We start from the raw sequence: 56,063 nt of genomic DNA, 5'->3' as shown, positions 1-56,063 counted from the left end.
CTGGCAATCCTTTAGCGACCGTTTCGAGGCGCTCATGGCCGGACTTCCGCGCAAGGCTTCTGCGGCCACACTCGAAACAGTTCTCACAAAACTGTCGTCGCTCCGGGAGGAGCTTAGCAATCGATTGGAAACATTGCTTAATTTACCAAAAACGGATGCCAATGATCGCCAGAATGGCTGCCACATACAGAATTCACAACCAGATTCCCAATCTGAATCTGAACAGCGCTTGGGACGAGGGGAGGGAGCAGCGAGCGACGAGAACCAAACCAAGAGCGCCGCAGCGGCTTGTGGTGAGGGCGCATCCGCACCAACGGCGCGGCCGAGCCATGACCCGGGGCCGAAGCTCCGGCCGACCGAGCGGATTACCCGTGACATTCTCCTGCCAGCCGTTCTGCACGCTTGTCCGCAGATCGCCGACTACGCACCATCCGGTCGCGTCTCGAACTGGAAGGATCTGATGACGGCGGCCATCGTCGTCAGAACCATGTTGAACGTGAGCACCGACGCCTATGAGGATGCCTGCGCCGTACTCGGCTACGAGAATACGGCAGCCGTAATTGCCTGCATCCTCGAGCGAGCCGACCGGATCAATTCGCCCGGCGGCTATCTCAGGGATCTCACGCGACGGGCAAGGCTGCAGTCCTTTTCGATCGCGCCGATGGTCGGCGCACTCAGCCGCGCCCGACGGGAGGCAACGCTGACGGTGACCTGATCTGCCCCGTCCGACAAACGTGTCCTTTCATTCTCGCAGCCTCGGTCCCGCCGTGCGTCGCCATGCGGGCACCGCTGCAGGTCGGCTGTGGAGAATGGGCAAGCTTGGCGTGCGGACGTTGATTTGCGACGGGAAATCGCGGAAACTATGACCTTGTCGGATTCGCGAATTGCCGGCCCGCTATCTCTTTCTTTACAATTTCGCGACTATCTTAAACCATTGGAAAAAGGGCATTGTTCCGACAATGCGGAAGCTATCCCGCCGATAATTTCCGTCACTTGGACGATTGAAATAGATCGTTGCTTCAGCGGCGTATGGTCCAACAAGGTGCCACTGTTTCGGGTTGCCGGAATCACCGCAGCTGGCGACTACAAGTGCAGCGCCCGAACAGGTCTTATCACGTCGCGGAGAGGTCGGGACTGAGCGTGTTGACAGCTGTCAACCGACGATCCGAAGCACTGCAACGATCGGTTGGAGTATGCCTTTTGGAGCCAAAACGCCCGCCCTCGCGATCGGCGGCGATTTCCCATCCTTGTTGAATCGGACAATCGGAACATGGCGGTGCGGGCGCGGTTGACAGCTGTCAACAACCTTTCATTCGCGCCAATGCTCTGCGACCCACGGCGTCGGTAGAATGTAATGCCGCAAATAGCGCAGCGGGTTTTTCTCCCGCCGGTTCGACGAAAGCAGTCCGCGGACGTGGTCGAGCGGCGCCATTGCACGGCCCTTATGGCCATATCGCCCGTCGATGGCGTGCTGCGGCAGCAGCCCTCGTGGAAAGAGCACCACCCGAGCATCGGCCGGCAGTCGCGGCGCGAGCCAGTAATTCAGCGGAAACGGCCAGCGGCAGTCCTGGCGGAAGTGCAGGACGTAGCGCCGGGGAAAGAGCTTCGCACCACCCGGAGCATTGCGCGTGACGAATCTCTGCTCGAATTCGTATTCGTCCGCGACACCCTGCGGGTCGGCCCGGAATTTGTGCTGCAGCGGTTCGAGCTTGCCGACCGGAAAGCGGAACACCGAAGTCTGGCCGAGCCGCTCCAGCGGCGTCGTCTGATTTCTGGCAAGAACCACATCGTCCGGTCCGCCGACCTCGAAGAAGCCGTCGAGCGATCCGACGATCACGACGTCAAGATCAAGAAACAACACCGGTCCTTCGAGGCTTCCGAGCTTCGCTCCCCAGAGCCGTGCCTTGGGCCAGATCCCCTTCGTGTTTTCCGGCATCTTCGCGATCTCGAGCGGCGGCAGATCCTCGCAGAGAATTTCCGCGCGCAGATCGTCGCGATTGTCAGTGAAGCAGGTGAAGGTAAAGGGCGGCGTGATGTTGCGGGCCACCATGGCATAGAGCCTGTTGATGAAGGGGGCACCGTATTTTGTGCCCCAATTGATGCAGATCACCTGCTTGACGCCACCGCTTGCCGCCAGAACGCTTGTCATCGTCGTCGCTTTCTACACCACCGGCCCGCTAAAAACCGTCCGAAAAATGCGGGCGGTTCTTGCCGGCAAGATCGCCAGGAGGCGAGGTCGGCGGAAGGATATTGGATGCGCTGTTTCAATTCCGTGCGTCTTAAAGCAGGAAGCAGGGCACCTGGCAAGCAAGGAGCGGGGTGGCGAGGCGTGCGACGAAACGGACGGCCAAGACGACGTAACCAAGCCCCGGGGTTGTCGCTGACCATAGGTGACGAGGCGTTGCCGGTTGACAGCTGTCAACAATTGGGTGCCGAGCAGGGCCGGGCGCCTAGAAGCCCGGAGCATTTCGGCGAGATCGACCCGGACATGGCCGGTCGCCATTTCCGGGTCACTGCCGCCCGGATGGCGATGCGCGCGGCGCGATATTCCGGTGGGCAACTCCCGCAGTGCCTGTGACGGAACGGAAACGCGTGCTACCTTCCGTTTCGCCGCCGAAGCTCAACTGTCCAAATGAGATACGAAATCCTCGATCCGCTGCATCCAAGCCTCCTTCCTGCCCTGATCGCGGCGGAGGACGGGCTTGCGCGTCTCGACGAGCGGGCCGCACGCCACGCGGTCGCCGAGGGCTTTCGCGAACGCGGACAGTTCTTCGATGCCGTTGCCGCTCTCTGGGTCGCAGGCGAACTGGTGCATGTCGAGGATCTCGTTCTACACGATTCGCATATGGATGCGCGAGCGCCGTCCCATGAGCTGACGATTGCCCATGCCGTGCTGCGGGCGCGGCGGCGGCTGGAATTGGCGGAGCCCGGATGGGCGCTGTCGGGCAACGGTCTCGATGCGCTGCGGGGAGAGCAGGGCAGCAGCGCGGGAAAGGAAGGCGCGGATTTCGACGCCTGCCGCCAAGACGCGACGGGTTCGCCCGTGTTCGAGGATGAGTTTACGGAGGAAAACCCGCTCGCCGGCGAGTTTGCCGAACTCGATGCGGCGCTTGCGCGGTCGCAGCGGCTGCTGGCAAGCCACAGGGAGAGCCTCGTCGAGGCTGAACCAGCGTCGCAGCCGGCATTCAGGGATAGGCAGGAAGCCAAGGGACAGCTCGTCCTGCTCTTCGAGGAGGATTGGGACGAGGCCAGCCGGCTTGACGCCTGGCGCTCGGTCCTGGCAACGGCCGATCAAGTGCCGGCGACGCTGGGGGCCGCCATCCTTTTCGATGCCTGGGAGCGCATCGAGCCTTTGCGGCGCCAGCACTGGCTCGGATCGCTTCTCGTCGGGGCGTATCTCAGGTTTCGCGGCAAGGCGGCGTCGCATGTTCTTGCCTTCAACACGGGGCTGAAGACGATCCGCCATGATCGCCGGCGCTCGAAGGACAGGCTGACCCGTCTCAATGCCTTCCTCGAGGCGATGGCGGCAACGGCCGATCTCGGCCTCAAGGAACTCGACCGCCTGTCGCTCGCAAGGACGCAGATGGAGATCAGGATCAAGGACCGGCGCTCTAACAGCAATCTGCCGGGGCTGATCGAACTCGTTCTGTCGCGGCCGATCGTCTCGACCGCGCTGATTTCCCGCCAACTGGGCGTGACGCCGCGGGGCGCGCTCAACCTCGTGCGCGAGCTCGGACTACGCGAGATGACCGGCAGGGGCCGCTATCGCGGCTGGGGTGTGTTGTAAGACAGCGGGTTCCAACGCGCCAGCAAGGCCATTCAAGGAGACATGCAATCGGCATCGATCGGCAGGAGCTCTCGGGTGCTGAACCTTCGGCGTTGCCGCTGGCACGGAGACGATCCATTCTGCCGCACCGCAACGACATTATTCGTGCGTCTGCTGGGCCGCCAGAAGCGCCTCCGCGATCGCCGCTGCACGGGCGACATGGTCGAGGGCAGCCTTGTGGGCCGCATCGCCATCCCCTCTTTTGATGGCCTCGACGATGCGTTCCATCTGCGTCGGTCCTTCCACGTCGCGGTTCTCGGTCTTGATCGTCATGGAGCGCAGATGATTGATCCGGACGGTCAGAAGGTTCACGACGCCCCAGGCGACGTGCCGGCCGACCGCGGTGAACAGCGTCTGGTAGAAGGCATTGGTCTGGCCGAGAACGCCCGCCATGTCCTTCGCGGCATAGCTGAAACGTATGCTCATCAACGACGCTTCAAGGGCCTTGACGATGGCCGGGTCGCGGCGCTCGGCGCAGAGGCGCGCGGCCATTCCTTCCAGGGCGCCGCGGATCTCATATATCTGCTTTGCCTCATTGAGGTCCAGAAGCGCTACGATCGGCCCTTTGTTGTGCAAGTTGGCGACCAGCCCCTCGGATTCGAGATGCCGCAGCACTTCGCGGACGATCGTCCGGCTCACGCCCAGCTGGGTGCAGAGATCACGCTCCACAAGACGTTCGCCAGGCTTGAAATAGCCCTCTACGATCGCCTCTCGAACCTTTTCGAGCGCCAGTTCCCTGAGCGTTTTGGATGGACGCTCCACGCGTATGGGGGTTTCCCGCAAATCAGCGTTCATCATCTCACCTCGATCTCTGCTTCGATGCCCATGTATTACGGTGTGCCATAATACATACCGGCATACATTCTTCAAAGCAATTGCGGTGAGGCAGCCGAACACCGCCTCCCTCGCTTTCCGAAGCCGCTGCCGCAAGCGGTGCAATTCGCACAGCTATCGGCTGGCGAAACTCCGGGCAATCCCGCTTTTTGAGCCTAGCTGGGCCGTCCTTCGCCAGCGGCGCGGCTCCGTCCGCAAAGTTGAACTTGACGCGATAATATTATGGTATACCATAAGATCTAATAGCGCACAGGAAGGATGCCCGATGCCCGTACAGATCCGCAAGACGCTGCTCCAGACCGAGACGATCCTGTTCGAGGGAGGCAGGGCCGCCCCGCAGCCGTCGAAGCTGTTTTCGGCGCTGGCGGTGGTGAAAAACCCGTGGGCCGGGCGGGGCTTCGTCGAAGACCTCAAGCCGGAGATCCATGCGGCAGCACCCGTTCTCGGCGAGCTTCTGACCAGGATGATCATCGATGCCGCCGGCTCCGGCGAAGCGGTCGAAGCCTATGGCAAGGCTGCCGTCGTCGGGCTCGACGGCGAGACCGAGCATGCCTCGGCGCTGATCCATACGCTGCGCTTCGGCAATCATTATCGCCAGGCGGTCGGCGCCAAGTCATACCTTGCCTTCTGCAATACGCGCGGCCCCGCCAATGCCCCGGTCATGATCCCCCTGATGGACAAGCACGACGAGGGGCGCCGTTCGCACTATCTGACGATCCAGACCGCGATTCCCGACGCGCCGGCCGCCGATGAGATCGTCGTTGCCCTTGGCGCTTCGATCGGCGGACGACCTCACCATCGTATCGGCGACCGCTATCAGGATCTGAGGGATCTTGGTCAGGACGTCGCCAATCCGGCCGGCGTCTAAGGCGGCGGACACTCCGATGCACACGGTCACATCAAACGCGCCGGAGGCGGGCGGCGTCCCGCGCAGGACGACGGCGGGGGGTGCCGCTTATGTCGAAGCCGGCGACGGCGAGACGTTGATCCTCATCCACGGCGTCGGTATGCGGCTCGAGGCCTGGGCACCGCAGATCGAGGCCTTCGCAAAAACCCACCGCGTCATCGCGGTGGACATGCCCGGGCATGGCGGGAGCGAAAAGATCCCGGCCGGAAGCACGGTACGGGACTTCGTCGCCTGGTTCGGCCGCTTCCTCGACGACATGAGGATCGCGCATGCGAATGTCGCCGGGCATTCGATGGGGGCGCTCATTGCCGGCGGCGCCGCGGCAAGCTTTACCGACCGGATCATCCGTGTCGCCTACCTCAACGGCGTCTATCGCCGCGCCCCGGCGGCAAAGGCGGCAGTCCTGGCGCGCGCGGCGGCGATCCGCACAAGCGGCGTCGACACGGCCGGGCCGTTGCTCCGGTGGTTCGACGACGACCCGCAGAGCGAGCGGGCACGCGAACTCACCCGTGCATGGTTGGAGGGAGTCGACCCGGAGGGTTACGCGATCGCCTATGGCGCCTTTGCCACCGGCGAGGAGACCTATGCCGATTGCTGGCCCTCCGTCACTTGCCCCACCCTTTTCCTCACGGGCTCGCAAGACCCGAATTCGACGCCGGAAATGGCCAGGCAGATGGCGTCCCTGACGCCGAACGGATGGGCTCGCATCGTCGACGGCCACCGACATATGGTCAATCTCACCGCGCCGGAGACCGTCAATGCACTGATGGCGGAATGGCTGACCTGCAGGGAGAAGCCGGTATGCGTGTAGAGGAATTCGATCCGAGAGCCTTGCGTGACGCGTTCGGCGCGTTTGCGACCGGTGTCACGGTGGTGACGGCGAACGATGCGGCGGGCAGGCCGATCGGCTTCACGGCCAATTCCTTCACATCGGTCTCGCTGGACCCGCCGCTGCTGCTCGTCTGCCTTGCCAGGACTTCGCTCAATTATGCGACGATGACCGGCGCCAGGCGCTTCGCCGTCAACATCCTGTCCGAGACGCAGAAGGACGTCTCGAACACCTTCGCCCGACCTGTGGAGGATCGCTTCGCCGCCGTCGATTGGCGGAAGGGGCCGAATGGCTGCCCAATTTTCTCGCAGGTGGCCGCCTGGTTCGAATGTGCGATGCAGGACCTCATCGAGGCCGGCGATCATGTCATCATGATCGGGCGCGTCACCGCCTTTGAAAACAGCGGCCTGAATGGCCTCGGCTATGCCCGCGGCGGCTATTTCACGCCGAGGCTCGCAGGCAAGGCCGTTTCCGCCGCCGTCGGGGGCGAAATTCGCCTCGGCGCTGTGCTCGAGCAGCACGGCTCGGTCTATCTCCTGGGCGAGGAAACGCTGTCGATCCCGAGTTGCACCGTGGAAGGCGATGACCCCGCCCGGACGCTGGCGGCGCATCTCCAACAATTGACCGGGCTCACCGTCACCATCGGCTTTCTCTATTCGGTCTACGAAGACAAGAGCGATGCTCGGCAGCACATCGTCTATCACGCGCTTGCAGGCGATGGCGTACCGCGGGAGGGCCGGTTTTTCGGGCCGGACGCCGCTGCGGCGGCGAAATTCAAGAATCCCGCGACCGCCGACATCGTCAACCGTTTCCTTTCCGAAAGCACGATCGGCAATTTCGGCATGTATTTCGGTGACGAGACCGGCGGCACGGTCCATCCGATCGCGAAGAAGGACGCACGCTCATGAAATTCTCGCTCTTCGTTCACATGGAGCGTCTGAACGCCTCGCAGGACCACAAGACCCTCTACGAAGAATTCGTCACGCTTTGCGAGATCGCCGACAAGGGCGGCATGCATGCGATCTGGACTGGCGAACATCACGGAATGGAGTTCACCATTGCACCGAACCCCTTCGTTACCATTGCCGATCTTGCCCGCCGCACCAAGACCGTGCGGCTCGGAACCGGCACGGTGATCGCTCCGTTCTGGCATCCGATCAAGCTTGCCGGCGAAGCTGCCATGACGGATCTGATCTGCGATGGCCGCCTCGATGTCGGGATTGCCCGCGGCGCCTATTCCTTCGAGTACGAGCGGCTGTTGCCGGGCCTCGATGCCTGGAGTGCCGGGCAGCGCATGCGTGAGCTCATTCCGGCGGTGAAGGGGATATGGGCGGGCGACTATGCCCATGACAGCGAGTTTTGGAAATTCCCCGCCACGACCTCGTCACCGAAGCCGTTGCAGAAGCCCCATCCGCCGATATGGGTTGCCGCACGCGATCCGAATTCGCACGAATTCGCCGTAGCGAACGGCTGCAATGTGCAGGTGACGCCGCTCTGGCAGAACGACGACGAGGTGCGGACCCTGATGGGCCGGTTCAACGATGCCTGCGCCAAGAGCCCCGAGGTCGAGCGGCCGAAGATCATGCTGCTGCGCCACACCTATGTCGGCTCCGACGAGGCGGATATCGCACAGGCGGCTCATGAGATGAGCGTCTACTACAATTACTTCTTCGCCTGGTTCAAGAACGAAAGGCCGATCACACAAGGTCTGATCGAGCGGATTGCGGATGAGGAAATCGCCGCCAACGCCATGCTTTCGGCCGAGGTGATGCGGCGCAACAATGTCGTCGGCGCAGCCGACGAGGTCATCGCTCGCCTCAAGAACTACGAGGCGATGGGCTATGACGAATACTCCTTCTGGATCGACACGGGCATGGCGTTCGCGCGCAAGAAGGCTTCGCTCGAACGCTTCATCGCCGAGGTCATGCCGGCATTTGCGGAGTAGGGCACATGCAGCGCTTCCAGTGTTACATCGATGGCGAATTCGCGGACGGCGAAGCCCGGTTCGAAAGCATCGACCCCGCCACCGGCCTTGCCTGGGCGGAGATGCCTGAGGCACGGGAAGCGGACGTCGATCGGGCCGTCGAGGCTGCCCGCAACGCCCTTCATGACGGGCCGTGGGCGAAACTTTCCGCGTCCGAGCGAGGCAAGCTGCTCTACAAGCTTGCGGATCTCGTAGCCGGGAATGCCGGGAAACTTGCCGAGCTGGAGACCCGGGACACCGGCAAGATCATCCGCGAGACCTCGGCGCAGATCGCCTATGTCGCAGATTACTATCGCTATTACGCCGGGATCGCCGACAAGATCGAGGGTTCGCATCTGCCGATCGACAAGCCGGACATGGAGGTGTGGCTGCGCCGAGAACCGATCGGCGTCGTGGCGATGGTCGTGCCCTGGAACAGCCAGCTTTTCCTGTCGGCGGTGAAGATCGGTCCGGCGCTGGCGGCCGGCTGCACCATGGTGGTGAAGGCTTCGGAGGACGGGCCGGCGCCGCTTCTCGAATTTGCCCGGCTGGTGCACGAGGCGGGCTTTCCCGCCGGCGTCGTCAATATCATCACCGGCTTCGGCCCGTCCTGCGGCGCAGCACTCAGCCGTCATCCGCAGGTGGACCATATCGCCTTCACCGGCGGTCCCGAGACCGCGCGGCATGTGGTGCGCAATTCGGCGGAAAATCTCGCCTCGACCTCGCTCGAACTCGGCGGCAAGTCTCCCTTCATCGTCTTCGCCGATGCCGATCTCGAAAGTGCCGCCAATGCGCAAGTCGCCGGGATTTTTGCCGCGACCGGCCAGAGCTGCGTCGCGGGCTCGCGGCTGATCGTCGAGAGAAGCGTCAAGGACCGCTTCCTCGCAATCCTCAAGGCCAAGGCTGACACGATCCGGATCGGCAGCCCGCTCGATATGGCGACGGAGGTCGGGCCGCTTGCCACCCAGCGGCAGCGCGCGCACATCGAGGCGCTGATCGCCCGCTCGCTTGCCAGCGGTGCCAAAGTGGTGACGGGGGCCAGCGCTCCCCAAGGCGACGGCTTCTATTATCGACCGACCATTCTCGATTGCGATGGCAGTGCGTCGCCGTCCCTCGACAACGAATTCTTCGGTCCGGTGCTGTCGGTTCTGTCCTTCGAGACCGAGGACGAGGCCCTGCGTCTCGCCAACGACACGCCCTACGGTCTCGCGGCCGGTGTCTTCACCCAGAATCTCACCCGGGCGCACCGGCTGATGAAGGGGATCCGCGCCGGGATCGTCTGGGTCAATACCTACCGGGCGGTCTCCCCGATCGCGCCCTTCGGCGGTTTCGGGCTTTCCGGTCACGGGCGCGAGGGCGGCCTCGCAGCCGCGCTCGACTATACGCGGACGAAGACCGTCTGGCTCCGGACCTCGGACGATCCGATCCCCGATCCCTTCGTGATGCGGTGACGGCGATGTTCTACGAGATCCGCACCTATCGGCTGAAGAACGGCGCGATCCCCGCCTACCTGAAGGTGGTGGAGGAAGAAGGGATTGCCATTCAGAGGAAGCATCTCGGCGAACTCGTCGCCTACTTCTTTTCCGAGATCGGGCCCATCAACGAGATCGTCCACATCTGGGCCTATTCGAGCCTCGACGACCGTGAGAGACGCCGGGCTGCACTTATGGACGACCCGGATTGGCGGGCCTTCCTCCCCAAGATAGGCGATCTCATAGAAGTCGCGGAAAACAAGATCATGAAGGCGGCGCGCTTTTCGCCGATCAGCGGCAGCGCTCCATAGAACAACCAAGCAAGAACCGAAACCACGGAGCAAGGGAACATGAAGAAGTTATTCACTTTGGCGGCTGCCGCCGCGACCATCGCAACAGCCATGCCGGCGGCTGCCGCGGACCTTGTTTTCACGAGCTGGGGCGGCACGACCCAGGACGCGCAGAAGATCGCCTGGGCCGAGAAGTTCACCGAGAAGACCGGCATCAACGTGCTGCAGGATGGGCCGACCGACTACGGCAAGCTCAAGGCGATGGTCGAGGCGGGCGCCGTCACCTGGGATGTCGTCGACGTGGAGGGTGACTATGCGGCGCAGGCCGGCAAGAACGGCCTGCTCGAGAAGCTCGACTTCTCCGTCATCGACAAATCCAAGCTGGATCCGCGTTTCGTCACCGATTATTCGGTCGGCAGCTTCTATTATTCCTTCGTCATCGGCTGCAACAAGGATGCGGTCGACGGCTGCCCGAAGACCTGGGCAGACCTGTTCGACACCGAGAAATTCCCCGGCAAGCGGGCCTTCTACAAGTGGTCGGCGCCGGGCGTGATCGAGGCGGCACTGCTCGCCGACGGCGTGCCGGCGGATCAGCTCTACCCACTCGACCTCGACCGCGCCTTCAAGAAGCTCGACACAATCAAGCAGGACATCATCTGGTGGTCGGGCGGCGCGCAGTCGCAGCAGCTTCTCGCTTCCGCCGAGGCGCCCTTCGGCAGTCTCTGGAACGGCCGCATGACCGCGCTTGCCGAGAGCGGTATCAATGTCGAGACCTCCTGGGAGCAGAACATCACCGCCGCCGACTCGCTCGTCGTGCCGAAGGGCGCGAAGAACAAGGAAGCGGCGATGCAGTTCATCGCACTGGCCACTTCTGCCGAAGCGCAAGCCGACCTGGCCAAGGCGACCGGCTACGCGCCGACCAATCTCGACTCCCCGAAGCTGATGGATGCGGAATTGGCCAAGACGCTGCCGGACGCACAGACGGCGAACCAGGTGAATGCGGACATGAACTACTGGGCGGAAAATCGCGATGCGATCGGGGAGCGCTGGTACGCCTGGCAGACGGAGTAACCACCGGAAGGGGCCGGAAGGACGCGGCGGCGTTCTTCCGGTTGCTCTGGTGGCCTGAAGGCGGTGCGCAGTCCGTTTCAGACGGCGCCCTGACGCTTTAGGGGAAGGAGAGACAAGGATGGTAGCGCAAACCGAAACCGCGAGCGCAAAACACTATGCGCCCGTGCGCGCCCGGCGGCCGACCGACTTCGACCTGACACTGCCGGCGCTCGGCCTGCTGGCCCTGTTCTTCGTGCTGCCCGTCGCGATACTCTTGACGCGCAGCGTCACCGAGCCTGTGCCGGGGCTCGGCAACTATGCCGAGCTGCTGGGCTCCTCGACCTATTTGCGGGTATTCGCAAATACCTTCGCGGTTTCCGGTCTGGTCACGTTCATCTCGCTGCTGATCGGCTTTCCCGTTGCCTGGGCGCTCGCCATCATGCCGAGCCGCCTCGCTTCGGTCGTCTTCGCCATCCTGCTTCTGTCCATGTGGACGAACCTTCTTGCCCGCACCTATGCCTGGATGGTGCTGCTGCAGCGCACCGGCGTCATCAACAAGCTGCTGATCGGAATGGGGCTCATCGACCAGCCGCTTCCGCTCGTCAACAACCTGACCGGCGTGACGATCGGCATGACCTACATCATGCTGCCCTTCATCATCCTGCCGCTCTACGGCGTCATCCGGAAGATCGATCCGGCAATCCTCCAGGCGGCCGCACTCTGCGGCGCCAATCGCTGGCAGTCACTCGTGCGCGTCCTCTTACCGCTTGCGATGCCGGGCATGGCGGCCGGCGCGCTCATGGTCTTCGTGATGTCGCTCGGCTACTTCGTCACACCGGCGCTGCTCGGCGGCACTGCGAACATGATGCTTGCCGAACTGATCGCGCAATTCGTCCAGTCTCTCGTCAACTGGGGCATGGGCGGGGCGGCGGCCCTGGTGCTCCTGGTCGTCACGCTGGCGCTCTATGCCGTCCAGCTGCGCTTCTTCGGCACCGATCGCCTGGGAGGGCGCTGAGATGCTTTTGAACTTCGATCGCCTCGGCTGGTGGAAGCTCGTGCTCATCGGCATCACGCTCGCGACCACGGCCTTCCTGCTTCTGCCGATCCTGTTCATCGCGGCGCTGTCCTTCGGCTCGTCGCAATGGCTGATCTTTCCGCCTCCCGGCTGGACGCTCAAATGGTATCAGGAGCTTCTCGCCGATCCGCGCTGGCTCCAATCCGCCTGGACGAGCTTCCGGATCGCGATCATCGTCACCGTTCTCTCGGTTCTCCTCGGACTCGTCACATCCTTCGGCCTGACGCGCGGGCGGTTCCCCTTCCGGGAGGCGTTGAAGGCGCTTTTCCTGACGCCGATGATCCTGCCGGTGGTCGTGCTCGCGGTGGCGCTCTATGCATTCTTCCTGCAGATCGGGCTCAATGGAACCCTGACCGGCTTCGTCATTTCCCATCTCGTGCTGGCGCTACCCTTTTCGATCCTGTCGATTTCCAGTGCACTCGAGGGTTTCGACAAATCGATCGAGGATGCAGCCGTGCTTTGCGGTGCGTCTCCGCTGGAAGCCAGGATCCGGGTGACGCTGCCGGCGATCAGCCACGGCATTTTCTCCGCGGCGATCTTCTCCTTCCTGACCTCCTGGGACGAGGTGGTCGTCGCAATCTTCATGTCGAGCCCGACGCTTCAGACGCTTCCGGTGAAAATCTGGGCGACGCTGCGGCAGGATCTCACGCCGGTCGTCGCGGCGGCCTCGACGCTTCTCATCCTCTTGACGGTGCTCTTGATGCTGCTCGTTGCCGTCATTCGCAAAGGACTGAAATCATGAGTAAACCCTTCCTGCAAATCCGGGGCATCCGCAAGGAATACGGACCGGTGACGGCGGTGCAGGATGTCAATCTCGATCTGGCACAGGGGGAGTTCCTGACCTTTCTCGGGCCGTCGGGATCGGGCAAGAGCACGACGCTCTACATCCTGGCCGGCTTTGAGAACCCGACGCGCGGCGAGATCCTGCTCAATGGCGAGACGTTGCTGGCGACGCCGTCGCACAAGCGCAATATTGGCATGGTGTTCCAGCGCTATACGCTGTTTCCGCATCTTTCCGTCGGCGAAAACATCGCCTTTCCCTTGAAAGTCCGACGGCGGCCGAAGGCGGAGATCGATGCCAGGGTGCGCGCGATGCTGAAGCTCGTCCGGCTGGAGGGCTTCGAGGACCGCAAGCCTGCGCAGATGTCCGGCGGTCAACAGCAGCGCGTCGCCCTGGCGCGCGCGCTTGCCTATGACCCGCCCGTGCTGCTGATGGACGAGCCGCTCTCCGCGCTCGACAAGAAGCTGCGTGAGGAAATCCAGTACGAAATCCGTCGGATTCACCAGCAGACGGAAGTGACCATCCTCTATGTCACGCATGACCAGGAGGAAGCCCTTCGCCTTTCCGATCGCATTGCCGTCTTTTCGAAGGGCGTGATCGACCAGATCGGCACGGGGCCAGAGCTTTACACCAATCCCGCCACCCGCTTCGTGGCAGAATTTATCGGCGACAGCGACTTTCTGCCGTGCAATGTCGTCTCTGCGGCCAATGGCCGGGCCGAGATCGCGATCTGCGACAGCATGACCGTCTCGAACGTCCCCCTCCATGGGGCTGCATCCTCCGGAGCCAAGGCGGCACTCATGCTGAGGCCGGAGCGGCTGCTCCTGTCCAGGACTCGGTCCGAGGCGGCTTTGCCCGTCACGGTCAGCGACATCACCTTCCTCGGCAACAACGTCCATGTGGCCACCAAGACCAGCAAAGGCAACGATCTTTCCGTCCGCCTTCCATTCGGGCATGAAGCGATTTCCGGGCTCAATCGCGGCGATGCGGTCTGGCTGAAATTCGACGCCGCAGCGGCGCATGTCTTCGGTCAATGAAGGCGGAACTTCGAGCCATTCGGCGCCTTGCGGCCGGTTTGACATCATACGCTCAGTTCATTGCCCTCATGGCTGAATGTCGAGTTGTCCTTCGAGCCTTACCATGTCGAAGTCGCTGATCAGGATATCGACGCGGACACGCCAGGTGCCTGGGAGCGGGATGGCAATCCGGTCAATCCGCCAGTCCGATTCGCTGCGCCGCACGGCCGGTCGCCTGAACGGCTCAATGCCCGAATCGGCTTGGACAGGACGAGCGTCACCTCCTTGCGGAAGTCACCGGTGAGCACGCTGATCGAAACGTCGACGTCGCCGGCGCGTCCGGGCATCACCTGAACGAAGGCCATCGCCTTGCCGGTGTGGATATGCACCGTCGCAGGCTGAGCCGCGGCGGCGGCCAAGGCGCGCGGCGGCGGCGTGAAACGCCAGGACGCCGCGACCGGAAGATCAGCAGCACGATCGCCGTCTCGATGGCAATCGTGCGAACCAGCCGCGTGGTGGCGGGGCCATCGCGGCCAAAACCGGCGCGGTAAGGCTCCAGCGATTGATGGCGGCGAGCAGGAACAGCCCGGCGATGAGCCCCAATTTTACGACAAGGACGCGGCCATGGGCCGTATCGAAGAGAGCGTGAGATGACGATGGCCAGCGTAACCCCGGCGCCGACAAGGGCCGCGACCGCAAAGGGAACCATCGCAGAGAAGCGGCGCAATCCGGCGACCGCCGCCGGGTCAGCTCTTTTCAAAGCAAGACCCAGAGGCGCAAGCGCTCCCACCCAGAAGGCAATCGCCGCGGCGTGAACGAAGACCGCCGGGCGCATCAGCCATTGTGGCTGTGCCGCGGCCGCATGGCCGCTCAGCGACAACGCGAGCCCGGCGAGAATGAAGGCGAGGAACGAAGAAGGGCGCGAAATCGGCCCCTTGCCCGATAGGAGAGCCGCCGCGGCGATGGTGAAGGCGAGGACGGCGACGGCGACCGTATGGCCGAAGCTTGTCGCCATGGCCGTGGACCAGACAATGGGTTCGGCGATGCGCGCCACGGGTGCCGCCAGCGCATCGAGCCCTTGGAAACCGGCGGAAGCGAGAGCACCAAGAATGCCGATGCCGAGGGCGCCGCCGGCGACATTGCGGCCAGGCCGGGAGCCGCCGAGCAGCCAGACCGACGCGAACACGCCGCAGACGCCGATGAACAGGCCGATATAGAGTGCCACCTTCGAACCGAGGACGCCAGCGCGAACGGTCCGGTCGATCTCGTCCACGATCGGCGGAGGCGCGGCATCCGCCTCGTTGATGGAGAACACAACCGAACCGCCGACCGGGTGCCCGTCCGCCGAAATCACGCGCCAGCTCAGCACATGCGTCCCGCGGCCGAGGCCGGTCGGCGCAACGATCTCGACGGTCTTGTCCTTAACCTCGAAGCGCTCGAGCGGGATCGAGGAGCCGTCCGGCCGCACCAGCTTCAGCGATAGCGGCGACACCGGTTCGCTGAAGGCGATGGCATATCTTGACGGGGCCGTCTCGACGACGTCGCCGTCTTCGGGATTGCTCGAGGTGTACGACGCGTGCGCGGAAGCGACGGCGATCTGCGCGAGAACGCCGAACAGCGCAAGCGTCACCACCCTCGCAATGCGAGAGAGGGCCGCTGGCATGGCGAGGGTGAAGTGTCCTCTCATCGCGGTTACCGGAGCTGCCGATCGAGCTTGATCAGTGGGTGCCCGTCTTTTCAAGCAGGTTGATTCCCGGCGCCGGATATTCGAGATCATCGCTCGACTGCCCCCCGGCCGGAGTCTCGATCCGCCGCTCGGCGGCGCCATCCTGGCATTCCTGGACGACGGACAGATAAAGTGTTTTGCCGACGGGCAGGCTATCGGTCAGCAACGCTCGGAACACGAACTCGTCATAGTCTTCATCGGCGAGACTGCCACCCTTCCAGACGATCTCCTTCACGCCCTCATTCATTGGCGTGCCGTAATAGTCGTAGGATTTCTCGTAAGCCCCCTTGATCTTCTCCAGCGTCCAACCGGTTTCGGCATCGGCTTCGCCGCAATGACACCTTCCGGTGGCTGAACGCGCGCCGCGATCGTAGGCTTGCCCTACCCGGGACTGGTACACACTTCATTGTTCCATATCAACTACGGCGGAATCGGAGCGGGCTGCAGTTGTGCGGTATGGCCGAACGAGCGGTAATGAGCATATCGATGACGCCGGTAGAATTGCGGCGCAGCGCACCCGCTACATGAGGCTGGAAACCATCACCCAAATGAGCGATGATCCACTCATCAGCCTGCCAGCCGTGGCACGCTGGTCCTCCCGGCATAATCTTGGAGAGTGCGCGACCATCGCCGTCAGCTGTACCGTTCCGAGAGACACGATGGAGAGCGCACGGCGCTCATAAGGAGTCCGATCATTGAGTGTCGCCTTCACCAAGGAAGAAAGTGCCGAAACGGCTGCGGAAACTCTGTTGCCCGACCGTCCCGTCTCGCCTCATCCGAACCTCGTCACGGAAGCGGGATTGAAGGCTCTGAAATTGCAGTTCCAACAGGCGCGCCAAGCCTATGACGCTATCAGCACAATCGAAGATGTTAACGAGCGACGGCGGCAAGCGGCGAGCCCGTTGCGTGATCTGCGCTACTTTGCAGAAAGAATTCGCACGGCTCAGCTCGTTCCCGACCCGACTTCACTTGCCACTGTTGGCTTCGGGAGCACGGTAACCTTCAGCCGTGACGACGGACGGGTGCAGACGTATCGCATCGTTGGGGAGGATGAGGCGGATCCCAAGCGCGGAACCATTTCCTATGTGTCCCCGGTCGCGAGGCTGCTGATGGGCAGAGCTGTAGGGCACATTGTGAGCGTAGGCGATCAAGAGCTCGAAATCGTCGCCATCGGGTAGAGCGCTCCAAAAGCTTGCGGCTCTCGCAAGAGAAAAGTCCGGCAGGCGCCGGCGGTTAAAACGAAACAGCAGCAAAGATCGCACCCGGAGCGTCGGTCGTGACCTGGCGCACATTCGCTTCCATGAGTGTGCGGAGAATGGTGTCGATGCCGATCCGGCCCGGGTTGACCGTCCAGGCGTCTGTCTCGATGCCGAGATCCAAAAGACGCCTGGCGAGCGGGAAGCCTTGCCTCTCGGCGGCGAGGATGGCGTCGAAGCGGAGGTAGGCGAGGCTCACGCCCAGCCTGCGCCGCTCGATGTGGCGCAGGAGTCGCTCAGGTTCGCGAAGGGTCGGCTGGCGGGAGACCGCCAGCATCGGATCGTAGCCGAGCCTCGCTCCGGGAATGGCGGCGACGAGACGACGTGCATCGTCCAGATGATGGGATCCGACGATGATGGCGTCCCCGAGCCCGGCGACGGCCGCCGCCGCATCGGCGATCGCCGCATCCGGTAGCCTTTGTCCCTGGAGCAGCTTGAGGTCGAGCTGAAGGATGGCCGACGGCGCCCTCGGCAGCGTTCGTAGAGGCGCCACCAGTTCGGTGAGCGACAACACCGGTGCATCGGGATCCGGCGCGCCGGCGGCGTCCCGGTGGAAAAGCCCTCGCGTCGCCGCGATCGGCATGCGCGCAACATGGCCCCGGCCGGTCGTCGATGGACCGAGCGTTGCGTCGTGGAGAACAGCGAAGCGGCTGTCGGCGGTCGCGAGTAGATCGATCTCGAGGCTCGCGCCGAGCTGCCAGCCGAGGGCGAGGTTCGAGCGCTTGAAGGGCGCCTCGGTGAGGTGCCTGCGCAGTTTGTGCCACTTCAGTCGAACAGGGCCATGTGGCCCTTCAACTGCCACCGGCGTGTTCGATGTCCGGTCGCCCGTCTCGAAAGCTGTCACCGACGCGGACTCCTACCCTGAGGGGCAACTGCCCTCATCTTGTCAATCCGGTGCACGCACATGCGCGCCGGCGATGAGCTTTTGTCCCTCGGTGTCGAACACAAGCGAATTCTCGGGCTGGAAGCCGATCTTTACCTGCTTTCCCGTCGTGTGTTCGACGGACGAACCCTGTTCCAGTACACGCACGGCGCCCATACCGGTTTCGACGACATAGAGGACCTCGCGTCCCATCGGTTCGACCTGAGCGATACGGCCGGGAAAGCCGGTATCGCCGAAGCGGAGATGCTCCGGCCTCAGCCCGACCGTCACCAACCCAGACGCGCCTACGACCGGAAATCGGATGCCATTTACGGTGACCATGCCGGCCTGGGCTTCGCCGGCGATGAGATTGATCGGCGGCGAGCCGATGAAACCGGCGACGAACAGACTCGACGGCCTGAGATAGAGGTCGTCCGGCGTTCCCACCTGTTCGATGCGCCCGGCGCGCATGCAGATGATACGGTCGGCCATGGTCGTCGCCTCGATCTGGTCATGGGTGACGAGAACGGTCGTGACGCCCAGCTGTTCGTGCAGCGATTTGATCTCGCTGCGCATGGAAAGGCGAAGGGATGCGTCTAGGTTGGAAAGCGGCTCGTCCAGGAGCAGCAACTGCGGCTTCTTCACAAGGGCGCGCGCAAGGGCGACGCGCTGCTGCTGGCCGCCGGAAAGCTCGCTCGGGCGACGATCCAAAAGCTCTGCGACCCGAACAAGCTCCGCAGCCGCCTTCACCCGATCGAGAGCTTCGTCGCGCGGCGTCTTCTTGAAGCGTAGCGGAAACAGGATGTTGTCGCGCACGCTCATATGCGGGTAGAGCGCGTAGGATTGAAAGACGATGCCGACATTGCGGTCGCGTGCCTCCACCTCGTTGACGATATGGCCGTCAAAGAGGAGCTCGCCGCCGCTCGGCAGATAGATGCCGGCGAGCATGAACAGGCTCGTCGACTTGCCGCAGCCAGAGGGGCCGAGAAGCGCGACGAACTCGCCGTCCTCGATCACGAGGTTCATATCGGGGATCACTTCGACGGAACCGAAGCGCTTCGAGATGTTTCGGAATTCGATCTTCGCCATCCTCGTCAGCCCTTTACGCCGCCGATCGACATCTGCATGAGATAGCGCTGCGCGGCCATGTAGAGGATGAGGCTTGGCACAAGGTAGAAGACGCCGACCGCGGAGACGACGCCGTAGTCGACGCCCATGACGTCATCGCGCACCCAGTACATATAGAGGCTCATCGTCCAATTGCTGTTTCTGATCAGGAAGGTGAATACGAAGATGTACTCTTCCCAACCGCGGATGAAGGTGAATACGGCGATCGCAAGGACGCCGTTCCGCACCTGCGGCAGCACCACGCTCACGAATGCCTGCCGCCGTGACGCGCCGTCGGTGAGCGCGCTCATCTCGATGTCCCAGGGCACGGCGTCGAAGAAGCCCTTCATGATGAAAATCGCAAACGGCAACTCGAAGGCGACAAGCACGAGTATGACCCCCGAAAGCGTGTCGAGGAGTCCAATCCAGTAGAGCATCAGGAACATCGGCACGATCAGCGTCAACACGGGGAAAGCGTGGAGCACTAGAAGCGAGCGAAGCATCGACGAGCGGCCAGGGAACTGAAAGCGCGACAGGTAGTAGGCCGCCAAGGAGGCGACGGTGACGACGATGGCAGTCTGTGAACCGGCAATCAGGATCGAGTTGCCGAAGGCATGCCAGACATTGGGAAACTGGACCGCGCCTCTGACTTCACCCACTCGCGAACGCACCACCGAGGCGAAGTCCGGCTCCCATAGGAAGATGAAATTGCCGAGGTGCAGGTCGGGCCCGACCAGGAGAGCGAAGCAGAAGACAGCGACCGTGGCGACTGCGGCAACGCCGATCCACAATTGGCGTCTGTTTTGGGCGAGCGCGGCAACAAGCCAGAAGGCGATGACGGCCGGCACGACCACAGCCATCGAGCGCCACAGGACCGCTGTCTCGGCGACGCCGGTCTTGGCGGAGAAAGCGATCGTGACGAGCCAAAAATAGGGGAGGATGATCGGCAGCGACACGGCGATCAAGAAGGCGTAGAGGACGACCGCCTTCGAGCGCCGGGCGCGCCGCGCCCGCGCTGCCAATGCATCCCAATCGTCCATGGCTTGCGTGACCATCTCAATGCACCTCGATACGCGGGCGCTGCAGCAGACGCTCCATGTCGAAGAACCGCCAGCCGATGAGAGCGACGACTATGCCGATGACGATGAGAAAAAGCGCCAGCGCCGCCCCGTAGCCGTATTGGCCGCTCTCGAAGGCGCGACGGTAGACGTAAAGTGCATAGACGGTCGTGTCGTAGAAGGGGCCGCCCTTGGTGAGGAGCAGGATGTATTCGAAGCTGACCAGCAGCGACAATGTCTGGTAGATCGTCACGAAGCTGATCGGCCAACGCAGCGCCGGCAGGGTGATGAAGCGGATCTTTGCGAATGTTCCGGCGCCGTCTACTGCCGCAGCGTGAAACAGGTGCTCCGGGATCCCGCGGATCGCGGCGGTGAAGATGATCATGCCCATCGAAGCACCGATGAAGCCGTTCGAGATGATGATGAGCGCGATTGGCGCCGTGGTCAGCAGGTCGAGCGGCGTATCGAGTCCGAAAGCCCGCATGAGCACCTGATTCACGAGGCCGGCCTCGGTGGGGCTCACCGCCCATAGCCAGAGCAGAATGTAGAGGACCGACGGGCTCATTCGCGGCAGCAGCCACACACCCCGGAAGAAGCTGCCGGATACATTCTGGATCGCCGTGGTGGTGATGGCGAGGATCAGGCCAAAGGTGACGTTGAAGATCGCCAGCGTGCCAAAAACATAGATGAAGGTCAGTCCTATCACCTGTGTCAGCCGGCGATCGGTCCGGAAGACCTTCTGGTATTGCTCGGTGGTGAACTCGGTGATGCGCAGAGAGCGGCCGAGGTCGGTGAACGACACTGCGATATCGATGATCACCGGGAGAACGAAGAAGAGGATCGTGAGCACGATCGCCGGGCCGAGAAAGATCACGAAATTCGTGCGCCGGCGCGCCGCCGACGCCGCATGGCCCCGACGCTCAATCGCGAGTTCGTCTGCTATCGTCGCCATTGTTCGACTCACACCTAAGCAGGTTCTGCAAAAGTGCCCCATGGCTTTGCAATCAGACCCTGGCAAACCCAAGCAGACATTCGTGGGTAAACCCATGAATGTCTGCTTAGGAGGTCTCGCAACCTCGGCCGGCGCCGCCCGGTGGATAGCCGCGAGACCGATCGGGGCCTATTTGACGATCACGTCCTCGAGGGAAGCCGATGCTTCGTCGATGACGAAATCAGCCGCTTCCTGCGCCGACAACCGCCCCGATTCCACGCCCTGGATGCCGGCATAGATGATGCCGTTGAGCTCGCCGAACTGTGCGTTGTTGGGCAGGAATTTGGTGATCTTGAGCAGGTCGGTCGCCCTGGCGAGCGGCCAGGCCTCAGCATAGCGCGGATCTTCGAGTTGCTCCGGCTTGATGCCGAGATGTGTCGTCGTGACCGCGTGATCGGTGTTGAGGTCGGCTGCCGAAGCGTGGCCAAGCAGGCGGACGGCCAGTTCCGGCTCCTTGGTGTTGGCCGCGATCACATAGACGATCGGGTGAGTCAGGCTGACGGGCGAGCCGCCCTTCTCTGCCGCCGGCCCGGCGATCCAGCCCCAATCCTCGAAGAAGGCCTTCTCCTCCTGTGGCAAGCCGTAGGTCGGGAACGCGACGCTGCCGAGATCCCAGATGCCGTACATCCAGAACGCGGCGTTGCCGGTATAGAATTCCTTGCGCAGTGCATCGAATTCCATCGCCGTGTTGTTGGCCGGGATGACACCTGCCTTCACCCCGCGCTCGAACCAGCCGAAGGCGGCAGCGAGCTTGTCGCGCTCGAGGAGCAAATTGCCGGTTTCCGGATCGACGAAGTCGTTGCCATAGGCGTTGAAGGCCATGATGTAGTCCGGCCCTTTGTTCGGCCGATGAAGCACGCCGTATTGCGCATTGGTCTTCTCGACGACCTGCTTGGCGATCTCCAGCAGTTCGTCCATGGTCAGGTCGCCGGACAGGGTGCGCTCCGGCATGGAGTCGATGAAGGCATCGTCATAGCCCGCCTCGCGCAGAAGCTTCTTGTTGTAGAAGAACATCCTCGCTTCCGCGTCCTGCGGAATTGCGTAGGTGCCGTCGGGGCACTTCGCCGATGACCAGAGCGACGGAAATATCGTCCCGAAGTGCTGCGGATACTTGGCGATGTAGTCGTCCAGTTTGAGAGCGAAGCCATCTTCCTGGAAGGCGCAGATCCATTCGTGCGCGGCGATGAACATATCCGGGCCCTCGCCGATGCCGAAGACCTTGAGGAGTTGCAGCGCGTCGTCGTCGAAGCCCTTGGCGGGGCTCTCGCGGACGACAACCTCGACGCGCTTGGGGGAGCCCTCCGCTTCGAGTTCCTTGTTCAGCCGCTCGGCAGCCTTGACCACGTTGCCTGCGCGCAGGGGTCCCGAGGGATCCTGACGCGACCAGAGTTCGAGCTTCACGGCTTCCTGTGCGAACAGAGGCGTGGCCATAACGAATGCTGCAGTGCCGCCTGCCAGTGCCGCGCTCAGAAGTGCGGCAGTTCCATTTTTCCAGTGAAACATCATGATTTCTCCCAGCCGCGACACGATTTCATCGTGTCTTTCATTGACTATTGCAATGATGCAACAGCATTATGAATGCGCTTCGGGGAATGTCCAACTATGATTGCGCATTAGAGGGCCCGGTGGGTCGATCCGCGAAGCGCTCGGAGCCGGCCGGTCAAGAAGTCGTGCGGCGCGATAGGGGTTAGATATGGCCTTCCGCTTTCTTGCCCGTGAAGCCGGACGCGTGCATGTCTGTGGCCACCGCGGCTATAGTCGCCATTACCCCGAGAATACATTGCCCGCATTCGAAGCCGCAAAGGCTGCAGGGGCGACCGCGGTCGAGATTGACGTCGTCCTGACCTCGGACGGTGAGCCGATCGTTTTGCACGACCTGACCGTCGATCGGACGACAGACGGACACGGCTTTGCGGCAGACCTGAGCCTCGAGCAGATCCGCAGGCTGGACGCGGGTGTCCGGTTCCATTCGACCTTCGCCGGAGTGAAGATACCGAAGGTGGCCGAGGTGCTCGATTGGGCGAAAGCCGGCAATGTGGGCATTGTGCTCGAGATCAAGGAGGTGGAGCGGCCGGATCTTGCCGTCGACCTCGTGACAGGACTGCTGCGCTCGACGGGCGCCGCCGACCGGGTCATGGTGATCTGCTTCGATCATGTGCTGCTGAAGCGGGCAGTCGAGCGCCATCCGGACCTCAGGACGGAAGCCATCACTCACGCGCGCCACGCCGATCTCGTCGGGGTATTGAGGGCGTGCAGCGCGAACTCGGTGTCGATCGAACTCGACATGTTCCACCCGGTCGATGCGAGGGCGTTGCATGATGCCGGCTTCGGCAACCGTGTACACATACCGCGTCCCGAGATCCTCGCCGAGTACTGGCGCGGCGGGCGCGATCCCTTGCCCGACCTCGTGCAATGGATCGCCGACGGGCTCATCGACACGATCTCGGGAGATGACGTGCCGTTTATCGCCAGGCTCGTCAAGCGCGCCGGCCGCGCCGGCTGAGGCCGCGGGTGCCGCAGCCTCATCAGATCGGATCGAACGAAGGCACAAGCCGGTTGCGACCGCGCCGCTTTCGGCGAAAATGAGCCGATGCCTTTTTTTTTACAGCGCCGCGCGTCTTTCAGACGCTTTCAGACGCGCAAAGGTCGCTGTAACTCTTTGAATCTGCGCATCGAGCTTTCCGAAAATCGGGTCCGATTTTCGGGCCGATGCGCCAGACGGTCGGCCGACCAGGGATTCGCGCCAGCCGCTTTATTTGGGAAGGCCGCGGGACGATGAAGGCCGTTTTCGTGCTTTTTGACTCGCTCAACCGACACGTACTCGCCCCATATGGAGGGAGGCGTCTGCCGACGCCCAATTTCGACCGCTTGCCAGAGCGCGCGACCACGTTCGAGCGCCACTACGTCGGCAGCCTGCCCTGCATGCCGGCGCGTCGCGACCTGCAGACAGGGCGGCTCAGCTTTCTCCACAGGAGCTGGGGACCGCTTGAGCCGTTCGACAACTCCTTCCCCGAGATGCTGTGCCGGGCCGGCGCGTACAGCCACCTCGTCACCGATCACTTCCACTATTTCGAAGACGGCGGCGCGACCTATCACACCCGGTATGACAGCTACGATTTCATCCGCGGGCAGGAGGGCGACCCCTGGAAGGCGATGGTGCAGCCACCATGGGAGCGGCTGCGCCAGATGTATCATGAGCGGCAATTCAGCGAGACGGCACGCGACAAGTTTCGCCGCAACATCGCGAACCGCGAGTTCATCAGGGAGGAGAGTGAGTTCCCGTCGGTGCGCTGCTTCGCCACCGGTATGGAGTTTCTCGAGCGAAACCGGGCTGCGGACAACTGGTTCCTGCAGATCGAGACGTTCGATCCGCATGAACCTTTCATGGCGCCCCAGCGATTTCGCGACGCATTCACCACGGGCTGGAACGGTCCGGTTCGCGATTGGCCGCGCTATGGCCGCGTCGACGAGCTGCCGGAAGAATGCGAGGAACTGCGCGCCAATTACTACGCCGTCGTTGCGCTCTGCGATGTTCTCATCGGAGAGCTTCTCGATTATTTCGATCAGCATGACCTCTGGCGCGATACCGCGCTTGTCGTCACCACCGACCACGGTTTTCTTCTTGGCGAGCATGATTTCTGGGCGAAGAACCGGATGAACATGTATGAGGAGATCGTACACATCCCGCTCTTCGTCTACGATCCGCGGCGACGGGCAAGCGCCGGCGTCCGGCGATCGGCCCTGACCCAGACCATCGATCTCGCGCCGACCTTTCTCGATCTGTTCGGCGTGCCGGCCCCTGCCGAGATGCAGGGACGTTCCCTGCTGCCTCTGCTCGACGCCGATGGCGTGCTGCGGCACGGCGCGCTATTCGGCTATTTCGGCGGTGCGATCAACGTGACCGATGGGCGCTATACCTATCATCGCTTTCCACCCGATCCTCGCGCGCAGGAGCTCTATCAATACACACTGATGCCGACGCACATCTGGGAGCCGTTCACGCCGGAGGAACTCGCCGGAGCTTCGCTGGCACAGCCGATGCCCTTCACGAAGGGGGCGCCCATTCTCAAGATACCGGTGATCAAGCGGTCGCCGATGTTCGACAACTACGGTCCCGGCGCGCTCCTTGAGAGCGAAACCCGGCTCTACGACCTCGCCGATGATCCCGGACAGGATTCGCCCATCTCTTCCCCGGAGGCCGAGGAGGCAATGATCCGTCTCATGCAGGATCTCATGCGCGCCAATGATGCCCCGCCCGAAGCCTACGCCCGTATTGGGATCGAGGCTAAGTAATACGAGCGCGACGGGTCAGTTCAACCGGATCGTCGCAAAGGTAGTCGCGCATCTGCTCCGGTGTCAGATTGCCGCCACACAGAATCGTCGCCACGGATTGCCCGGCGAGCTCTTCCCGGTGTTCGAGCGCCGCGGCCACGCCGGCAGCGCCAGCCGGTTCGACGACGAGACCGTAATGCGTATGGCAGAAGCGCATGGCAGCGCGAATGGAATTCTCGCCGACCGTCCAGACGTCATCGACGGTTGCCTTCATCGAAGCGAGTGCGTATCGGATCGGCTCGCGAACGGCGATACCGTCCGCGATCGTCGGTGCCGAAGGTGTGCTGATCAAAGCGTCGCGCTGCCAGGAGAGCAGCATGGCAGGGGCGGCCTCGGCGACGATGCCGATGACGCGGCACGAGGGCATCTGCGCCTTGAGCCACGTGCCGACGCCGGTCAGCAGCGCGCCGTTGCCGAGCGGCACGAGGATGGCGTCGAAAGCCGTGCCGCGCTGTTCCGCCTGCCGCGTGATCTCAAGCGCAATTGTGCCCGCGCCCTCGGCGATTGCTCCATGCGCCCCATCCTCGACGAAGGCATATGTCTTTGCTTCGGCGAAGCGGCGTGCCTCCGTCTTAGCCGCGTCGAAATCGTCTCCATGCAGATGCACCGCGGCGCCGAGGCGCCGCATGGCGACGATCTTCAGCGGGTTGGCGGTCGTCGCCGCGAAGATGACCGCTTTGCGACCCCGCTTGGCGGCGGCATAGGCGAGCCCTTGACCGAAGTTTCCGGCCGAAGCGGTGACGAGCGGTGCCTCGGAGGCAGGCATCGTCTCTAGAAGCCAGTCGGTGCCGCGTCCCTTGAAGGCGCGGATCGGGTTCAGCGTTTCCACCTTGGCATGGAACTCCAGCCCGAGCGCCTCGTCGGCCGCGGCGTGCCGCACCAGGGGCGTGTTCAGGAAGAGCGGATCGATTGCATCATAGGCGGTAAGGATGCCGTCGACGCTGGGGAGATGTTGCAAATCAGTCATGGCGGCAGCATAGATGCCTTGCTTGGGAAAGTGTCGCAGTGAAGTGTTCAAGGATCGAGTGAATCTCCCTAATTGGATGAAAAAATGAATATTTCACCCACAAAGCTCACGGCAACCGACCGGGCCATCCTGCGCACCGTGCAGGAGAATGCCCGGGCTACGATCGACGAGATTGCGATGAAGGCTGGCCTGTCGACATCGTCGGCGCAGCGGCGCTTGCAGCGCTTGCGTGCGGAGAAAATCATTCTTGGTGACGTCTCCATCATCGATCCAAAAAAGCTCGGCTTCGGCGCGACCCTGCTTGTGGAACTCGAGCTCGAGCGGGATCGGCCGGAACTGATGGTCAATCTGCACCAATGGATCGCGAGAACGCCCGAAGTCCAGGAGGCTTGGTGCATCACCGGCCGCGGCGACTATACGCTCGTCGTCGTCTGCGGCTCGATCCAGGAATTCGATCTGCTCGCCGAGCGGCTGATGAACGAAAACCCCAACATCCGCAAATTCACCACGAATGTCGTCCTGAAGACGCTGAAGCGGGGATTGGCACTGCCGCTGAAATGAGGCGCAGCATCTCATGGTCGGCGACGAGCCGCGATTTCGGCGTGGCGATTTCAAGCGCGCCGACCGTGGTAGCCAGGATCGCCACGAAAGCGCATAGTCGCCAGAAAACGCGGCGGCTCTCCCCATTTTTGATGTCATTCAGCCCTTGGCCTCGCATGAGGATCTGAATTGAAAGTGCGGCATCAAGGATGGTCATGGCCGGCGCTCCTTCTGAGGATTGACGACCAATGGTCGAAGGGCGGCATCGCATTTCGACATGCGCTCGCCAGATCGCAGAAAAATTTCTGGGCTCTGTCGAAACCTGCCCGGGCTGATCGTCAACAGGCTGTCAACCACAGGAGGAACGCAGTATGAAATATCTATGTCTGGTCTGGTGCGAAGAGGAGACCTTCGAGGCTTTGTCCAAGGAGGAGCAGGTCCAACTCGACCGGAACTCCCTGGCATACGATGAGGATCTCGCCAGGCGCGGCCATATGGTTGCGGCCGAGGCACTGCAGCCGCCGTCGAATTCGGTCGTGGTTCGAGTGCGTCAGGCCGAAATCTCGGTGACCGACGGCCCATTCGCCGAAAGCAAGGAGCAGATCGCCGGGTTCATCCTCGTCGAGGCGAAGGATTTAAACGAGGCGATCCGCATCGCCGCGGGCATCCCGCTCGCGAAGCTCGGTAGCATAGAGGTGCGGCCGATCCTTGATTTCGACGATCATTCCTAAGGAGGGGGCGATGAACTATCTTTGCCAGATATGGTTCGAAACCTCGGCAATCGAGGATCTGTCCGAGGAGGAGCAGCAAAAGCTCACCTCGGACTGCAGGGCCTACGACGATGGGCTCGCCGAAGGTGGCCACCTGATCCTTGCTCAGGCTCTGCGGGCACCGGCAACCGCAAAAACAGTGCGCACGCGCGACGGCAAGGTCTCGGTCACCGACGGGCCCTTCGCCGAGATCAAGGAATTCCTCGGTGGCATCATTCTCTTCAAGGCCGAAAGCATGGACGAAGCCCTCCACATCGCCAGCCGTTCACCACTTGCGAGGTTCGCCGCTCTGGAGGTGCGCCCGGCTTACTCCATCATGGAGAAGGACTGACAAGGCGAAAGATGTTTCATGCAGAAGCTGATCGACGACATCTACCGTTCGCAATCCCGAAAGGTGCTGGCAACTTTGATCCGGCTGCTCGGTGATTTCGATCGGGCGGAGGAGGCGCTGCATGACGCATTCGTCGAAGCGGCGCGAAGCTGGCCACGCGATGGCGTTCCCTCGAACCCGTCTGCATGGCTGGTTTCGACCGGGCGGTTCCGGGCCATCGATCATCTGAGGAGACGTTCGCGTTTCGAGGCTCGAGCGAAGGATGTCGAGGACAGTCTCTATCCGGCCGCCGCCGTGGAAGTGGGGAACTTCGAGATTATCGATGATGACATGCTGCGCCTGATCTTCACCTGTTGCCACCCCGTCATTCCAGCGGACGCGCAGATCGCCATGTCCTTGAGGGAAATATGCGGGCTGACGACCGAAGAGATCGCGCATGCTTTCCTGATGCCCGCAGCCACGGTCGCGCAGCGGATCGTTCGCGCGAAGAACCGCATCCGCTCGGCGGCCACCCCCTACGAAGTGCCCGATGAGGCCGAACTGCCTGACCGGCTTCAGGGCGTCCTGCACGTCATCTATCTGGTATTCAACGAGGGCTACTCGGCCTCCTCCGGAGGAGAGTTCACCAGAGCGGATCTGACCGTCGAGGCCATTCGCCTCTGCCGAACGCTCCAGGCCCTTCTCCCGGACGCCGAAGTTTCGGGACTGCTCGCCCTTATGCTGTTGCAGGAGTCTCGGCGGACCGCGAGGCGGGGGAACTCCGGCGAGATCGTCCTGCTTGCCGACCAGGACCGTTCGCTTTGGGATGCGGAAATGATCCGGGAGGGCCTTGCCCTGGTCGAGACGGCATCCCGCGGACGGACCATCGGCTACTATGCCTTGCAGGCGGCCATCGCTGCGGAACATGCGAGGGCGCGGACTGCGAAAGAGACCGACTGGCGCCGCATCGTCGCCCACTACGATCTGCTTCTGCTTGCCTGGCCATCTCCCATCGTCGAACTCAACCGTGCCGTGGCCATTGCCATGTGCAAGGGACCGGCGGCAGGGCTCGAGATTGTGGAAGCGATCTTGTCGAGGGGCGAACTGCGGACCTATCATCTCGCCTATGCGGCCCGCGCCGATTTCCTTCGCCAGCTCGGGCGTTTCCACGACGCGCGGTTCGCCTACCAGGCCGCCCTCGATCTCTGCCGTCAGCAACCGGAGAGAGCGTTTCTTCGCAAGCGGATTGCAGAGCTTGCGGACTCAAACGCGCTGTAGCCACTCGCGGCCTCGGGCCTCAGTTAAGTAGTCAGCGGGTCCCGCAACATGCCCTTGAGAATTTCCTCGACGGAGTGCGGCGAAACTCCAAGCTCTGCAAATCCGGGCATCTCGGGCGATGACACATTGTCGACCTGCATCAGTTCCACCTGGTTCCGGGTGACGGGCGGGCTGGGAAGCAATTCCAACGCCCGTGCCAGTACCTGCCAAGCGGCAAATGGCACGGGAAGCAGTATGGGTCTAAGACCGGCTTCGTGCGCAACGGCTTTAAGAAACTGCGCGTACGAGTAGACGCGAGGACCGCCGCATTCATATGTGATCGTATGTGGTTTGGCCCCCTGCAGCACTCTCGTGATCGCCTCCGCCACATCGTCGGCATAGGCCGGCTGCAATTTCGTCAGGCCGCGGCCGAATATCGGATAGACGGGAAGCCGGCGGAGAAGTTTGAGGATGTTGGTGAGAAACGCATCATCCGGCCCGAACATCACCGCCGGGCGGATCAATATGGCGTCTGCAAACGCGGCGCGAACCGCCAGTTCGCCTTCGCCACGCTTGCGAATATAGCGCGATGACGAGGCAGCATCCGCCCCGATTCCGGAAACGTGGACGAGCCGTTCGACGCCGGCTCGGCGTGCTTGAGCTGCTACCCGCTGGGCCGCCTCGACGTGCACGGAATGAAAGGTCTGCCGTCCGCGTTCGACATAAAGGCTGACGGCATTGAGGACACCGTGAGCGCCGCCAAGCGCGTCGGCGATCGAGCGCTCGTGGTGGATGTCGGCTTCGATCGATTGAAGCTGCGGATCATCGGAACCAAACAGCTTCTTGCCTTTATCCGGATGCCTTGTTGCAATCCGAACGGAACACCCGCCGCTGCGGAGATGCCGAACAATGCGGCGCCCGAGAAACCCGGTCCCGCCGAAGACAGTGAAGATGCGGTGGCTCATGTCTGCCATGGCCTAACCTCGTCAGCTTGAGAATACGCGCCGACTCCGACCTATGCGTGAAGAAAGCTGATCCAAGATAACAAATGCAGTCTTTTGCGGCGAACGCTGCGCCCACGCGCAGCGGCAGCGGAACGATCGCAGTCGTTCGGGCTGCGCCCATGCCCATTAAGATACCAAATGCCGACATCAGATGAATAAATTTTATTAATCCAATATCGAGATTTAACGTAGCGGTCATTCATTGCCAGCAAGGGAGTATCGCAATGACCGAAAACATGTTGCACGTGATGAAATGGCACAATGGCGAGAAGGATTTCTCGCCATTCTCGGATGCCGAAATGGCGCGCCGCCAGAATGATGTACGCGGCTGGATGGCCAAGAACGACGTCGATGCGGCCTTATTCACCTCCTATCACTGCATCAACTATTACTCCGGTTGGCTTTACTGCTACTTCGGCCGGAAGTACGGGATGGTCATCGACCATAGCAATGCCACTACGATCTCGGCCGGCATCGACGGTGGCCAGCCTTGGCGCCGCAGCTTCGGCGACAACATTACCTACACTGATTGGCGCCGCGACAATTTCTATCGTGCCGTGCGCCAGCTGACGACGGGGGCCAGGCGCATCGGCATTGAGTTCGACCATGTCTCGGTCGATTTCCGCCGTCAGCTCGAGGAGGCTCTGCCTGGCGTCGAGTTCGTTGACGTCGGCCAACCGTCGATGTGGATGCGCACGATCAAGTCGGCTGAAGAGCAGAAGCTGATCCGTGAGGGAGCTCGTGTCTGCGACGTGGGTGGTGCGGCCTGCGTGGCAGCGGTACGCGCTGGCGTGGCGGAGCATGAGGTGGCGATCGCCACCACGAACGCGATGATCCGCGAAATCGCCAAGTCGTTTCCCTTCGTTGAACTGATGGACACCTGGACCTGGTTTCAGTCTGGTATCAACACCGACGGGGCCCACAACCCCGTGACCAATCGCAAGATCCAGTCGGGCGATATCCTGTCGCTGAACACCTTCCCGATGATCTTCGGTTACTATACGGCGCTCGAGCGCACACTGTTCTGCGACCGTGTCGATGATGCCAGCCTCGATATATGGGAGAAGAACGTGGCGGTTCACCGCCGCGGCCTGGAGCTCATCAAGCCTGGCGCGCGCTGCAAGGACATCGCGCTCGAACTCAATGAGATGTATCAAGAATGGGATCTGCTGAAGTACCGCTCATTCGGCTATGGTCACTCCTTTGGAGTGCTGTGCCATTATTATGGGCGCGAGGCGGGCGTGGAACTGCGGGAGGACATCGACACGGTGCTCGAGCCGGGCATGGTGGTGTCGATGGAACCAATGGTCATGCTGCCCGAGGGCATGCCGGGCGCTGGCGGCTATCGCGAGCATGACATCCTGATCATCCAGGAAGACGGCGCCGAGAACATCACCGGCTTTCCCTTCGGTCCGGAGCACAACATCATCAGGAACTGAGGGATCTCGGTTCGGTTAGTTCATGATTTATCCTGAATACGGTGGACCGGCATTGCCGGTCCACCGCGAACCCTTTGTGTTTCATTACGATATTTGCCGGATCAGCCGGCGGCCTGCGCAAGAGGCGGGGAGGGTGGGTCTCGCGTCTCATGTTGCAAGCCAGGAAGGCCTTTCCCGATCCTGATGGATGGGCTTGCGGCATTGCGGCGGGCACGGCGTCAGCGTGGAAATTCGCTCTCGAGCGCCTTGACGATGCCGTCGACGCAGACCTCCAGGAGAATCTCGCCCTTTTCCGCGGAGGCTTCCTTGGGCGAAGACAGCGTGCCGCTGACGGGCGTCCACTCCGGCTTGGGCGGATAGACGTCGTATGGCGGGAAACTTGCCGGCGCGTGGTCTACGGCGCGCTCGAGTCTCACCTGCTTCGGGTAAAGGGCCAGCATAAGCGAGGTTTCCAGAACGCCGCCATGTTCGAGATCCCAACCCGCAAAGCCGTTTGGATAGAGTCGAGCGATCGTTGCTTTGTCAACGAAGTCCCAATAGGACAGCACGACGATCTTCATGTCCTCGATGCCGCCCCATTTCAACTCGCGCAGGGCCAGGTCAATGCCCTCGACGATGAACCATGAATTCTCGAAATGGCCGTTCACCAGGCAGATGCGGCGCACGCCGTGGCGCGCGAACTCCTTGATGACATCGCGCAAAGCAGCCACCAAGGTCGCGCCGTCAAGGCTGGTGGTGCCGGGCAGATGATTGCCGCCACCGGACTTCTGGTGCGACTTATAGCCATAGGTGAACGGCGGCGCCACCAGTGCGCCGATGCGGCCAGCAACGCGGCGGGCGAATTCGACCGGCAGCAGCACGTCGACGTTCATCGGCATATGGTGGCCATGCTGCTCCATCGAGCCGATCGGTAACAGGATGGGCGTGGTGCCGTTGCGGACACGTTCGTCATAGTCGGGCCAGGAAAGCTCGGCGGCAAAGACAGACTGCTGAGGCATGGTGATCTCCCAATTTGACTCATCACCCGATGATTTGAAGCCGTTCGCATGATATGGGAAATTTATAATAGTCATCCTCGTATGAGGAATTGAAATCAATGCGCAAGATAATCAACTTTCAGACCGACCTGCTCCGCACCTTCGTATCGGTTGTCGATCTCGGTGCCTTCACCAAAGCCGGAGACGCTCTCGGCCGCACGCAGCCGGCGATCTCGCTTCAGATACGCAGACTTGAGGAACTGGTCGGCGCACCCATCATCAAGCAGGTGGGGCGCACCCTGATGCTGACCAGCGAAGGCGAGATGCTGCTGAGCTATGCCCGCGAAATACTGCGGCTCAACGACGAGGTCGCATCCTATTTCAACCGGGCCACCATCTCGGGCGTGCTTCGCGTCGGCTTGCCGAACGACTATGCCGTCGCCTTCCTGCAGGGTGTCATCACGGAGTACACCCGCCAGCATCCTGACATCTCGCTTGAGATCTATTGCGGTTGGAGTGTGGAGATCCTGGAGCGGCTGCGGGCGGACGAGCTCGATCTCGCCGTCGCGATGGTTAACAACGACCGCGCGCAATTTCTGTCCCGCTCGTGGATCGAGCGGCCGATCTGGGCCGCCGCGGAAGACGTCAGCTTCGATCCGTCGGCTGGCATTCCGCTCGCCGCCCATCCGGAGGGCTGCGCCTACAGGTCGCGGATGATCCAGGCGCTCGATGCGGCTCACATTCGCTGGCGCGTCGCCTATACCGGTTCTGGCATCGCCGGGCTGCAGAACGCGGTGGTCAACGGTCTCGGTGTGAGTGCGCTGACCCGATACACTATGTTGCCCGGCATGCGGGCATTGGACGATTCCGACGGCTTTCCGCCGCTGGACGAAATCCGGGTTGGCCTGTTCTACAAACACCCGCGCCTGTCGGAGGCGGGTATTCGCCTGGTCAACCACGTGATTGCCCGGCTGGACGAGACGGGCGTCTCCGGGGATCCGGCACGCGGCCATGTGGGGCTTGATCATCAATAAGTGACGCAAATGGGAAAATAACTACAATTAATTTTTCAAATGGGTTCGCCTTCCATACCCTTTCGGCAATAACAACGAAAGGGGAATGCGATGACCCACAAGGGCACTTCGGCAGGGCGTCCGACGCGACGCGAATTTTTAAAGAGTGCAACCGTTGTCGGCGGTGGGCTTTTGGCAACGCCGTATCTCGGCAGGCTTGCCTTCGCCGCACCGGTCGAGCTCAACATGCTCGCTTGGTATGGACACGCCGAGCCCGATGTTGTTGCCGAATTCGAGGCTGAAAACAACGTCAAGTTCAAGCCGAAATACTATACCGGCGGCGACAACATGCTGGGGCTCATCGCGCAGTCACCTCCCGGCACCTTCGATGTCATCCTTTCCGACGCCGAATATGTGCAGCAGCTCAATGCTGCCGGCTACATCGAGGAGCTCGATCCGAAGGATTATGACTTCGACGACTATTTCCCCGAATTCCAGCAATTCGCCGGCCATTGGCAGGACGGCAAGCTCTATTCGGTGCTCACCCGCTTCGGCTTTCTGGGTGTCGCCTATAACACCGAGGCGCTGACCGAAAAGGAAGCCTCTACGTACAACGTCTATTGGGCCGAGAAGCTGAAGGGCAAGGTTGGGCACTTCGACTGGCACCTGCCCAATCTCGGCCAGATCGGCCTGCTCGAAGGCAACGCCTCGCCCTACGACATCGATGAGACGGCCTGGGGCAAGCTGCAGGAGAAAGTGACGACGCTGCGTCCGCAGATTGGCGGCTTCTTCGACTATGGCGGCACCTTCTCGTCGCTGCAGAACGGTCAGATGCTGGCCATGGCCGGCATCGGCGACTGGATCACCGGTACGCTGGAGAAGGACGGCGCCAAGGTACGCAGCGTCATCCCCGAAGAGGGTGGCCTGCAGTGGACCGAATCCTTCTCGATCGGCAAGGGCTCGACCAAAGCGGAGCTCGCCAGAAAATGGATCCAGTACATCACCTCGGCTCAAGGCCAGGTGAAGTCTGCGAACATGGCGGCCTATCCGGCGCTAATCCCAAACCAGAAGGGGTGGGAATTGTTGGCGAAGGAAACGCCGGAGGAAGCCAAGCGTCAGGGTATGATGCTCAGTGAGAGCAACGTCATGGACCTGATCCGCAACGGCCGCATCAAGTACCGGCAGTTACCGGTTCAGCAGAGCCTCGAGGATTGGAACGACTTCTGGTCGGAATACAAGGGCTCTTGAGCGGCGCGCCGAAAGGCTTGCATGCCGCAACCGTTTGCGGGCGCCCATCCGGTCATTCCGACAATCAATTCAGCGCGGCCTGGGCCGCGCGCTCGTGTGAGCATGGAACCGACACGATGCGGAAATCGATCACTCTCTACGGATTGACCTTCTCGCTGCCGATGCTGGTCTGGCAGGTGATGTTCTTCCTCGCGCCGCTGCTGTTCCTGATCGCGCTCAGCTTCTGGACGGTCAAGAATTTCCGCATGGAACCGGACTTCGACACCGTCAACTGGGTCAGGATGCTCGGCCGCGGCGTCTTCTGGGATGCCTACCTGCGCACCTTCGCACTGGCCACATCGGCAGCCGTCATCTCCAGCGCGCTGGCCTTTCCCTGCGCCTATGCGATCGCCTTCAAGCTTTCGGATACCGCGCGGCGCTGGGCCATCTTCCTGATGGTCATCCCCTTCTTCACCAGCTATCTGGTGCGTGTCTATTCCTGGCAGATCTTCCTGTCCGATAACGGCATCATCAACGCCCTGTTAGCCCGGGTCGGGCTCGGGCCGTTCGGGATGCTCAATTCGGTGTTCGGGACGATGGTCGGCTATCTGACTCTGAGTTTCCCGCTGGTCGTGCTCCTGCAACTGTTCAGCCTGATCTTCGTTGACAGGACGCTGATCGAGGCGGCGCACAACCTGCGCTGCGGGCGCGTGCGCACCGTCTTCGAGGTCATCGTGCCGTCGGCCAAGATCGGCCTCGTCATCGCCGCTCTGTTCTGCTTCATCCTGACCTTCGGCGACTTCGTCAGCCCCCTCTACCTGGGCGGCGGCGACCCGCCGACGCTTTCCATCCTGATCACCGACACCACCAAATCGGGTCAGCAATGGCCGCGGGCGGCAGTGATTGCCCTCACGATGATCGCAACGCTGCTCGCGGTCGCCTTCGCTGCGGTGAGCTATGCCTACAAGGAGCGCGGACAATGAGTGGCTTCAACCGCAACCGCCTGATCGACTGGGCACTGAAGTTCTACGTGTTGCTGGCCTTCGCCTTCATCTTTGCGCCGATCGCCGCAAGCTTCGTCTTCTCCTTCAACGTCGACCGTTTCCCCTCGCTTCCGCTCGGCGGCTTCTCGACCATTTGGTACGAGACCGTGGCCGCCGATCCGCTTGTCTGGGAAGGGCTGCGCAACACGCTGACGGCCGGTCTGGTAGTGTCGGTGTTGGCGACGGCCATCGGCTTCGGCGCCGCCTATACCGACTTTCGCTACAAATTCTTCGGCAAGACCTTCTACGTGGCGCTGGCGCTGCTACCGCCAACCATCCCGGTGGTCATCCTGGGTCTTGCGATGCTCGCCTTCCTTTCCAACATCAGCCTGTCGGGCGCCATCCATTCGGTCATTATCGCCCATGTGGTGATGTGCGCCCCTTTCGCCATGGCCATCGTGCGGCTGCGGCTTTCGCAGATGGATCCTTCTCTGGAGGCAGCGGCATGGAACCTCGGCGCGTCTGAATGGATGGCGATGAGCCACGTCATCATCCCCTTCTGCCGGCCGGCGATCTTTGCGGCGTTGTTCATCACCATGGCAGTGTCCTTCGACGAGTTCGCCGTCGCCTGGTTCGTCTCGGGCCTCAATGAGACGCTGCCCGTCAAGGTGCTCGGTTTCCTGCAGGGGCAGGTCAGTCCACGCATCAATGTCATCGGCACCTTTGTCTTCATCGCCTCGATGACGCTGGTGGTGCTTGCTCAGATCCTCCTCATGAAACGCAGCGGTGCGCCCAAGGCGGCCGCCGACCTAGCCGGAGTACAGGTGTCATGACCGACAAGGCTCTCGTTGTCTTCGACTGTGTCGTCAAACGGTTCGGCAGTTTCGTTGCCGTCGAGAAGACCGATTTCGAAATCCGCAAGGGCGAGTTCCTCGCCATCATGGGCTCCAGCGGTTGCGGCAAGACCACGACGCTGCGCATGCTGGCCGGCCTCGAAGCGCCGAGCGAAGGCGAGATCCGTCTCGCCGGAAAGCGCATCAACGACCTGCCGACCTGGCGACGCGATACGCCGATGGTGTGGCAAAGTCTCGCGCTGTTCCCGTTCCTGACCGTGCGCGAGAACGTCGAGTTCAGCCTTCGCATGCGCGGCGTGGACAAGGCCGGGCGCCGCAAGCGCGTCGACAAGTGGCTGGAGCGGATGCAGATCACCGAATTCGCCGACCGCAATGTGGCGCATCTTTCGGGCGGCCAGCGCCAGCGCGTCGCGCTCGCCCGCTCGCTGGTGACGGAGCCGGAAATCCTGCTCCTCGACGAGCCGTTGTCGGCGCTCGACGCGCATCTCAAGGTACGCATGCAAACGGTACTTTCCAACCTCCAGCGGGAGCTCGGCATCACCTTCGTTTATGTCACGCACAGCCAATCGGAAGCTTTCTCGATGGCCGACCGCGTCGTGATCATGAGCCGTGGGCGGATCGAGCAGATCGGTAATCCGCAGGAAATCTATCGCGCCCCGCGCACCAGATTCGTCGCGGAATTCCTGGGCTCGTCCAACATCTTCGCCGGCAACGTGTCAGGCGTTAACGGCAGGACGGCGAAGATCGCGACGCCCGCCGGCGAATTCATCGTCGCGCCCGACATGGTCAAGCCCCTCGCCAAGGGGGAAAGGGCGACCTTCGTGGTCTCGGGCGACCGGGTGCATCTCGGCTGTGAGCCACCGGCCGATGGATACAACGGCATAGAAGCCTCGGTGGTGGGTGAGGAGTTCGTCGGTGCCACGGCGGTAATTCATCTCGAAGGCACAGGGCGCATCGAGATCAAGGCCCAGAAGAGCCACGACGAACTCGAGCACCTCAATTTGTCGCCGGGTGCCAAGATCTGGGTGTCTTGGCGTCCCGAGGCCGCGCACATTCTGCCGTGCGAATAGATTTGCGCCTGCGCGTGCGGTCCTGCCGGCCGGCAGCGCAAACACAGTCAGAGCGGAAATTCATTGGCCGCCTAGTGGTCTCGCGACATGTCTCGGCCTGCGCGCCGGCTGCCTATCCTTATTCACGTTCGCCCGCCACCACATAAGTAGAAGGGCCAGAAAAAATGGAACGTTCGGTTCAATCGTTGTCATCGGAGGCCGTCCCCCGGCCGCGTCGGCTGAGAATCGGCTTCGTCCTCGCGCGATCCTTCACGCTGTCGGCCTTCGCCCTGTTCGTCGACACCCTGCGCCTGGCAAGCGACCAGCTCGACCGATCAGGCCGGGTGCTCGCGGATTGGCAGGTGCTCGGCAGCACCAGGCACCTGATCACCTCGAGCTGCGGCGTTCAGGTTGCCCCCACTTCGGACTTCGTCGATCCTCGTCAATTCTATATTGCAGTCGTCGGAGGCCTGCTTACCGTCGAGCAGCCAGTTGACCATGAAACCATTCGGTTTCTCAAACTCACCGCTTCCAAAGGGGTGCCCTTGCTCGGTCTGTGCACCGGTTCTTTCATTCTCGCCGAAGCCGGCCTGATGAAAGGACACGAGACCTGTGTGAGCTGGCTTCACTTTCATGAGTTCCGCGAACGTTTTCCCGATCATGACGTGCGGCCGGACCGGCTGTTCAACCTGGAGCGCAAGCGCGGCTCGTGTGCAGGGGGAAGCAGTGCCGCCGACCTCGCCGCCGCACTGGTGAGACGACATATCAGCCGGGATGCCGAGCGAAATGCGCTCGAAGTGCTGCAGATCGAAAAGGCCCGTTCCCAGTTCGACATCCAGACGCGACAGCCGCTTTGCGAGCATTTCAACGACTCCCGTGTCGCGGCCGCGCTGATCACCATGGAGCAGCATCTTGAAGGCGGGATTACCATTGATGGGCTTGCCGCCTCGGTCGGGCTCTCGAGACGCCAACTGGAGCGGCTGTTCACCGAAAAGGCGCGGATGTCGCCCGCGCTGGCGTTCCGTCGCCTCCGGTTGGACCGGGCGAGGCAGATTCTGCTGACGAGCAAGAAGCCGATCATCGAGGTTGCGCTCGATGTCGGCTTTGTGAACACGTCCCACTTTACCAAGGAGTTTCGGCGCACCTACGGCACGACGCCCGCAGAAATCCGAGATTCCGCAGCACGCAATCGAGAAGCGCCCGGAGAGACCGCTCTATACGAGATGCGTTCCATCTAAGTCGTCGTCTTGATTGCCATGCAGTGCGCATTGGCATTGTTGTGTGTGCCGAGTATGAACGGCAGCCCTGCTGTAGGGTATAGCTGGCAACCAACCGGAGGAAGCGGCAGCGGCGCTCTGAAAATGCGGCGTCGTGGCCGACCATATGCATCATCCGCCTGTTGGGGGGCTGGCGCGACAATGATGTGCTTCCATCAAGGCAGGCCGGGCTGTTCGCGGTGCTCTCATTCGCAGTCCTTGGGGATTCGTGCCTGCGCGGCGGCCCGAGGCGTCTCAGGCAAATGTCAAGATAACCGGCTTGAAGGATCTCGTGGCTGTTCTCGCCGACCGGTGAAGGGACCGGCTCGTTCCGAGCCCAAGAAAAATCTGCTTCCAACACTAGGCTGGCAGTGAGTCAATGCTGCGACATGGCATAGCTCGATCGGATGGAGGAATGATCATGAAGGCACGGATATCTGTCCTGACGCTTGGCGTCGCCGACCTGGAACGGTCGCTTGCGTTCTATCGCGACGGTCTGAACCTGCCCACGCAAGGGATCGTCGGCCGCGAATTCGAGCATGGCGCCGTGGCGTTTTTCGATCTCGCGAGCGGCATGAAACTGGCAATCTGGGCGCAGGACGACCTGGCGCATGACAGCGGCTTGCCGAAGGCCCCATCCAGCGCGACGTCGTTCTCGATCGGCCATAATGTCTCCCGCCGAAGCGAAGTGGACGAGGTCATGGAAGAGGCAGCCGGTGCCGGCGCGCGGATCGTAAAACCTGCCGAAAAGACATTCTATGGTGGATATGCCGGATATTTCACCGATCCAGACGGGCATCTGTGGGAGGTCGTGTGGAACCCGGCCAATCTGCCGCCCGAAGGCTTGGGTGATTGATCGGCCCTACGACAAGCTCGACCTCGCGCTTGTCCGGTGGCGGGACCCGAACGCCGTCATAAAAGTCGGCACGATTCGATATCTCCACCGTCACTTGGTCTTGTCTCGCTTGAAGGGACTTCGTTCCCCGACTTGTTCGTCGATAGCAGAAATGATCTCTTCCCAATCTCCGGGATGAATTTCATGGCCGCCACCTTCGATCTTCATGAAGTTCGCATTCGCTACCGCTCGCGCGAGGGCCTCCCCGTGTTCAACTGGAAAAACCGGATCGGCCGTGCCATGAACGACGAGAAGGGGCACTTTTATTTGGTTCAGGCGGCCCTGCCACCTCTCGCCGACCTCAAAGAGGATGCTGTGGTTGGTGGCGCTGAGATAGCCTCCGGACCGGTCGAAATCCCGTTCGATGAAGGCGCGGGTCCCGGCTTCGTCGAACGGATGCGCCGTCCCGGCAGTCAGGCGCGCGTCCTCGACCAGGTACGCGACCGCGTCTGCCCGGTCCGACCAGTCCGCCTCCACGGACATATGTTCCATCCAAGCCTCGCCGCTGGCCGGAAGGTCGGACGTGTTCACTCCCACCGGCGACGTGCTCACCGCCGTCAGGGAAAGCATGCGTTGCGGACTCTTCAGCGCAGCGACTTGGCCCACCATGCCGCCCAGGGAAAAGCCGACGATATGGGCTTTCGAAATCCCGTAGCCGTCGAGAACGCGGAAAACGTCATCGACGGCGTCGTCGAAGGTGTAGCCCGGCTGACCGGGGGGATATTTCGTCGAAAGACCGGAATCACGCTGGTCATAGCGGATGACGAACCGGCCCCGCTCGGCAAGCCGATGACAGAATTCGTCTGGCCACCACAGCATGGACGCCATTCCGCCCATGATGAGAAGTAGCGGTGGATGGGTTGGATTGCCGAAGTTCTGCGTCGCGAGCTCGACCCCATCAGTGCGAATGACTAGCTCACTCATGCGAGGCCCTCGCGGCGCAGCGCCGCTTGCACCGCAGGCCGCTGTTCGATCCGTGCGATGTAATCGCCAAACGGTTCGGGCAGAGGGAACCCGAGTTGCGCCGCACCCCACGCCAATTGGAAGAGATAGGCATCCGCAACCGTAAAGGTCTCTCCGAAAAGGTAACCCCGATCCAATCGGCCCGCGAGGAACCCAAACCAGTGCAATATTTGCTGGCCGGTCAGCCCCCTGACTTCCTCCGGAAGCGACAAGTAGGTGGGAAAGCGCTTGTGAATCTCGGTCGCGATGAGGCTCAGCATCTCGAGCAGGCGGTACCGACCCAGTTGACCATGCGGCGCGAGCTCCGGTGCGCGATCGGCGATCAATGCCAGGATCGCGACATTCTCGGTCAGTACCTCACCATCGTCAAACATAAGGGCAGGCACATAGCCCGTCGGGTTGATGTCCGTGTAACGGCCGCCGCCTTCAATCTGTTTAGTCTCGAGGTCGACCTTGACCAAGTCGAACTGAATTCCAGCCTCCAGCATCGCGATATGGTCGGCCAAGCTGGTGAAACCGGGCGCTGAGTAGAGCTTCATCGATCCGACTCCTTCGCTAATGATTGCAAACTACAACTGGTTGCAAAATAGATAGATCGCTTCGACAATGCAAGCGGTTTTGGAAGGACGACGAATGGTGTCACCGAAGGGATCGCCGAATGGACACCGAACTTCCGTGCCTCGTAGCTGGGGCGGCCATGACACCACGGGCCGCAGGATGACCGACGGCACCGGCAGGCCCCTGAGTTCCGGATTGTCGCGCTGTTCGACGGACGCGTAGAAGGCATCCATGTCCACGTGAACGATCTTGCGCGGCCGCTCGCTGCCTTCGTCGGTTGTCGTAGCCTAGCTTCCATCAGGACTACTTATATCGCCCAGACAAGGGAAGTGCGCGCCGCATTTGTCACCCTCCGGCGTCTGCATGCGCTCGCAGCCCATTGCCATGCGGAGTTAGCGGAGACCAGTAGATGCGAGGCGGTCTGATGGAGGAGGAATGGAAATCACTGCGGGGCCTGCTTCCCTCCAAATCCCGCCACCATCTGGCAGCGATGTCGCTTCAACCTCTTGACATGTGTCTGAATGTGCACATATGCATATATCATGACGCAGAATTCCACCGCACCCGATAGCTCCTGCATTTCTCGCCAAGCTGCGGCCGACAGAGTTGCCGGCATCCTTGATGCGCAGTTCTTCCGCGCCCTGTGCGAACCTGTCCGTATCGAGATTATATTGGTCCTGATCCGGAAGGGTCGATCGGATGTCGGTGCCATTGCTGAAGAGCTTCCGCAAGACCGCTCGGTGATCTCGCGGCACCTTCAAGTGCTCGAACGCGGGGGGATCGTGTGCGCCAGTCAGGAAGGGCGGCATGTGTTCTATGAACTTGACGCTCTCGCCAGCATCCAGCGCTTTGAGGCAATCCTGGGCCAGCTCAAGGCTGTGCTGCCGCTATGTTGCCCGGCCGAGCCGCGATAGGTCGATTGAATTTTACCATAAATATGCATAAGGACGCATGGATGCACGTAATAATCATTGTTCTGGCGCAGACACGGATCGCAAGCGCCATGCTGATCACCGCAATAACTCTCGTTGGCTGCGTAAGCTCAGGCATTCCAATCGCTTCTGGCCAGTTGGCGGTGCATCCCTACCGCACCGATCCGTCTTGCCGCCGCGTGGAGCCGCTCTGGAAGTTCGACGCCCGATGTGACCACCCTGTGGTCGGGATCAGAAATTTCTACGCTCCCTTTCCATTCTGAAGAACGCTTACCGCGACGTTCCCCGCAAAAGAGGCACATTTCGAATGACGACTGTTCCAAGTCTGATGCACTGGTCAATGGAGCAGGGCAGGCGGGCCTTGCGGCCGCCTTGGCACCTACACGGGTGAAACGGCTCTTTACGAGATGCGCTCCATCTAAATAGTCTTCTTCTTCTTGATTGCTTCCCGGGTTCCATGCTTGTGCAGAGTACAAATGGCAGCCTTCCGTTGGCGGCGGAGTCAGCTGGCGTTCTCGTTCTGTGCTGCGAAAGTCGCATATGTATCGAATGGAACGCCAGTTCATCAGTTCATCGGAGTCGCCGGTGAGCGATATGGTGAACGGTTCTACGATGGCCGCAACGGTACTACGCTGACAGGCGTGCCTCGGAAAAGTGGTCGGCGGCTTTTTCCAGCACCTCTTCTGCCCACTGGTTGAGACTCTTTCCCGAAAGCTCAGCGGCGAGAGCTGCTCGGCGATGGACTTCGGGAGCGACACGAAACATCATCTTCCCAGAATAGGGTCGTTGAGGCTCTTTGCCGATTTTGTTGCAGGTCTCGAGGTAGTCATCGACTGCCTCTTGGAAGGCTTTCTTGAGTTCAGCGACGCTGTCACCGTGAAAGCCGATTACATCGGAGATACCTGCAATCTTGCCGAAAAACACTTCGTCCTCAGCGTCGTATTCGATGCGAGCGTGATAGCCGTTGTAGGTCATGGTGTTCATGGGGTTACTCCAATCTGCATCAGGAACTCGCGAGCATCGCGCACCTGATAGCGCTTTGCTTCCTTGTCCGGATGAGGTCGATGGAAGCTCGCAATGATGCCGTCCTTTTCAAACTTAACGCGGGAACCGTTTCCCTCGATTACGTTCGCTCCGACAGCTACAAGCAGGTTCTCTATAGCGGCCCATTCAATGGTTCCCGAGACCGGGTCCTTGAATACGGCCGCGAGGGTCTTTCTCTGCTTGCTGTTCATGCTAGCAAATATAAAGATGCTTGCTGATTATGCAAGCACAAAATCGTCAGCTGGATGGCGAACGAAGGTTCCTTCCCAAGATCGGAGAAGTCGCCGTGGCGGGGCAAATAATCACGGCCGACAATTCGTGCCCCTTCAAGGCGAGCGTCCTTCGTTGGACGGCGGTCTCCATATCAACCTGCTGGAGCTGAATCTGCGGCCGTTCTCTCAGATGCGCGGCGGCAGGTTCTTGGCAATGTCGACGAAATGACGGACCGACTTCGCCCGGTTGGAACGCTTCCACACAAGAATTGTCTGGATGCGGAAATCGGGATGCATGATCGGCCGCACCTCGACGTTGCGACCGAGGAAGCCGATCAGGCTTTCCGGGTAGACCGTGACGCCGAGACCTGCGGCTACCAGCCCCAGCAACGCTAGGGTGTTCGAGGCCTCAAGCGTGATGTTGAGCGGCACGCCTTCGGCAGAGAACATCTCGTTGAGCCGCCAGCGATAAGCTTCCCACTCGATCATGTCGCCGAGGATGAGGTTGTAGTCGGCGAGGTCTGCCGGCCTGATCTCGGGTCTGTGGAGTAGCGCATGATTCCGCGGAGTAACAACGTAGAGCGGGTCCGAGGTGAGCAGCAGACTGTGAAAGTCGGTATGGTCGAACGGCCCGATCATATAGCCGACGTCGACCTCGTCATCGGCCAGGGCAAGCTTCTGCCCCTGTGTGCGGATGTAGCGAAGGTTCACCTCAACATGTGGATAGGCGTTGCGGAAGCGCAGCACCGCATTTGGCATCAATTCGGTCGCGGCGAACGCCATGTAGGCAACGCGCAGCTCACCGGTCTTGCCTTCGGCAACCAGGCGGGCAGCCTTCACCGAACGAGCATAATCGTGCATCAGCCGGGCGTTCTCCTCGTAGAAGCGGCGGCCAGCCGGCGTTAGCGACACTTCTCGCGTGCTGCGCTCAAAGAGAGCGAAACCCAGGAGATGCTCCAGCTTCTGGATGCGGCGGGTAAGCGCCGACTGATCGACATTCAGCCGTTCAGCGCTGCGGCGGAAGTTCAGTTCCTCTGCAACTATTAGGAAGGATTGGGTGAGCTCAAGTCCGGCTTCGAGATCCATGGCCAAGCAATCTCAGGGTTTTGGTCGTTTTTATATTGATGCATAGCGCGCAACAATAATTGGCGAAAGACCATTTCCGAATTTCTCGGCTGAACGGCATTCTCGCTCGTAGATAACCGGAACCGAAAACGGCAAACGGTCATCGAAACCGGATCAGGCGGCCAGCGCCGCGTAGTCGAGAGGAAACCTCATGAGCAATGTCGACAACAAAGAACTTGACCGCATGCTGAAGCAGGCGTTCGACGCTTCCACCAAGATCTATCAGGAGCGCGGCTTCCAGCGGCGGGTCGGCTTCGGCAGCCGTCCCGCGCTGGTCAGCGTCGATCTCGCCAATGCGTGGACCCGGCCCGGCAACCCGTTCACCTGCGACCAGGAGGCGATGGACAAGGAGATCATCCCGGGCATGCAGCGGCTGCTCAAGGCCTGCCGCGACAATGGTCACCCGGTGATCCATGTCACCACCGCCTATGAAATCACCGACCGCGACGCCAGTTTCACCGACATGGGTCTCTGGCACTGCAAGATCCCGATCGACGTGGTCAACCTCAAGGACAAGGAGCTGTGGGCGATCGACTCGCGCATTGCTCCGGTCGAAGGCGAATATACGCTTCTGAAGAAGCGCGCGAGTTCGTTTCATGGAACCGGCCTCGCCGGCATCCTGCGTGCGGCCGGCGTCGACACCATCCTTGTGACAGGCGTGACCGCGACGGCCTGCGTGCGCACTACCATCTGCGACGGCCTTGCCGACGGCTTCCGTACGATCGCCGTACGTGAGTGCATTGGCGACCGCGTACCGGGTGCCGTCGCCTGGAACCTCTACGACATCGACGCAAAGTTCGCCGATGTCCACAGCGTCGATGAATGCGTGCAGTACCTCAACACCGTCAAAGCCACCCTCGCGGCGGCCGAGTGACCTAGAAGCGTGCGCGCCCGCCAGCGGCGCGCACATTCACATACAGGGAGGAAAATCATGGCCCGTATCGGCGTAGACGTCGGAGGAACGAATACCGATCTGGTGCTCGAATGCGCCAAAGGCGTGTTCTATCACAAGGTTCCAACCACGCTGAAGAATCAGTCTATCGGCGTGGTCGAAGGCGTGAAGCACATTTGCGAGCTGGCCGGCATTGGCGCGTCCGATGTCGATCTCATCGTGCATGGCACGACCACCGCAACGAACATTACTATCGAGCATAATGGCGCCGAAACCGGCATGCTGACGACGCGCGGTTTCCGCGACATCTTGCATATCGGGCGTCACAAGCGCCCGTATAATTTTTCGCTGCACTTCACGGTGCCGTGGCAGAGTCAACCGCTGGTGAAGCGGCGCAACCGCATCGCGGTTAGTGAGCGTATTGTCCCGCCAAACGGCGAGGTCGAAACCGCGCTCGACGAGGGCGAAGTGCGTGCGGCCGCCCGCCTCTTCAAGAGGCGCGGCATCCGTTCGATCGTTGTCGGCTTTATGTTCTCCTTCCTTAACGACGCACATGAGCGCCGGGCCAAGGAGATCATTCTCGAGGAGATGCCCGACGCCTACGTGACGCTGTCGAGCGAGGTTGCCAATGTGATGCGCGAATACGAGCGCTTCTCGACGGCGGCGATGAACAGCTATGTCGGGCCCAAGACCGCCTTTTACCTGCGCGACCTGGAATCCAAGCTGCGCGAGGCGGGCGTATCGGCCAAGCTGCGCATCATGCAGTCGAACGGCGGCGTCTCAACGGTCGAATCCTGCGCGGCGCGCCCGATCAGGATTCTGATGTCGGGCCCGGCGGGCGGCGTTATCGGCGGCGCTTCCGAGGGCGAAATGGCTGGTGAGAGGAACATCATTACTGTCGACATAGGCGGTACTTCGGCCGACATCAGCACCATTCCCGACGGTCGTTTGAAGATCATGAACCCGCGCGATACCTACGTGTCGGGACATCCCGTGCTGACCCCGATGATCGATCTGGTGACGATCGGTGCCGGCGGCGGTTCGGTTGCCTATATCGACGAGGCGGGTGCCTTCAATGTCGGGCCGCGCTCGGCGGGCTCTGAGCCGGGACCTGCCTGCTACGGCCGCGGCGGCACCGAGCCAACGGTGACCGACGCGCAGATCGTGCTCGGCCGCCTCGACCCTGACCTCGTGCTTGGCGGTGATCTCAAGCTTGATCCTGCGCTCTCGCACAAGGCTATCGAGGAGAAGATTGCCAAGCCGCTCGGCATGTCGGTCAAGGACGCAGCACTCGGCATTCTCAAGATCATCAACTCGAACATGGCGCTCGCCATCCGATCCAATTCGGTGGCCCGCGGCATCGATCCCCGAGAGTTCTCTATCCTGCCCTTCGGGGGGGGCGGCCCGCTGCATGGCGTGGCCCTTGCCGAGGCTGTCTACGCCAAGGATGTCATCGTGCCCGTGGCGCCCGGCATCACCGCGGCCGTCGGCCTGCTTAAGACCGACCTGCAATATGAGCACACCGAAGCGGTCATCGTTGAACTCAATGCGGCGACCGACAGCCAACTCGCCCGCATCAATCATGCCGCCAGCCGCCTGCGCGAGCGGGTCATGGCCGAGCTCGACGACGATGGCATTCCGCGCGAGCGCCAGCATGTCGAAGTCGTCGCCGAGTGCCGCTACCACGGCCAGGGCTTCGAACTGCGCGCCACCATGCCGGACGGCCCGATGACCCAAGCCAACAAGGCTGCGGTAGTCACCAGCTTCCACGACCAGCACCAGCTCGACTACGGCTACAGCTACCGCGACGCGGAGGTGGAACTGATCACCCTGCGTGTCATCGGCAAGGCTTCGGTCGACCGGTTGCATGTGCCGAAGCTCAGGCCGACAGACGGCTTGGATATCGATCGGGCTCTCAAGTTCGTGCGGTCGACCACATTCGATGATGGCAGCACGCTGGAGACGCCGCGCTATGACAAGGCGAAGCTTCTTGCCGGCGACCTGGTTCCCGGACCAGCGATCATTGTCCAGCATGATTCAACCACGCTCGTGCCCCCTGGCTACGTCGCCCAGGTGCTCGACTACGGCAACATGCGCGTCCACCGCGCCGGCGTTGCCTGATCAGGGAGGTAATTCAGATGAACAGCATGGCAAGCGCCGTGGCGGCGAAGGCAGTTCCCGCCGAAATCGACCCGATCACGCTGCAGGTAATCCGCGGCTCGTTTGAAACCATTGCCGAAGAGATGGCGCATGTGCTCTACCGCATGTCGTTCTCTTCGATCATCCGGGAGTCGGAGGACCTCGGCGCGGGCCTGTTCGACGTCGACTTCAACACGCTCTGCGAGTCGGAATCCACGCCGATGCATATTGGCTCCATCCCGGGATATCTGCGTGGCATACAGGCGACGCTCGAGGACGGCGTATGGTTCGAGGGCGATGTGGTCGTCCACAACCACCCCTATCATGGTTCGAGCCACACGCCCGACCTGGCCATCGTCGTCCCGGTTTTCTATCGGGGGAGGCTCGTCGGCTTCGCCGGCAACACGGCGCACCATGTCGACATCGGCGCCGCGACACCGGGTCTGATCATTGACGTGCCCGACGTCTTTGCCGAGGGGATGCTGTTTGCCGGCACCAAGCTCTACCGCAAGGGCCAGCCGAACAATGCGATGTGGAATTTCATCCGCAACAACAGCCGCGCGGCGCAGCAACTGGTCAGCGACATCGAGGCCCAGGTCGCCTCCGCCCGCCTCGGCGCCAGACGCTTCATCGAGCTGATCGAGAAGTTCGGCGAGGACACGGTCTTCCAGGCGGCCAACCAGCTGATGGATTATGCGGAACGCATGATGCGGCAGCGCATCGCCGCGATCCCGAACGGCGAATATGTCGCCGAGGGCTGGCTCGACGACGACGGGCGCAACCGCGACCAGCGGCTCAGGGTCAAGGTGACGGTCCGGGTGAGGGACGACGAACTCGACGTCGACCTGACCGGCTCGGCCGACCAGACGCCAACCGCCTATAACGTGCCCTTCGAAGGCTCGACCAAGGTGGCCGCCTATGCGGCGTTCCGCAAGCTGCTGCTCGATGCTTACACGTCTGAGGTCAGAGTGCCCTCCAACGAGGGCTCTTTCCGGCCGATCAACGTGATTGCGCCGCTGGGCTCGATCTTCAACCCGAAGCCTCCAGCCTCGGCCGAGGCGCGATTCACCCAGTGCAACCGGATGATCGATCTCATTATCCGCGCGCTCGCGCCGGTGATGCCGGACACGGTGATCGCCGGAAGCTCGGCTTCGATCTCGTTCGCCGCCTATTCGGGTGTGCGCCCGAGCGGTGACTACTGGGTGTTCCTCGAAGTCAACGAAGGCGCCTATGGTGGCCGACCGCGATCCGACGGTCCCGACAGCATCGACAACCTCATGGCGAATACACGCAACAACCCGCTCGAGGATCTCGCCATGCATATCCCGATGATCTGCGACCGCTACGAGCTTCGCGATGACGTGCCGCCCGGTGCCGGCGAGTTCCGCGGTGGTCTTGGCGTGGTCAAGGCGCAGCGTATGCTCACCGATGGCTTCATCACCCATGAATCGGAACGCCACAAGGACGCACCCTGGGGCATCTTTGGCGGCACCGACGGCGCAGTCGGCAAATGCCTGATTTACAACGCGGCGGCGCCTTCGGATGCACGGGAGATGCACTCGAAGTTTTCGGGGCTGGCGGTCAAGGCCAACGACACCATGGCCTACTCCAGCCCGAATGGCGGTGGCTACGGCTCACCGTTGAAGCGACCGGCCCAGAAGGTGCTCGAGGACGTGCTCGACGGCTTCTATTCGGCCGAGCACGCCCGCCAGGTCTACGGCGTCGTCGTTGATCTCGATAATGAGACGGTCGACGTCGAGGCCACGGCCAGACAGCGAGCAGCGCTCGCCAGGGCTTCATAGCAAGAGCAATCAGAAATTCGGGGCGCATGGGGAACGCGCGCCCCGATATGCCATCTATGGTGGAGGACATCATGACAATTACTGCGCAATACACGCAGTCCGCGCAAGAGCGGAATGCGCTCATTGAAGAATCGATTTTGCCGACGGCACTCAACCAGCGTCCCATCAGCATGCTCGGCTACGCCTGGATCTGGGTCGGCATTGCCGTCATCATCGCCACCTACTCATTGGGAGCGACCGGCATTGGCGGCGGAATTTCCCTTGGGATGGTTGTGTTTACGATCTTCCTCGCCAATGTCGGTATCGGCCTGTTCATGCTCTTGACCGCCGATATCGGCACGGAGCACGGCCTATCCTTCGCCGTCTATCTGCGCGCGCCGTTCGGCGTACGTGGTACGCACCTGCCGGCAATCTCGCGTGGGCTGGTCGCCGCAATGTGGTTCGGAATCCAGACCTACCTCGGCGCATTGGCCCTGAACGGAATAGGCTCGCATTTCCTCGGCTTCGACAACTGGTTCGCCTGGTATGTGGCCTTCGGTATCGTTCAGGTGGTCAACACGGCCTGCGGGATCAAATCGATCGAACGCCTCGCGGCCCTCGCCGCTCCGTGCATCATCGGCATCTCGGTTTGGATGTATTTCACCCTCGAGGGCATCGCCCAGACGAAAGGCCTGAATATCTGGAACTTCCACGCAGAAGGCCGCATGTCGCTTCTGGTGCTGTTCATCGCCAATCTAGGCTTCTGGTCGACGATGGCGATCGATATCCCGAATCTGACCCGCTTCGTGAAGACCGAGTCGGGTGCGAGGCCCTTCTTCGAGCGCAACAAGAACATCTTCGCCGCGCAACTCATCGCCCTTCCGGTGACACAGGCGATGATTGCCGGCATCGGCGGCGTGTCGTTCATCGCCACCGGCAGTTGGAACCCTATCGAGGTGATCCAGGGGCAAAGCCAGGGCTTTTCGCTCATCCTGCTGCTGGTGCTGGTCGTTCTTGCGCAGTGGTCGACCAACACGGCAGCCAATTTGGTACCGTCGGCGCTGACGCTGGTTAATCTGTCGCCTCGTTACATCAACTACAAGCTTGGCGTTGTGCTTGCCGGCATCATCGGTACGCTATGCTTTCCGTGGCAGATCCTGAATAATCTCTTCGTCTTCCTCGGATACTACGGCGCTTTCTTGTCGGCTATTGGTGGCATCATGACGGCAGACTACTACCTGATCCGTCGCCGCCGTGTGAACGTGCCCGACCTTTACAACATGAAGGGCCAGTTTCGTTACGCCGGCGGGGTCAACTGGGCAGGTATCGTCTCCTGGATCGGAGCGGGCGGCATGGCTGCCTGGTACTCCGACTATGCCTTCATCATCGGTTTCCCGCTGGGACTGGTGCTCTACTACGTGCTGATGAAGGCGTTTGTGCTGCCTTCCAATCCGCAGCAAGAGCTTTCCAGCGGCTATTCAGATCGCTTTCTCGGAACTTCGGTCGGCATGAGCTGGGTTCATCTCGGCGAGGGCCAATTCCAGCGCGTGGCGACCGCCGAGCTCAAGAGCGGTGGCCGCGAGGACCTCTAGCCCGTTGCGAGCGGCTTCCCACGCCGCACTCAGGCGGCGTGGGAATTTTTGGCTACAGGGGGTTGTTTCTCCGCAGCCCAATGACTGCACCGACCGCCGGCACGCCGGTTACGCCATCGAACAGCTGTTCAGTCACGCGTTCGCGATGGCCATTCTTTCGCCTGCTGTGAGTTGACTTGGAGGCGCCGGATCAGAGGAGCAAAGTAAAGTGGGACACGTTCAAGCGGCCAGAGCCGCCCCGCAAGCGCACCGTCTGAAGATCGGCTTCGTCCTCGCGCGTTCCTTCACGCTGTCGGCCTTCGCCCTGTTCGTCGACACCCTGCGCCTGGCGAGCGACCAGCTTGATCGGTCAGGCCGGGTGCTCGCGGATTGGCAGGTGCTCGGCAGCACCAGGCACCTGATCACCTCGAGCTGCGGCGTTCAGGTTGCCCCCACTTCGGACTTCGTCGATCCTCGTCAATTCGATTATATTGCAGTCGTCGGAGGCCTGCTTACCGTCGAGCAGCCAGTTGACCATGAAACCATTCGGTTTCTCAAACTCACCGCTTCCAAAGGGGTGCCCTTGCTCGGTCTGTGCACCGGTTCTTTCATTCTCGCCGAAGCCGGCCTGATGAAAGGACACGAGACCTGTGTGAGCTGGCTTCACTTTCATGAGTTCCGCGAACGTTTTCCCGATCATGACGTGCGGCCGGACCGGCTGTTCAACCTGGAGCGCAAGCGCGGCTCGTGTGCAGGGGGAAGCAGTGCCGCCGACCTCGCCGCCGCACTCGTGAGACGACATATCAGCCGGGATGCCGAGCGAAATGCGCTCGAAGTGCTGCAGATCGAAAAGGCCCGTTCCCAGTTCGACATCCAGACGCGACAGCCGCTTTGCGAGCATTTCAACGACTCCCGTGTCGCGGCCGCGCTGATCACCATGGAGCAGCATCTTGAAGGCGGGATTACCATTGATGGGCTTGCCGCCTCGGTCGGGCTCTCGAGACGCCAACTGGAGCGGCTGTTCACCGAAAAGGCGCGGATGTCGCCCGCGCTGGCGTTCCGTCGCCTCCGGTTGGACCGGGCGAGGCAGATTCTGCTGACGAGCAAGAAGCCGATCATCGAGGTTGCGCTCGATGTCGGCTTTGTGAACACGTCCCACTTTACCAAGGAGTTTCGGCGCACCTACGGCACGACGCCCGCAGAAATCCGAGATTCCGCAGCACGCAATCGAGAAGCGCCCGGAGAGACCGCTCATGCGCGGTAAGTCGTTGGTGCCGGTCGTTCTATCGCATTCCGTGCCGGCAATACTCGAGTGACCAGATGCCTTGCATCTGGTCCGCTTTATCCGGAGTTCAGGAGCCTTCCTGCAGCAAGTGTGACTGTAATTCCCTGATTCGAAGTCACATAATGGTTCATCGCGAGTTGAAGCGTCGCCTTGTCGGGGGCGCGGGTAGAATGGCCGGATATGTCCGCCATTCGTCCAGCGGCGTGCTTTTGCCCTGTATAGGAAGGGCTATTTTCGGCTATCCTCAAAACTCGGGAGTATGAGAAATGTCCGATCAGAAAACGGCGCTGCTTGTCATCGACGCCCAGGAATCCTTCCGCCAGAGATCGTACTGGGATCCGGCGGAGGTGCCTTTCTATCTTGAGCGCCAGCAAGCGCTGATCGACGGGGCGTGTGCCGCAGGCATTCCCGTCGTGCGGATCTTCCATGTCGACGATGATGGGCCCTTCAGGCTCGAAAGCGGCCATGTGCGCACGCTCGAGGAATTGCGGCTCGAACCCGACGTCACGTTCCACAAGCACCGCCATTCGGCGCTGGTCGGTTCCGGTCTTGACGTCTGGCTGGTCGAGAACGGCATTCGCCGCCTGATTGTCTCCGGCATCCGCACCGAGCAGTGCTGCGAGACCACCACGCGGCATGCCTCGGACCTCGGCTGGGATGTCGATTTCGTCTCGGAAGCGACGCTGACCTTCCCGATGACCCATGCCTCGGGGGAGACCTTCGATGCCGCAGCGATTCGCAATCGCACGGAACTGGTGCTCGCCGGTCGCTTCGCCCGTATCGTGACCGTCGAGGAAGCACTGGAAAGAAAGGCGCTCGCCGCATGATCAGGACCGGCCCGGCAAACGAAGCGCAGATCATTCCGGTATTCACGCTGGTGCCGCCGGAGGCGCTGCTGATCGATATCGCCGGGCCGCTCGAAGTGCTGCGCTACACGAATCTCGAACAGCAATCGCTCCGCTTCGACTGCCGCTACATTTCCGCGACCCCAGGCCAGACGACCTCGATCGGGCTCAGGCTGGACGGTCTGGAGACGTTGCCGGAAAGGCTTCCGCCGGGGTCGATGCTGGTTATTTCCGGCAGTCTCTCGGTCGGCCGAGCCGAACTTGGCGCTTGTCCTCAGTTGCAGCACTTGCGCGACTGGCTGCGCAGGGCCGTGACCGCGGATACCCGGCTGGTAACGATCTGCTCCGGCGCGTTGCTCGCCGCTGCAGCCGGGCTGTTGGACAACCGGCAATGCACGACTCATTCGGATTGCATCGAGGAACTGCGGGCGATTGCGCCGACCGCCTCGGTGTTGGAGAACCGGCTCTATGTCGAGGACGGCAACCGTTTTTCGAGCGCCGGCATTTCCACCGGCATCGACCTCATGCTGCATGTAGTGGGACGGCTCACCTCCGCGCAAGTTGCGCTTGCCGTTGCCCGGCGCATGGTGATCTATCTGAGGCGCAGCGGCTCGGATCCGCAATTGTCGCCTTGGCTTTCCGGCCGCAATCACATCCATCCCGCAATCCACCGCATCCAGGACGCCGTGATGGGCGATCCGGCGCGCGACTGGAACCTCGGCGATCTGGCGCGGCTCGGGGCGCTGAGCGAACGTCACGTGACGCGGCTCTTTCGCGCACATACGGGCCTGTCGGTGACGGCCTATGTCAACGCCATGCGCGTCGCATTGGCCCGCGACCTGCTGACCCAGAGCCGTCTCGACATGGAGAGCGTTGCCGAACGTGCCGGCTTCTCCTCGACCCGGCACCTGCGCCGCGTCTGGGCCGCGCACAATGCCGCGCCGCCCAGTCGCTATCGCCGGGAGAGATTGGAGGACGCGTAATGCGCCGTCGAGTGCGGGGGCCATTGCGCCAGGCAGCAATCGCTTTCATCCCGCGAAATGCTGCGGCAAAGCCTTGTAGGCGGCAAAGCCCCGGGCAAGACCTTAAAAGAGCTTGTTCTTCGGCCTAGAGCTTCATCAGGAACTGCAGCGATCGGATGAGTTCCGAAGACACCCGATCGCCAAGTTCGGCTCTCAATTTTTCATCATACTCGTTCGCACGATGGCCAAGGTCTCTAAAGGCTGTTTGCCCCTTCTCGGTGAGGCTCAGGATCTCCGCGCGCCGGTCGTCCTCGCTTGGGGTGCGCAGGAGGAAGCCCTCGGATTCGAGCGCCGAGACTGCGCGGCTGACCTTGGTTTTCTCGACATGCGAGATGACACATATGTCCTTCGCCGTCATCGCACCAAATTTGCCGAGATTGGCCATCACCCGCCACTGGGTCCGCGTCATGCCGTAAAGGTTGCGGTAGACCGCCTGAAAGGAGCGCGAGGTCGCCTCCGCCGCCTGGTTCAGCATATAGGGAAGAAATCGCTCGAGATCGAAATCCGGATCCGTGTTCCGCTCTACCATTCCGACATCCATTGTCCTGCGGCGCGACCCTGCCACAGGATGGCAAACAAGTCACGATTCTACTCGGTCGGGATGCGCCGCAATGAAGGCGGGGATATCCTCAAGTCGCGATGAAAGAGCGTCCGTTTTCGGGAAGCGCTCCATCTCCACGCCCCAGCGACGGGCGTTATAGGTCTGCGGCACCAGGCAGATGTCAGCCAGGGTCAGGCTGTCGCCATGGCAGTAGAGATCGTCGGGGTCGTCTCCAAGCATCCCTTCGAAACCGGCCAGCCCATCGCTGATGAAATGCTTCATCCAGTCCTCGATCGTCGTGCCGCCAAGCGACACCGCATGCCGCGCGACGCGAAGATTGCATACCGGATGAATTTCCATGGCGATGGCATAGCTCAGCGCTCGCACCCTTGCCCTTCCGACCGGATCGGCGGGCAACCAGCCGGCGGACCGCGTTTCATTGAGATATTCGAGAATTGCCAGGGACTGGGTCAGTTCGACCTCGTCGATCGCGAGTGTCGGCACCAGACCCTGGGGATTGCGCGCCAGGTTTTCCTCACTCCGTTGCGCACCGGAAAGGAGATCGATGGGCCGGCTTTCGTAAGCCAATCCGAGCAGATTGAGCCCGATGCGGACGCGATAGGAGGCGGAGGACCGCCAATAATCAAAAAGCACGGCGTGGCTCATCTTCCATTCCATCCCTGCGCTCCGTCAAACTTTATCTTGACAAAGTTGCGAATGCAACTATCTACTCGGGGCTCCTGAGACAGAGCCTTTCGGAGCAGACGATGACTCACCATCCGCTTGCCCCCGGCATGATCCGGGCCCTCAGCAACACCGGTCCGCATGAAGGCTACATGCCCGGTTTCGGCAACGACTTCGAGACCGAAGCATTGCCCGGGGCGCTGCCGCAGGGCCAGAATTCACCGCAGAAATGCAATTACGGCCTCTATGCGGAGCAACTGTCCGGCACAGCCTTCACCGCCCCGCGCGGCCAGAACGAGCGCACCTGGTGCTATCGCATACGGCCGAGCGTCAAGCACACAACCCGGTTCGACAAGATCGACATTCCACACTGGAAGTCGGCGCCGCATATCCTTCCCGATGTCACCTCGCTCGGGCAGTACCGCTGGGACCCGATCCCGCATGCCGACGAAGACCTGACCTGGGTTACGGGCATGAAGACCGTCACCACCGCCGGCGATGTGAATATCCAGGCCGGCATGGCGGCCCATGTCTATCTCGTGACCCGATCCAT

At 61.7% G+C, this 56,063-nt stretch carries 56 protein-coding genes and 2 pseudogenes (2 of these 58 cut by a window edge); 36 read left to right on the top strand and 22 right to left on the bottom strand.

Annotated features, from left to right (window positions below; all coding sequences use genetic code 11):
• Nucleotides 1–715 carry the 3' portion of a plasmid replication protein RepC gene (gene repC, locus EKH55_RS19780; protein WP_151612650.1) on the top strand. Its footprint begins 581 nt before the window's first position, so the window shows 715 of its 1,296 coding nt (coding positions 582–1,296); its start codon lies beyond the left edge, outside the window; the stop codon is at nt 713–715.
• A 594-nt stretch (nt 716–1,309) separates the two neighbouring features.
• Here the strand turns inward: repC and EKH55_RS19775 are convergent.
• Nucleotides 1,310–2,149, bottom strand: a complete 840-nt coding sequence (locus EKH55_RS19775; protein WP_151612648.1) for a glycosyl transferase — start codon at nt 2,147–2,149, stop codon at nt 1,310–1,312.
• 483 nt (nt 2,150–2,632) lie between these two features.
• On the opposite strand from EKH55_RS19775, the gene EKH55_RS19770 reads away from it, so the two are divergent.
• Nucleotides 2,633–3,787, top strand: a complete 1,155-nt coding sequence (locus tag EKH55_RS19770) for an RHE_PE00001 family protein (protein ID WP_151612646.1) — start codon at nt 2,633–2,635, stop codon at nt 3,785–3,787.
• 138 nt (nt 3,788–3,925) lie between these two features.
• Here the strand turns inward: EKH55_RS19770 and EKH55_RS19765 are convergent, their stop codons facing one another.
• On the bottom strand, nt 3,926–4,621 hold the full coding sequence (locus tag EKH55_RS19765; protein ID WP_151613887.1) for a GntR family transcriptional regulator: 696 nt from the start codon (nt 4,619–4,621) through the stop codon (nt 3,926–3,928).
• A gap of 304 nt (nt 4,622–4,925) precedes the next feature.
• Here EKH55_RS19765 and EKH55_RS19760 point away from each other — a divergent pair, with 304 nt between their 5' ends.
• From EKH55_RS19760 to EKH55_RS19715, 10 genes are all read left to right on the top strand, one after another.
• On the top strand, nt 4,926–5,528 hold the full coding sequence (locus tag EKH55_RS19760; RefSeq protein ID WP_151612644.1) for an amino acid synthesis family protein: 603 nt from the start codon (nt 4,926–4,928) through the stop codon (nt 5,526–5,528).
• A 16-nt stretch (nt 5,529–5,544) separates the two neighbouring features.
• Nucleotides 5,545–6,378: an alpha/beta fold hydrolase gene (locus EKH55_RS19755; RefSeq protein WP_151612642.1), complete on the top strand. Its 834-nt coding sequence runs from the start codon at nt 5,545–5,547 to the stop codon at nt 6,376–6,378.
• On the top strand, nt 6,369–7,304 hold the full coding sequence (locus tag EKH55_RS19750; RefSeq protein WP_151612640.1) for a flavin reductase family protein: 936 nt from the start codon (nt 6,369–6,371) through the stop codon (nt 7,302–7,304). The genes EKH55_RS19755 and EKH55_RS19750 overlap by 10 nt, the downstream gene beginning before the upstream one ends.
• The gene (locus tag EKH55_RS19745) at nt 7,301–8,341 is read left to right on the top strand and encodes an LLM class flavin-dependent oxidoreductase (protein WP_151612638.1); all 1,041 of its coding nucleotides are present in this window, start codon (nt 7,301–7,303) and stop codon (nt 8,339–8,341) included. Before EKH55_RS19750 ends, EKH55_RS19745 begins: the two co-directional genes overlap by 4 nt.
• Nucleotides 8,342–8,346: 5 nt before the next feature.
• Entirely contained in the window at nt 8,347–9,810 is a 1,464-nt protein-coding gene (locus EKH55_RS19740; protein ID WP_151612636.1) for an aldehyde dehydrogenase, read from the top strand.
• 5 nt (nt 9,811–9,815) lie between these two features.
• Nucleotides 9,816–10,142, top strand: a complete 327-nt coding sequence (locus EKH55_RS19735) for an NIPSNAP family protein (RefSeq protein WP_151612634.1) — start codon at nt 9,816–9,818, stop codon at nt 10,140–10,142.
• A gap of 39 nt (nt 10,143–10,181) precedes the next feature.
• Nucleotides 10,182–11,192 (top strand): ABC transporter substrate-binding protein, encoded by a 1,011-nt coding sequence (locus tag EKH55_RS19730; RefSeq protein ID WP_151612632.1) that lies wholly within the window; start codon nt 10,182–10,184, stop codon nt 11,190–11,192.
• A gap of 118 nt (nt 11,193–11,310) precedes the next feature.
• Entirely contained in the window at nt 11,311–12,186 is an 876-nt protein-coding gene (locus EKH55_RS19725) for an ABC transporter permease (protein WP_151612630.1), read from the top strand.
• 1 nt (nt 12,187) lies between these two features.
• Nucleotides 12,188–12,988: an ABC transporter permease gene (locus EKH55_RS19720; RefSeq protein ID WP_151612628.1), complete on the top strand. Its 801-nt coding sequence runs from the start codon at nt 12,188–12,190 to the stop codon at nt 12,986–12,988.
• Nucleotides 12,985–14,064 carry an ABC transporter ATP-binding protein gene (locus tag EKH55_RS19715; RefSeq protein ID WP_151612626.1) on the top strand — a complete coding sequence of 360 codons (1,080 nt, stop codon included), beginning with the start codon at nt 12,985–12,987 and terminating at the stop codon, nt 14,062–14,064. The genes EKH55_RS19720 and EKH55_RS19715 overlap by 4 nt, the downstream gene beginning before the upstream one ends.
• A 66-nt stretch (nt 14,065–14,130) precedes the next feature.
• Here the strand turns inward: EKH55_RS19715 and EKH55_RS30175 are convergent, their stop codons facing one another.
• The 3 genes and pseudogenes from EKH55_RS30175 to EKH55_RS19705 all read right to left on the bottom strand — a co-directional run.
• A complete protein-coding gene (locus tag EKH55_RS30175; RefSeq protein ID WP_345790241.1) occupies nt 14,131–14,268 on the bottom strand; it encodes a hypothetical protein in 138 nt (45 codons plus the stop codon).
• A 121-nt stretch (nt 14,269–14,389) separates the two neighbouring features.
• Nucleotides 14,390–15,730 carry a copper resistance CopC/CopD family protein gene (locus EKH55_RS30305; protein ID WP_427915863.1) on the bottom strand — a complete coding sequence of 447 codons (1,341 nt, stop codon included), beginning with the start codon at nt 15,728–15,730 and terminating at the stop codon, nt 14,390–14,392.
• A gap of 31 nt (nt 15,731–15,761) precedes the next feature.
• Nucleotides 15,762–16,150 (bottom strand): annotated as a pseudogene (locus EKH55_RS19705) (YcnI family copper-binding membrane protein); the annotation flags it as partial.
• A gap of 314 nt (nt 16,151–16,464) precedes the next feature.
• Between EKH55_RS19705 and greA the strand changes: the two are divergent.
• On the top strand, nt 16,465–16,947 hold the full coding sequence (greA, locus tag EKH55_RS19695; protein ID WP_069457673.1) for a transcription elongation factor GreA: 483 nt from the start codon (nt 16,465–16,467) through the stop codon (nt 16,945–16,947).
• A gap of 55 nt (nt 16,948–17,002) precedes the next feature.
• Here greA and EKH55_RS19690 read toward each other — a convergent pair whose 3' ends face one another.
• From EKH55_RS19690 to EKH55_RS19670, 5 genes are all read right to left on the bottom strand, one after another.
• Nucleotides 17,003–17,869, bottom strand: coding sequence for a glycerophosphodiester phosphodiesterase (locus EKH55_RS19690; RefSeq protein ID WP_192803842.1), 867 nt, complete (start codon nt 17,867–17,869; stop codon nt 17,003–17,005).
• 42 nt (nt 17,870–17,911) lie between these two features.
• Nucleotides 17,912–18,976, bottom strand: a complete 1,065-nt coding sequence (locus tag EKH55_RS19685) for an ABC transporter ATP-binding protein (RefSeq protein ID WP_151612622.1) — start codon at nt 18,974–18,976, stop codon at nt 17,912–17,914.
• A gap of 5 nt (nt 18,977–18,981) precedes the next feature.
• Nucleotides 18,982–20,049 (bottom strand): carbohydrate ABC transporter permease, encoded by a 1,068-nt coding sequence (locus tag EKH55_RS19680; protein WP_151612620.1) that lies wholly within the window; start codon nt 20,047–20,049, stop codon nt 18,982–18,984.
• 1 nt (nt 20,050) lies between these two features.
• Nucleotides 20,051–21,004 (bottom strand): carbohydrate ABC transporter permease, encoded by a 954-nt coding sequence (locus EKH55_RS19675; RefSeq protein ID WP_069457676.1) that lies wholly within the window; start codon nt 21,002–21,004, stop codon nt 20,051–20,053.
• Between the two features lie 168 nt (nt 21,005–21,172).
• Nucleotides 21,173–22,546: an ABC transporter substrate-binding protein gene (locus EKH55_RS19670; protein ID WP_151613886.1), complete on the bottom strand. Its 1,374-nt coding sequence runs from the start codon at nt 22,544–22,546 to the stop codon at nt 21,173–21,175.
• Nucleotides 22,547–22,736: 190 nt separating this feature from the next.
• On the opposite strand from EKH55_RS19670, the gene EKH55_RS19665 reads away from it, so the two are divergent.
• Nucleotides 22,737–23,546, top strand: a complete 810-nt coding sequence (locus EKH55_RS19665) for a glycerophosphodiester phosphodiesterase (protein WP_151612618.1) — start codon at nt 22,737–22,739, stop codon at nt 23,544–23,546.
• 272 nt (nt 23,547–23,818) lie between these two features.
• Entirely contained in the window at nt 23,819–25,336 is a 1,518-nt protein-coding gene (locus EKH55_RS19655) for a sulfatase family protein (RefSeq protein ID WP_151612614.1), read from the top strand.
• Here EKH55_RS19655 and EKH55_RS19650 read toward each other — a convergent pair.
• Nucleotides 25,329–26,342, bottom strand: coding sequence for a threonine ammonia-lyase (locus EKH55_RS19650; protein WP_151612612.1), 1,014 nt, complete (start codon nt 26,340–26,342; stop codon nt 25,329–25,331). The genes EKH55_RS19655 and EKH55_RS19650 overlap by 8 nt on opposite strands.
• An 84-nt stretch (nt 26,343–26,426) precedes the next feature.
• Here EKH55_RS19650 and EKH55_RS19645 point away from each other — a divergent pair, with 84 nt between their 5' ends.
• Complete coding sequence (locus EKH55_RS19645; RefSeq protein WP_069457678.1) at nt 26,427–26,903, top strand: Lrp/AsnC family transcriptional regulator; 477 nt, start codon at nt 26,427–26,429, stop codon at nt 26,901–26,903.
• On the opposite strand, the gene EKH55_RS19640 is transcribed toward EKH55_RS19645, so the two are convergent.
• On the bottom strand, nt 26,845–27,099 hold the full coding sequence (locus tag EKH55_RS19640; protein ID WP_131820476.1) for a hypothetical protein: 255 nt from the start codon (nt 27,097–27,099) through the stop codon (nt 26,845–26,847). The genes EKH55_RS19645 and EKH55_RS19640 overlap by 59 nt on opposite strands.
• A 154-nt stretch (nt 27,100–27,253) precedes the next feature.
• Between EKH55_RS19640 and EKH55_RS19635 the strand changes: the two genes are divergently transcribed.
• From EKH55_RS19635 to EKH55_RS19625, 3 genes are read left to right on the top strand one after another with little or no spacing between them, the layout of a single operon-like run.
• The gene (locus EKH55_RS19635) at nt 27,254–27,613 is read left to right on the top strand and encodes a YciI family protein (RefSeq protein ID WP_151612610.1); all 360 of its coding nucleotides are present in this window, start codon (nt 27,254–27,256) and stop codon (nt 27,611–27,613) included.
• A 10-nt stretch (nt 27,614–27,623) separates the two neighbouring features.
• Nucleotides 27,624–27,983: a YciI family protein gene (locus tag EKH55_RS19630; protein WP_069457680.1), complete on the top strand. Its 360-nt coding sequence runs from the start codon at nt 27,624–27,626 to the stop codon at nt 27,981–27,983.
• An 18-nt stretch (nt 27,984–28,001) separates the two neighbouring features.
• Nucleotides 28,002–29,240, top strand: a complete 1,239-nt coding sequence (locus EKH55_RS19625; RefSeq protein ID WP_151612608.1) for an RNA polymerase sigma factor — start codon at nt 28,002–28,004, stop codon at nt 29,238–29,240.
• Between the two features lie 23 nt (nt 29,241–29,263).
• Here EKH55_RS19625 and EKH55_RS19620 read toward each other — a convergent pair whose 3' ends face one another.
• Nucleotides 29,264–30,193: a complex I NDUFA9 subunit family protein gene (locus tag EKH55_RS19620; protein WP_210249923.1), complete on the bottom strand. Its 930-nt coding sequence runs from the start codon at nt 30,191–30,193 to the stop codon at nt 29,264–29,266.
• Nucleotides 30,194–30,447: 254 nt separating this feature from the next.
• Between EKH55_RS19620 and EKH55_RS19615 the strand changes: the two genes are divergently transcribed.
• Nucleotides 30,448–31,662, top strand: coding sequence for a M24 family metallopeptidase (locus EKH55_RS19615; protein ID WP_069457682.1), 1,215 nt, complete (start codon nt 30,448–30,450; stop codon nt 31,660–31,662).
• Nucleotides 31,663–31,880: 218 nt separating this feature from the next.
• On the opposite strand, the gene EKH55_RS19610 is transcribed toward EKH55_RS19615, so the two are convergent.
• Entirely contained in the window at nt 31,881–32,660 is a 780-nt protein-coding gene (locus EKH55_RS19610; protein WP_151612606.1) for a creatininase, read from the bottom strand.
• Between the two features lie 98 nt (nt 32,661–32,758).
• On the opposite strand from EKH55_RS19610, the gene EKH55_RS19605 reads away from it, so the two are divergent.
• The 7 genes from EKH55_RS19605 to EKH55_RS19575 all read left to right on the top strand — a co-directional run bounded on the left by EKH55_RS19605 (nt 32,759) and on the right by EKH55_RS19575 (nt 39,877).
• Nucleotides 32,759–33,673 carry a LysR substrate-binding domain-containing protein gene (locus tag EKH55_RS19605; RefSeq protein ID WP_069457684.1) on the top strand — a complete coding sequence of 305 codons (915 nt, stop codon included), beginning with the start codon at nt 32,759–32,761 and terminating at the stop codon, nt 33,671–33,673.
• A gap of 90 nt (nt 33,674–33,763) precedes the next feature.
• On the top strand, nt 33,764–34,900 hold the full coding sequence (locus EKH55_RS19600) for an extracellular solute-binding protein (protein ID WP_151612605.1): 1,137 nt from the start codon (nt 33,764–33,766) through the stop codon (nt 34,898–34,900).
• A 116-nt stretch (nt 34,901–35,016) separates the two neighbouring features.
• Entirely contained in the window at nt 35,017–35,862 is an 846-nt protein-coding gene (locus EKH55_RS19595; protein ID WP_151612603.1) for an ABC transporter permease, read from the top strand.
• A complete protein-coding gene (locus EKH55_RS19590) occupies nt 35,859–36,695 on the top strand; it encodes an ABC transporter permease (RefSeq protein WP_151612601.1) in 837 nt (278 codons plus the stop codon). Before EKH55_RS19595 ends, EKH55_RS19590 begins: the two co-directional genes overlap by 4 nt.
• Nucleotides 36,692–37,786 carry an ABC transporter ATP-binding protein gene (locus EKH55_RS19585; RefSeq protein ID WP_151612599.1) on the top strand — a complete coding sequence of 365 codons (1,095 nt, stop codon included), beginning with the start codon at nt 36,692–36,694 and terminating at the stop codon, nt 37,784–37,786. Before EKH55_RS19590 ends, EKH55_RS19585 begins: the two co-directional genes overlap by 4 nt.
• 164 nt (nt 37,787–37,950) lie before the next feature.
• Nucleotides 37,951–39,003, top strand: a complete 1,053-nt coding sequence (locus tag EKH55_RS19580; protein WP_151612597.1) for a GlxA family transcriptional regulator — start codon at nt 37,951–37,953, stop codon at nt 39,001–39,003.
• A gap of 439 nt (nt 39,004–39,442) precedes the next feature.
• Nucleotides 39,443–39,877 carry a VOC family protein gene (locus EKH55_RS19575; RefSeq protein WP_151612595.1) on the top strand — a complete coding sequence of 145 codons (435 nt, stop codon included), beginning with the start codon at nt 39,443–39,445 and terminating at the stop codon, nt 39,875–39,877.
• A gap of 90 nt (nt 39,878–39,967) precedes the next feature.
• On the opposite strand, the gene EKH55_RS19570 is transcribed toward EKH55_RS19575, so the two are convergent.
• The 3 genes and pseudogenes from EKH55_RS19570 to EKH55_RS19560 form a co-directional block, all read right to left on the bottom strand.
• A complete protein-coding gene (locus EKH55_RS19570) occupies nt 39,968–40,840 on the bottom strand; it encodes an alpha/beta fold hydrolase (protein ID WP_069456461.1) in 873 nt (290 codons plus the stop codon).
• Nucleotides 40,837–41,418, bottom strand: a complete 582-nt coding sequence (locus tag EKH55_RS19565; protein ID WP_151612593.1) for a glutathione S-transferase N-terminal domain-containing protein — start codon at nt 41,416–41,418, stop codon at nt 40,837–40,839. Before EKH55_RS19565 ends, EKH55_RS19570 begins: the two co-directional genes overlap by 4 nt.
• A gap of 94 nt (nt 41,419–41,512) precedes the next feature.
• Nucleotides 41,513–41,670, bottom strand: a pseudogene (locus tag EKH55_RS19560) (Y-family DNA polymerase); the annotation flags it as partial.
• A gap of 309 nt (nt 41,671–41,979) precedes the next feature.
• Between EKH55_RS19560 and EKH55_RS19555 the strand changes: the two are divergent.
• Nucleotides 41,980–42,351, top strand: coding sequence for an ArsR/SmtB family transcription factor (locus EKH55_RS19555; RefSeq protein WP_207543999.1), 372 nt, complete (start codon nt 41,980–41,982; stop codon nt 42,349–42,351).
• A gap of 645 nt (nt 42,352–42,996) precedes the next feature.
• Here the strand turns inward: EKH55_RS19555 and EKH55_RS19550 are convergent.
• The 3 genes from EKH55_RS19550 to EKH55_RS19540 form a co-directional block, all read right to left on the bottom strand.
• Nucleotides 42,997–43,353, bottom strand: coding sequence for a type II toxin-antitoxin system HicB family antitoxin (locus EKH55_RS19550; protein ID WP_069456458.1), 357 nt, complete (start codon nt 43,351–43,353; stop codon nt 42,997–42,999).
• The gene (locus EKH55_RS19545) at nt 43,350–43,604 is read right to left on the bottom strand and encodes a type II toxin-antitoxin system HicA family toxin (RefSeq protein ID WP_069456457.1); all 255 of its coding nucleotides are present in this window, start codon (nt 43,602–43,604) and stop codon (nt 43,350–43,352) included. The genes EKH55_RS19550 and EKH55_RS19545 overlap by 4 nt, the downstream gene beginning before the upstream one ends.
• A gap of 207 nt (nt 43,605–43,811) precedes the next feature.
• Nucleotides 43,812–44,711, bottom strand: a complete 900-nt coding sequence (locus EKH55_RS19540) for a LysR family transcriptional regulator (protein WP_151612591.1) — start codon at nt 44,709–44,711, stop codon at nt 43,812–43,814.
• A 190-nt stretch (nt 44,712–44,901) separates the two neighbouring features.
• Here EKH55_RS19540 and EKH55_RS19535 point away from each other — a divergent pair, with 190 nt between their 5' ends.
• The 7 genes from EKH55_RS19535 to EKH55_RS19505 all read left to right on the top strand — a co-directional run bounded on the left by EKH55_RS19535 (nt 44,902) and on the right by EKH55_RS19505 (nt 54,246).
• Entirely contained in the window at nt 44,902–45,624 is a 723-nt protein-coding gene (locus EKH55_RS19535; RefSeq protein ID WP_151612589.1) for an isochorismatase family protein, read from the top strand.
• A 57-nt stretch (nt 45,625–45,681) separates the two neighbouring features.
• Nucleotides 45,682–47,763 carry a hydantoinase/oxoprolinase family protein gene (locus EKH55_RS19530; RefSeq protein ID WP_151612588.1) on the top strand — a complete coding sequence of 694 codons (2,082 nt, stop codon included), beginning with the start codon at nt 45,682–45,684 and terminating at the stop codon, nt 47,761–47,763.
• A 17-nt stretch (nt 47,764–47,780) separates the two neighbouring features.
• On the top strand, nt 47,781–49,583 hold the full coding sequence (locus tag EKH55_RS19525) for a hydantoinase B/oxoprolinase family protein (protein ID WP_151612586.1): 1,803 nt from the start codon (nt 47,781–47,783) through the stop codon (nt 49,581–49,583).
• A gap of 71 nt (nt 49,584–49,654) precedes the next feature.
• The gene (locus EKH55_RS19520; RefSeq protein WP_069456462.1) at nt 49,655–51,154 is read left to right on the top strand and encodes an NCS1 family transporter; all 1,500 of its coding nucleotides are present in this window, start codon (nt 49,655–49,657) and stop codon (nt 51,152–51,154) included.
• Nucleotides 51,155–51,362: 208 nt separating this feature from the next.
• A complete protein-coding gene (locus tag EKH55_RS19515; protein ID WP_151612585.1) occupies nt 51,363–52,397 on the top strand; it encodes a GlxA family transcriptional regulator in 1,035 nt (344 codons plus the stop codon).
• A 287-nt stretch (nt 52,398–52,684) separates the two neighbouring features.
• On the top strand, nt 52,685–53,245 hold the full coding sequence (locus tag EKH55_RS19510) for an isochorismatase family protein (RefSeq protein ID WP_151612583.1): 561 nt from the start codon (nt 52,685–52,687) through the stop codon (nt 53,243–53,245).
• Nucleotides 53,242–54,246, top strand: a complete 1,005-nt coding sequence (locus EKH55_RS19505; RefSeq protein WP_069460928.1) for a GlxA family transcriptional regulator — start codon at nt 53,242–53,244, stop codon at nt 54,244–54,246. Before EKH55_RS19510 ends, EKH55_RS19505 begins: the two co-directional genes overlap by 4 nt.
• Nucleotides 54,247–54,370: 124 nt before the next feature.
• On the opposite strand, the gene EKH55_RS19500 is transcribed toward EKH55_RS19505, so the two are convergent.
• Together EKH55_RS19500 and maiA are read right to left on the bottom strand one after the other, a co-directional pair.
• Nucleotides 54,371–54,814: a MarR family winged helix-turn-helix transcriptional regulator gene (locus EKH55_RS19500; protein ID WP_151612581.1), complete on the bottom strand. Its 444-nt coding sequence runs from the start codon at nt 54,812–54,814 to the stop codon at nt 54,371–54,373.
• A 51-nt stretch (nt 54,815–54,865) separates the two neighbouring features.
• On the bottom strand, nt 54,866–55,504 hold the full coding sequence (maiA, locus tag EKH55_RS19495; protein ID WP_246231945.1) for a maleylacetoacetate isomerase: 639 nt from the start codon (nt 55,502–55,504) through the stop codon (nt 54,866–54,868).
• A gap of 89 nt (nt 55,505–55,593) precedes the next feature.
• Here maiA and hmgA point away from each other — a divergent pair, with 89 nt between their 5' ends.
• Nucleotides 55,594–56,063, top strand: partial view of a homogentisate 1,2-dioxygenase gene (gene hmgA, locus EKH55_RS19490; RefSeq protein ID WP_151612580.1) — the 5' portion only. 895 nt of this gene lie beyond the right edge of the window; only the first 470 of its 1,365 coding nucleotides appear in the window; it begins with the start codon at nt 55,594–55,596; the stop codon falls past the right edge of the window.

This window comes from Sinorhizobium alkalisoli (assembly GCF_008932245.1).
Classification (GTDB): domain Bacteria; phylum Pseudomonadota; class Alphaproteobacteria; order Rhizobiales; family Rhizobiaceae; genus Sinorhizobium; species Sinorhizobium alkalisoli.
Note: the sequence above shows the minus strand (reverse complement) of the source record. Positions and strands in the feature narration are given on the sequence as shown.

Coding starts and splice junctions, on each gene's coding strand:
- EKH55_RS19775 (WP_151612648.1), bottom strand. CDS start 2,149: ATGACAAGCGTTCTGGCGGCAAGCGGTGGCGTCAAGCAGGTGATCTGC.
- EKH55_RS19770 (WP_151612646.1), top strand. CDS start 2,633: ATGAGATACGAAATCCTCGATCCGCTGCATCCAAGCCTCCTTCCTGCC.
- EKH55_RS19765 (WP_151613887.1), bottom strand. CDS start 4,621: ATGAACGCTGATTTGCGGGAAACCCCCATACGCGTGGAGCGTCCATCC.
- EKH55_RS19760 (WP_151612644.1), top strand. CDS start 4,926: ATGCCCGTACAGATCCGCAAGACGCTGCTCCAGACCGAGACGATCCTG.
- EKH55_RS19755 (WP_151612642.1), top strand. CDS start 5,545: ATGCACACGGTCACATCAAACGCGCCGGAGGCGGGCGGCGTCCCGCGC.
- EKH55_RS19750 (WP_151612640.1), top strand. CDS start 6,369: ATGCGTGTAGAGGAATTCGATCCGAGAGCCTTGCGTGACGCGTTCGGC.
- EKH55_RS19745 (WP_151612638.1), top strand. CDS start 7,301: ATGAAATTCTCGCTCTTCGTTCACATGGAGCGTCTGAACGCCTCGCAG.
- EKH55_RS19740 (WP_151612636.1), top strand. CDS start 8,347: ATGCAGCGCTTCCAGTGTTACATCGATGGCGAATTCGCGGACGGCGAA.
- EKH55_RS19735 (WP_151612634.1), top strand. CDS start 9,816: ATGTTCTACGAGATCCGCACCTATCGGCTGAAGAACGGCGCGATCCCC.
- EKH55_RS19730 (WP_151612632.1), top strand. CDS start 10,182: ATGAAGAAGTTATTCACTTTGGCGGCTGCCGCCGCGACCATCGCAACA.
- EKH55_RS19725 (WP_151612630.1), top strand. CDS start 11,311: ATGGTAGCGCAAACCGAAACCGCGAGCGCAAAACACTATGCGCCCGTG.
- EKH55_RS19720 (WP_151612628.1), top strand. CDS start 12,188: ATGCTTTTGAACTTCGATCGCCTCGGCTGGTGGAAGCTCGTGCTCATC.
- EKH55_RS19715 (WP_151612626.1), top strand. CDS start 12,985: ATGAGTAAACCCTTCCTGCAAATCCGGGGCATCCGCAAGGAATACGGA.
- EKH55_RS30305 (WP_427915863.1), bottom strand. CDS start 15,730: ATGAGAGGACACTTCACCCTCGCCATGCCAGCGGCCCTCTCTCGCATT.
- EKH55_RS19685 (WP_151612622.1), bottom strand. CDS start 18,976: ATGGCGAAGATCGAATTCCGAAACATCTCGAAGCGCTTCGGTTCCGTC.
- EKH55_RS19680 (WP_151612620.1), bottom strand. CDS start 20,049: ATGGTCACGCAAGCCATGGACGATTGGGATGCATTGGCAGCGCGGGCG.
- EKH55_RS19675 (WP_069457676.1), bottom strand. CDS start 21,004: ATGGCGACGATAGCAGACGAACTCGCGATTGAGCGTCGGGGCCATGCG.
- EKH55_RS19670 (WP_151613886.1), bottom strand. CDS start 22,546: ATGTTTCACTGGAAAAATGGAACTGCCGCACTTCTGAGCGCGGCACTG.
- EKH55_RS19665 (WP_151612618.1), top strand. CDS start 22,737: ATGGCCTTCCGCTTTCTTGCCCGTGAAGCCGGACGCGTGCATGTCTGT.
- EKH55_RS19655 (WP_151612614.1), top strand. CDS start 23,819: ATGAAGGCCGTTTTCGTGCTTTTTGACTCGCTCAACCGACACGTACTC.
- EKH55_RS19650 (WP_151612612.1), bottom strand. CDS start 26,342: ATGACTGATTTGCAACATCTCCCCAGCGTCGACGGCATCCTTACCGCC.
- EKH55_RS19645 (WP_069457678.1), top strand. CDS start 26,427: ATGAATATTTCACCCACAAAGCTCACGGCAACCGACCGGGCCATCCTG.
- EKH55_RS19640 (WP_131820476.1), bottom strand. CDS start 27,099: ATGACCATCCTTGATGCCGCACTTTCAATTCAGATCCTCATGCGAGGC.
- EKH55_RS19635 (WP_151612610.1), top strand. CDS start 27,254: ATGAAATATCTATGTCTGGTCTGGTGCGAAGAGGAGACCTTCGAGGCT.
- EKH55_RS19630 (WP_069457680.1), top strand. CDS start 27,624: ATGAACTATCTTTGCCAGATATGGTTCGAAACCTCGGCAATCGAGGAT.
- EKH55_RS19625 (WP_151612608.1), top strand. CDS start 28,002: ATGCAGAAGCTGATCGACGACATCTACCGTTCGCAATCCCGAAAGGTG.
- EKH55_RS19620 (WP_210249923.1), bottom strand. CDS start 30,193: ATGGCAGACATGAGCCACCGCATCTTCACTGTCTTCGGCGGGACCGGG.
- EKH55_RS19615 (WP_069457682.1), top strand. CDS start 30,448: ATGACCGAAAACATGTTGCACGTGATGAAATGGCACAATGGCGAGAAG.
- EKH55_RS19610 (WP_151612606.1), bottom strand. CDS start 32,660: ATGCCTCAGCAGTCTGTCTTTGCCGCCGAGCTTTCCTGGCCCGACTAT.
- EKH55_RS19605 (WP_069457684.1), top strand. CDS start 32,759: ATGCGCAAGATAATCAACTTTCAGACCGACCTGCTCCGCACCTTCGTA.
- EKH55_RS19600 (WP_151612605.1), top strand. CDS start 33,764: ATGACCCACAAGGGCACTTCGGCAGGGCGTCCGACGCGACGCGAATTT.
- EKH55_RS19595 (WP_151612603.1), top strand. CDS start 35,017: ATGCGGAAATCGATCACTCTCTACGGATTGACCTTCTCGCTGCCGATG.
- EKH55_RS19590 (WP_151612601.1), top strand. CDS start 35,859: ATGAGTGGCTTCAACCGCAACCGCCTGATCGACTGGGCACTGAAGTTC.
- EKH55_RS19585 (WP_151612599.1), top strand. CDS start 36,692: ATGACCGACAAGGCTCTCGTTGTCTTCGACTGTGTCGTCAAACGGTTC.
- EKH55_RS19580 (WP_151612597.1), top strand. CDS start 37,951: ATGGAACGTTCGGTTCAATCGTTGTCATCGGAGGCCGTCCCCCGGCCG.
- EKH55_RS19575 (WP_151612595.1), top strand. CDS start 39,443: ATGAAGGCACGGATATCTGTCCTGACGCTTGGCGTCGCCGACCTGGAA.
- EKH55_RS19570 (WP_069456461.1), bottom strand. CDS start 40,840: ATGAGTGAGCTAGTCATTCGCACTGATGGGGTCGAGCTCGCGACGCAG.
- EKH55_RS19565 (WP_151612593.1), bottom strand. CDS start 41,418: ATGAAGCTCTACTCAGCGCCCGGTTTCACCAGCTTGGCCGACCATATC.
- EKH55_RS19555 (WP_207543999.1), top strand. CDS start 41,980: ATGACGCAGAATTCCACCGCACCCGATAGCTCCTGCATTTCTCGCCAA.
- EKH55_RS19550 (WP_069456458.1), bottom strand. CDS start 43,353: ATGAACACCATGACCTACAACGGCTATCACGCTCGCATCGAATACGAC.
- EKH55_RS19545 (WP_069456457.1), bottom strand. CDS start 43,604: ATGAACAGCAAGCAGAGAAAGACCCTCGCGGCCGTATTCAAGGACCCG.
- EKH55_RS19540 (WP_151612591.1), bottom strand. CDS start 44,711: ATGGATCTCGAAGCCGGACTTGAGCTCACCCAATCCTTCCTAATAGTT.
- EKH55_RS19535 (WP_151612589.1), top strand. CDS start 44,902: ATGAGCAATGTCGACAACAAAGAACTTGACCGCATGCTGAAGCAGGCG.
- EKH55_RS19530 (WP_151612588.1), top strand. CDS start 45,682: ATGGCCCGTATCGGCGTAGACGTCGGAGGAACGAATACCGATCTGGTG.
- EKH55_RS19525 (WP_151612586.1), top strand. CDS start 47,781: ATGAACAGCATGGCAAGCGCCGTGGCGGCGAAGGCAGTTCCCGCCGAA.
- EKH55_RS19520 (WP_069456462.1), top strand. CDS start 49,655: ATGACAATTACTGCGCAATACACGCAGTCCGCGCAAGAGCGGAATGCG.
- EKH55_RS19510 (WP_151612583.1), top strand. CDS start 52,685: ATGTCCGATCAGAAAACGGCGCTGCTTGTCATCGACGCCCAGGAATCC.
- EKH55_RS19505 (WP_069460928.1), top strand. CDS start 53,242: ATGATCAGGACCGGCCCGGCAAACGAAGCGCAGATCATTCCGGTATTC.
- EKH55_RS19500 (WP_151612581.1), bottom strand. CDS start 54,814: ATGGTAGAGCGGAACACGGATCCGGATTTCGATCTCGAGCGATTTCTT.
- maiA (WP_246231945.1), bottom strand. CDS start 55,504: ATGGAATGGAAGATGAGCCACGCCGTGCTTTTTGATTATTGGCGGTCC.